The 57,297-nt window shown below is 73.2% G+C and carries 48 protein-coding genes (1 of these 48 cut by a window edge); 25 read left to right on the top strand and 23 right to left on the bottom strand.

What is annotated here, in order from left to right:
• Nucleotides 1-17 precede the first annotated feature (17 nt).
• Entirely contained in the window at nt 18-809 is a 792-nt protein-coding gene (locus SMD20_RS06240; RefSeq protein ID WP_329576064.1) for an ion transporter, read from the top strand.
• A gap of 42 nt (nt 810-851) precedes the next feature.
• Here SMD20_RS06240 and rpsD read toward each other — a convergent pair whose 3' ends face one another.
• Complete coding sequence (gene rpsD, locus SMD20_RS06235) at nt 852-1,466, bottom strand: 30S ribosomal protein S4 (protein WP_329592454.1); 615 nt, start codon at nt 1,464-1,466, stop codon at nt 852-854.
• 78 nt (nt 1,467-1,544) lie between these two features.
• Between rpsD and SMD20_RS06230 the strand changes: the two genes are divergently transcribed.
• Nucleotides 1,545-2,246, top strand: a complete 702-nt coding sequence (locus tag SMD20_RS06230) for a DUF2470 domain-containing protein (RefSeq protein WP_329576061.1) — start codon at nt 1,545-1,547, stop codon at nt 2,244-2,246.
• 3 nt (nt 2,247-2,249) lie between these two features.
• Here SMD20_RS06230 and SMD20_RS06225 read toward each other — a convergent pair whose 3' ends face one another.
• Nucleotides 2,250-2,885 (bottom strand): TetR/AcrR family transcriptional regulator C-terminal domain-containing protein, encoded by a 636-nt coding sequence (locus tag SMD20_RS06225; protein ID WP_329576058.1) that lies wholly within the window; start codon nt 2,883-2,885, stop codon nt 2,250-2,252.
• 72 nt (nt 2,886-2,957) lie between these two features.
• On the opposite strand from SMD20_RS06225, the gene SMD20_RS06220 reads away from it, so the two are divergent.
• Nucleotides 2,958-4,532: an ATP-binding cassette domain-containing protein gene (locus SMD20_RS06220; RefSeq protein WP_329576055.1), complete on the top strand. Its 1,575-nt coding sequence runs from the start codon at nt 2,958-2,960 to the stop codon at nt 4,530-4,532.
• Nucleotide 4,533: 1 nt separating this feature from the next.
• On the opposite strand, the gene SMD20_RS06215 is transcribed toward SMD20_RS06220, so the two are convergent.
• Nucleotides 4,534-5,730, bottom strand: a complete 1,197-nt coding sequence (locus SMD20_RS06215) for an ROK family transcriptional regulator (protein ID WP_329576051.1) — start codon at nt 5,728-5,730, stop codon at nt 4,534-4,536.
• Between the two features lie 143 nt (nt 5,731-5,873).
• Here SMD20_RS06215 and zwf point away from each other — a divergent pair, with 143 nt between their 5' ends.
• The 4 genes from zwf to eda all read left to right on the top strand — a co-directional run bounded on the left by zwf (nt 5,874) and on the right by eda (nt 11,174).
• Nucleotides 5,874-7,349, top strand: a complete 1,476-nt coding sequence (gene zwf, locus SMD20_RS06210) for a glucose-6-phosphate dehydrogenase (RefSeq protein WP_329576048.1) — start codon at nt 5,874-5,876, stop codon at nt 7,347-7,349.
• An 8-nt stretch (nt 7,350-7,357) separates the two neighbouring features.
• The gene (gene edd, locus SMD20_RS06205; protein WP_329592452.1) at nt 7,358-9,301 is read left to right on the top strand and encodes a phosphogluconate dehydratase; all 1,944 of its coding nucleotides are present in this window, start codon (nt 7,358-7,360) and stop codon (nt 9,299-9,301) included.
• A 163-nt stretch (nt 9,302-9,464) separates the two neighbouring features.
• Nucleotides 9,465-10,430 (top strand): glucokinase, encoded by a 966-nt coding sequence (gene glk, locus SMD20_RS06200; RefSeq protein WP_329576045.1) that lies wholly within the window; start codon nt 9,465-9,467, stop codon nt 10,428-10,430.
• A 129-nt stretch (nt 10,431-10,559) separates the two neighbouring features.
• Nucleotides 10,560-11,174 carry a bifunctional 4-hydroxy-2-oxoglutarate aldolase/2-dehydro-3-deoxy-phosphogluconate aldolase gene (eda, locus tag SMD20_RS06195; RefSeq protein ID WP_329576042.1) on the top strand — a complete coding sequence of 205 codons (615 nt, stop codon included), beginning with the start codon at nt 10,560-10,562 and terminating at the stop codon, nt 11,172-11,174.
• A 73-nt stretch (nt 11,175-11,247) separates the two neighbouring features.
• Here the strand turns inward: eda and SMD20_RS06190 are convergent, their stop codons facing one another.
• Nucleotides 11,248-11,973: an SDR family NAD(P)-dependent oxidoreductase gene (locus SMD20_RS06190; RefSeq protein ID WP_329576039.1), complete on the bottom strand. Its 726-nt coding sequence runs from the start codon at nt 11,971-11,973 to the stop codon at nt 11,248-11,250.
• 97 nt (nt 11,974-12,070) lie between these two features.
• On the opposite strand from SMD20_RS06190, the gene SMD20_RS06185 reads away from it, so the two are divergent.
• From SMD20_RS06185 to SMD20_RS06170, 4 genes are all read left to right on the top strand, one after another.
• Entirely contained in the window at nt 12,071-12,907 is an 837-nt protein-coding gene (locus SMD20_RS06185) for a LysR family transcriptional regulator (RefSeq protein WP_329576036.1), read from the top strand.
• Nucleotides 12,908-13,090: 183 nt separating this feature from the next.
• A complete protein-coding gene (locus tag SMD20_RS06180) occupies nt 13,091-13,906 on the top strand; it encodes an IclR family transcriptional regulator (protein ID WP_329576033.1) in 816 nt (271 codons plus the stop codon).
• A 210-nt stretch (nt 13,907-14,116) separates the two neighbouring features.
• Entirely contained in the window at nt 14,117-15,286 is a 1,170-nt protein-coding gene (locus tag SMD20_RS06175; RefSeq protein ID WP_329576030.1) for a cytochrome P450, read from the top strand.
• Nucleotides 15,287-15,419: 133 nt separating this feature from the next.
• On the top strand, nt 15,420-17,702 hold the full coding sequence (locus SMD20_RS06170) for a protein kinase domain-containing protein (RefSeq protein ID WP_329576026.1): 2,283 nt from the start codon (nt 15,420-15,422) through the stop codon (nt 17,700-17,702).
• 30 nt (nt 17,703-17,732) lie between these two features.
• Here SMD20_RS06170 and SMD20_RS06165 read toward each other — a convergent pair whose 3' ends face one another.
• Both SMD20_RS06165 and SMD20_RS06160 read right to left on the bottom strand, forming a co-directional pair.
• On the bottom strand, nt 17,733-18,638 hold the full coding sequence (locus SMD20_RS06165) for a D-isomer specific 2-hydroxyacid dehydrogenase family protein (RefSeq protein WP_329576022.1): 906 nt from the start codon (nt 18,636-18,638) through the stop codon (nt 17,733-17,735).
• Nucleotides 18,639-18,663: 25 nt separating this feature from the next.
• Entirely contained in the window at nt 18,664-19,578 is a 915-nt protein-coding gene (locus SMD20_RS06160) for a sugar kinase (RefSeq protein ID WP_329576019.1), read from the bottom strand.
• A 148-nt stretch (nt 19,579-19,726) separates the two neighbouring features.
• On the opposite strand from SMD20_RS06160, the gene SMD20_RS06155 reads away from it, so the two are divergent.
• Nucleotides 19,727-20,920 (top strand): MFS transporter, encoded by a 1,194-nt coding sequence (locus SMD20_RS06155; RefSeq protein ID WP_329576016.1) that lies wholly within the window; start codon nt 19,727-19,729, stop codon nt 20,918-20,920.
• Here SMD20_RS06155 and SMD20_RS06150 read toward each other — a convergent pair.
• Entirely contained in the window at nt 20,863-21,810 is a 948-nt protein-coding gene (locus SMD20_RS06150; RefSeq protein ID WP_329576013.1) for a carbohydrate kinase family protein, read from the bottom strand. The two genes, SMD20_RS06155 and SMD20_RS06150, sit on opposite strands and share 58 nt — an antisense overlap.
• The gene (locus tag SMD20_RS06145) at nt 21,807-22,832 is read right to left on the bottom strand and encodes a LacI family DNA-binding transcriptional regulator (RefSeq protein ID WP_329576010.1); all 1,026 of its coding nucleotides are present in this window, start codon (nt 22,830-22,832) and stop codon (nt 21,807-21,809) included. Before SMD20_RS06145 ends, SMD20_RS06150 begins: the two co-directional genes overlap by 4 nt.
• Before the next feature lie 300 nt (nt 22,833-23,132).
• Between SMD20_RS06145 and SMD20_RS06140 the strand changes: the two genes are divergently transcribed.
• On the top strand, nt 23,133-24,419 hold the full coding sequence (locus SMD20_RS06140) for an ABC transporter ATP-binding protein (RefSeq protein ID WP_329576006.1): 1,287 nt from the start codon (nt 23,133-23,135) through the stop codon (nt 24,417-24,419).
• Nucleotides 24,420-24,601: 182 nt separating this feature from the next.
• Here SMD20_RS06140 and SMD20_RS06135 read toward each other — a convergent pair whose 3' ends face one another.
• Nucleotides 24,602-25,786, bottom strand: coding sequence for a hypothetical protein (locus tag SMD20_RS06135; protein ID WP_329576003.1), 1,185 nt, complete (start codon nt 25,784-25,786; stop codon nt 24,602-24,604).
• 123 nt (nt 25,787-25,909) lie between these two features.
• On the opposite strand from SMD20_RS06135, the gene SMD20_RS06130 reads away from it, so the two are divergent.
• On the top strand, nt 25,910-26,395 hold the full coding sequence (locus SMD20_RS06130) for a hypothetical protein (RefSeq protein WP_329576001.1): 486 nt from the start codon (nt 25,910-25,912) through the stop codon (nt 26,393-26,395).
• Here the strand turns inward: SMD20_RS06130 and SMD20_RS06125 are convergent.
• From SMD20_RS06125 to SMD20_RS06105, 5 genes are all read right to left on the bottom strand, one after another.
• Nucleotides 26,339-27,598, bottom strand: a complete 1,260-nt coding sequence (locus SMD20_RS06125) for an acyltransferase family protein (RefSeq protein WP_329575999.1) — start codon at nt 27,596-27,598, stop codon at nt 26,339-26,341. The genes SMD20_RS06130 and SMD20_RS06125 overlap by 57 nt on opposite strands.
• A gap of 47 nt (nt 27,599-27,645) precedes the next feature.
• The gene (locus SMD20_RS06120) at nt 27,646-28,698 is read right to left on the bottom strand and encodes a cation diffusion facilitator family transporter (protein ID WP_329575997.1); all 1,053 of its coding nucleotides are present in this window, start codon (nt 28,696-28,698) and stop codon (nt 27,646-27,648) included.
• A gap of 69 nt (nt 28,699-28,767) precedes the next feature.
• Nucleotides 28,768-29,931, bottom strand: a complete 1,164-nt coding sequence (locus SMD20_RS06115; RefSeq protein ID WP_329575994.1) for an acyl-CoA dehydrogenase family protein — start codon at nt 29,929-29,931, stop codon at nt 28,768-28,770.
• A gap of 72 nt (nt 29,932-30,003) precedes the next feature.
• Nucleotides 30,004-30,615, bottom strand: a complete 612-nt coding sequence (locus SMD20_RS06110; RefSeq protein ID WP_329575991.1) for an amino acid-binding protein — start codon at nt 30,613-30,615, stop codon at nt 30,004-30,006.
• 177 nt (nt 30,616-30,792) lie between these two features.
• On the bottom strand, nt 30,793-33,927 hold the full coding sequence (locus SMD20_RS06105; protein WP_329575989.1) for a bifunctional cytochrome P450/NADPH--P450 reductase: 3,135 nt from the start codon (nt 33,925-33,927) through the stop codon (nt 30,793-30,795).
• A gap of 61 nt (nt 33,928-33,988) precedes the next feature.
• Here SMD20_RS06105 and SMD20_RS06100 point away from each other — a divergent pair, with 61 nt between their 5' ends.
• Nucleotides 33,989-34,549: a TetR/AcrR family transcriptional regulator gene (locus SMD20_RS06100; protein WP_329575986.1), complete on the top strand. Its 561-nt coding sequence runs from the start codon at nt 33,989-33,991 to the stop codon at nt 34,547-34,549.
• On the opposite strand, the gene SMD20_RS06095 is transcribed toward SMD20_RS06100, so the two are convergent.
• From SMD20_RS06095 to SMD20_RS06070, 6 genes are read right to left on the bottom strand one after another with little or no spacing between them, the layout of a single operon-like run.
• Entirely contained in the window at nt 34,550-34,855 is a 306-nt protein-coding gene (locus SMD20_RS06095; RefSeq protein ID WP_329575983.1) for a hypothetical protein, read from the bottom strand.
• Between the two features lie 9 nt (nt 34,856-34,864).
• On the bottom strand, nt 34,865-36,121 hold the full coding sequence (locus SMD20_RS06090) for a NosD domain-containing protein (RefSeq protein ID WP_329575980.1): 1,257 nt from the start codon (nt 36,119-36,121) through the stop codon (nt 34,865-34,867).
• Between the two features lie 56 nt (nt 36,122-36,177).
• Nucleotides 36,178-37,950 (bottom strand): glycoside hydrolase family 13 protein, encoded by a 1,773-nt coding sequence (locus tag SMD20_RS06085; RefSeq protein ID WP_329575978.1) that lies wholly within the window; start codon nt 37,948-37,950, stop codon nt 36,178-36,180.
• 5 nt (nt 37,951-37,955) lie between these two features.
• Nucleotides 37,956-38,795 carry a sugar ABC transporter permease gene (locus SMD20_RS06080; RefSeq protein WP_329575976.1) on the bottom strand — a complete coding sequence of 280 codons (840 nt, stop codon included), beginning with the start codon at nt 38,793-38,795 and terminating at the stop codon, nt 37,956-37,958.
• Nucleotides 38,792-40,366 (bottom strand): ABC transporter permease subunit, encoded by a 1,575-nt coding sequence (locus SMD20_RS06075; RefSeq protein ID WP_329575973.1) that lies wholly within the window; start codon nt 40,364-40,366, stop codon nt 38,792-38,794. The genes SMD20_RS06080 and SMD20_RS06075 overlap by 4 nt, the downstream gene beginning before the upstream one ends.
• 4 nt (nt 40,367-40,370) lie before the next feature.
• Nucleotides 40,371-41,645 carry a sugar ABC transporter substrate-binding protein gene (locus SMD20_RS06070; RefSeq protein ID WP_329575970.1) on the bottom strand — a complete coding sequence of 425 codons (1,275 nt, stop codon included), beginning with the start codon at nt 41,643-41,645 and terminating at the stop codon, nt 40,371-40,373.
• Between the two features lie 250 nt (nt 41,646-41,895).
• Between SMD20_RS06070 and SMD20_RS06065 the strand changes: the two genes are divergently transcribed.
• The 3 genes from SMD20_RS06065 (at nt 41,896) to SMD20_RS06055 (ending at nt 45,687) form a co-directional block, all read left to right on the top strand.
• Nucleotides 41,896-43,416, top strand: coding sequence for a glycoside hydrolase family 13 protein (locus SMD20_RS06065; RefSeq protein WP_329575967.1), 1,521 nt, complete (start codon nt 41,896-41,898; stop codon nt 43,414-43,416).
• A gap of 64 nt (nt 43,417-43,480) precedes the next feature.
• A complete protein-coding gene (locus SMD20_RS06060) occupies nt 43,481-44,836 on the top strand; it encodes a sensor histidine kinase (RefSeq protein ID WP_329575965.1) in 1,356 nt (451 codons plus the stop codon).
• Nucleotides 44,837-44,868: 32 nt separating this feature from the next.
• A complete protein-coding gene (locus SMD20_RS06055) occupies nt 44,869-45,687 on the top strand; it encodes an SAM-dependent methyltransferase (RefSeq protein ID WP_329575962.1) in 819 nt (272 codons plus the stop codon).
• A 109-nt stretch (nt 45,688-45,796) separates the two neighbouring features.
• Here SMD20_RS06055 and SMD20_RS06050 read toward each other — a convergent pair whose 3' ends face one another.
• A complete protein-coding gene (locus SMD20_RS06050; protein WP_329575959.1) occupies nt 45,797-46,396 on the bottom strand; it encodes a TetR-like C-terminal domain-containing protein in 600 nt (199 codons plus the stop codon).
• A gap of 83 nt (nt 46,397-46,479) precedes the next feature.
• Between SMD20_RS06050 and SMD20_RS06045 the strand changes: the two genes are divergently transcribed.
• Both SMD20_RS06045 and SMD20_RS06040 read left to right on the top strand, forming a co-directional pair.
• Nucleotides 46,480-47,652 (top strand): DUF418 domain-containing protein, encoded by a 1,173-nt coding sequence (locus SMD20_RS06045; RefSeq protein ID WP_329575955.1) that lies wholly within the window; start codon nt 46,480-46,482, stop codon nt 47,650-47,652.
• 36 nt (nt 47,653-47,688) lie between these two features.
• On the top strand, nt 47,689-48,369 hold the full coding sequence (locus SMD20_RS06040; RefSeq protein WP_329575953.1) for a hypothetical protein: 681 nt from the start codon (nt 47,689-47,691) through the stop codon (nt 48,367-48,369).
• 66 nt (nt 48,370-48,435) lie between these two features.
• Here SMD20_RS06040 and SMD20_RS06035 read toward each other — a convergent pair whose 3' ends face one another.
• Complete coding sequence (locus SMD20_RS06035) at nt 48,436-49,782, bottom strand: cation:dicarboxylate symporter family transporter (protein WP_329575950.1); 1,347 nt, start codon at nt 49,780-49,782, stop codon at nt 48,436-48,438.
• Nucleotides 49,783-49,907: 125 nt separating this feature from the next.
• Here SMD20_RS06035 and SMD20_RS06030 point away from each other — a divergent pair, with 125 nt between their 5' ends.
• The 5 genes from SMD20_RS06030 to SMD20_RS06010 all read left to right on the top strand — a co-directional run bounded on the left by SMD20_RS06030 (nt 49,908) and on the right by SMD20_RS06010 (nt 56,469).
• The gene (locus SMD20_RS06030; protein ID WP_329575947.1) at nt 49,908-51,413 is read left to right on the top strand and encodes a sensor histidine kinase; all 1,506 of its coding nucleotides are present in this window, start codon (nt 49,908-49,910) and stop codon (nt 51,411-51,413) included.
• Complete coding sequence (locus SMD20_RS06025; RefSeq protein ID WP_329575945.1) at nt 51,410-52,087, top strand: response regulator; 678 nt, start codon at nt 51,410-51,412, stop codon at nt 52,085-52,087. The genes SMD20_RS06030 and SMD20_RS06025 overlap by 4 nt, the downstream gene beginning before the upstream one ends.
• Nucleotides 52,088-52,159: 72 nt before the next feature.
• Complete coding sequence (locus SMD20_RS06020; RefSeq protein WP_329575942.1) at nt 52,160-54,205, top strand: N-acetylneuraminate synthase family protein; 2,046 nt, start codon at nt 52,160-52,162, stop codon at nt 54,203-54,205.
• A gap of 33 nt (nt 54,206-54,238) precedes the next feature.
• The gene (locus tag SMD20_RS06015; RefSeq protein ID WP_329575939.1) at nt 54,239-55,210 is read left to right on the top strand and encodes a glycosyltransferase family 2 protein; all 972 of its coding nucleotides are present in this window, start codon (nt 54,239-54,241) and stop codon (nt 55,208-55,210) included.
• Complete coding sequence (locus tag SMD20_RS06010) at nt 55,207-56,469, top strand: polysialyltransferase family glycosyltransferase (RefSeq protein ID WP_329575936.1); 1,263 nt, start codon at nt 55,207-55,209, stop codon at nt 56,467-56,469. The genes SMD20_RS06015 and SMD20_RS06010 overlap by 4 nt, the downstream gene beginning before the upstream one ends.
• Before the next feature lie 26 nt (nt 56,470-56,495).
• On the opposite strand, the gene SMD20_RS06005 is transcribed toward SMD20_RS06010, so the two are convergent.
• A protein-coding gene (locus SMD20_RS06005; protein ID WP_329592450.1) for a DUF6716 putative glycosyltransferase crosses the window boundary here: on the bottom strand, nt 56,496-57,297 show its 3' portion. The gene runs 365 nt beyond the window's last position; only the last 802 of its 1,167 coding nucleotides appear in the window; the start codon falls outside the window, past its right edge; its stop codon occupies nt 56,496-56,498.

Raw genomic sequence — 57,297 nt, 5'->3', positions numbered from 1 at the left:
CCCTAGGAGCATCATCCGTGCGCGAACGCACTCGTGCCGTACTCGCCCATAAGCGCTTCCAGCGTTTCATCGTCGGGGTCATCCTGGTCAACGCCGCCACGCTGGGCCTGGAGACGTTCCCACCCGTCGTGGAGCGCTACGGCACCCTGCTGACCGTGGTGGACCACGCGGCGCTCTACATCTTCGCCGTCGAACTGCTGGCCAAGATCTACGTCGAGCGGACGCGCTTCGTCCGCGACCCGTGGAACATCTTCGACTTCATCATCGTCGCCATCGCCTTCGCGCCCGCGACCGGCGGCCTGTCGGTGCTGCGGGCGATGCGCGTCCTGCGGGCGCTGCGGCTGCTGTCGGTGGTGCCCAGCCTGCGCAGGGTCGTCTCGGCGCTGCTGCGCGCCATGCCCGGCATGAGCTCCATCGTGGTCCTGCTGGGCCTCGTGCTGTACGTGGCCGCGGTGATGGCCACCAAGCTCTACGGCACCGCCGCCCCCGACCGTTTCGGAACCCTGCCGACCTCGCTGTTCACCCTCTATCAGACGATGACGGGCGACGACTGGGGCAACATCGCCAGGGAGGTGATGACCCAGCACCCGTCGGCCTGGATCTTCTTCACCATCTTCATCCTGGTGTGCACGTTCGTGATCCTGAATTTGTTCATGGCGGTCGTGGTCAGCGCCATGGACGAGGAGAGCGCCGAGGAGCGCGCCGCGCTCCAGGACGACGCCGCCGTGCACTCCGAGCTGATCCTGCGGGAGCTCGCCGAGCTCCGCAAGGAGGTCGCGGAGCTGCGGCGGCACAGCCCGGTCGAGTGAGCCACGCGCGGGGGGGCGTCGCGCGACGCCCCCCGGCCGCGGTCAACGGGAGTAGAACTCCACCACGAGCTGCTCGTCGACCGGGATCGCGATCTGCTCGCGCTCCGGCCGGCTCGTCAGCGTGAAGCGCAGCTCGGCGAGGTCCACGGACAGGTACGCCGCCGTGCGCTCGTCGGCGTGGATGCCGGCGGCGGCGGCCACGAACGGCTGCATCCCGCGCGAGCGTTCCCTGACGGACACGACCTGTCCCGGCTTGACCAGGTAGCTCGGGATGTCCACCTTGCGGCCGTCCACGGCGATGTGCCCGTGGGCGATGTACTGCCGGGCCGCGTAGATCGACGGCGCCAGCCCGGCGCGCAGCACGAGGGAGGCCAGGCGGGTCTCCAGCAGCGTCACCAGCTCGGCGCCCGACGCGCCCGGCTTGCGCACCGCGAGGCCCCAGTAGCGGCGCAGCTGCCGCTCGGAGACGTCGTAGTACCAGCGCAGCTTCTGCTTCTCCAGCAGCCGCAGCCCGTAGTCGCCGGTGGTGCGGCGGTTGGTCTTGCGGCCGTGCTCGCCCGGCGGGTAGGGGCGCGTCTCGAAGTAGCGGACGGCTTTCCTGGTCAGCGGGACGCCCGCGCGACGCGACAGTCGCACCTTGGGGCCGGTGTAGCGCACGTTCACCTCGATGTGATTAGGTAATCCTTACTTAGGTAAGCCTAACCTATCACTGTGCCTGTTGCCCAAGGAGGCGTCATGCTGCCGATCCCCGAGCGGGTCCGCACCCTCGCCGCGACCGCCGAGGTCGCCAAGCTCGCCGTCGACGGCGTCCCCTCGCCGGCCCGCGGCGGCGTGGACGAGCGCGGCCGTCCGGTGCTCCTCGTGCGCCCCGGCGAGACCCTGCACGGCCTGAGCGGCGACGCCGTGGTGGCGGTGAACCTGACCGCGATGCGCACGCTCGGCGAGACCGCGCACCCGCGCGGCCTCATCGAGGTGCAGGGCTGGGCCGAGGCCGTCCCCAAGGACGAGGCGCGCGCCGCGGCGGTGGCGGTGGCCGCGCACTGCGCGGACGAGAGCCTGTTCGATGCCCTGGAGCGGTTCGGGCGGCCGGACGCGCCCCGGCTGCTGCGCCTGGACGTGGCCCAGGTCGTCTACCTGACCGGCCAGGAGTCGGGGATGCTGGACGCCGACGACTACCTGGGCGCGGCGCCCGACCCGCTCACCGACGTCGCCGAGCGGGTGCTGGCCCACGTCAACGACTCCCACCGGCCGCAGCTCACCGCCGGGGTGTCGCGGCAGCTCGGCGAGACGGCGGGCGAGGTGTGGCTGTGGGAGCTGGACCGCTTCGGCGCCACCGTACGCGTGGACGAGTCGCTGGTGCGCTTCCCCTGGCCGCGGCCCGCGAGGTCGGGCGGGTGCCTGGAGACGGCGCTCCGCGGCCTGCTCTGCACCTGCTGACCATCAGCTCCGCGCCTGCTCCATCCCGGCCAGGAGGTAGCCGAGCCCCTCGGCGAACGTGGCGTCCCAGTCGGGGGCCAGACCGTGCGCGGCGAGGGCCGGCCAGCCGCCGGCGCGTTCGCGCAGGAACACGTCCACCTCCTCCCCCGCGCGTTCCTGCCAGGTGACCTGCGAGATCACCGAGCCCGTGACGAAGCCGGCCAGGCTGTGCGCGGCGCCCCCGGGAGCGGGGAAACCGGCCGCGATCAGGGCCTGGAACAGGAACTCGGTGCGGGCCAGGGCGTTCGGCCCGAGCAGCGGGCGGTCGAGGACGGTCGCCGACCACGGGTGGCGCAGCAGGGCCGACCGCCAGGCGCCCATCAGCGCGCGCACCGGCTCGTGCCAGGGCTCGCCGGGCCGCGCCGCCGGCAGCGGCGCCTCTCCGAAGACGGCGTCGAGCGCCAGGTCGAGCACGTCCTCCTTGGTCCTGACATGCCAGTAGAGCGTGGTGGAGCCGGTGCCGAGCCGCTCGGCCAGCCGGCGCATGGTCAGCCCGGTCACGCCCTCCTCGTCGAGCAGCGCGACCGCCTCGGCCACGATCCGCTCCAGCGTCAGCGTCTGCCTGGGCGCCCTGCGCGGGCGCGACCACACGTTCTCCACGCCGCCGATAATACGTTGTACGCTGACCGGATCGATGGTCTAGTAGTAGAACGGCGATCGAGAGGGGGCGGCTTGGGACACATCGAGGTGAGCGACCTGACGTACCTGCTGCCGGACGGGCGGCCGCTGCTACTGGAGGCGTCGTTCAAGGTGGGCGACGGGGCCAAGGCGGCGCTCGTCGGCCCGAACGGCGGCGGCAAGACGACGCTGCTGCGGCTGATCGCGGGCGAGCTGCGACCGGCCGGCGGGCGGGTGGCGAGCAGCGGCGGCATCGGGGTGATGCGGCAGTTCCTCGGCGAGGGCACCGTCCACGACCTGCTGCTCGGCGTCGCGCCCCAGCGGGTGCGGCAGGCCGCGGCGGACGTGGAGGCGGCGGCCGCGGCGCTGGCCGGGCGCGACGACGAGCCCGCGCAGCTCGCCTACGCCCAGGCGCTCGCCGACTACGCCGACGCGGGCGGCTACGCGCTGGAGGTCGTGTGGGACGTGTGCGCGGACGCGGCGCTCGGGCTGCCGTACGAACGGGTCGCCGGCCGCGGCCTCGGCACGCTGTCCGGCGGCGAGCAGAAGCGGCTCATGCTGGAGGCGCTGCTGCGCGGCCCCGACGAGGTGCTGCTGCTGGACGAGCCGGACAACTACCTCGACGTGCCGGCCAAGCAGTGGCTGGAGCGGGCGATCCGCGACTCGGCCAAGACCGTGCTGCTCGTCTCGCACGACCGGCAGCTGCTCGCCGAGGCGGCCGACCGGATCGTCACCGTGGAGGGGCGTACGGTGTGGGTGCACGGCGGCGGCTTCGCCACCTACGGCGAGGCGCGGCGGCGGCGCGCGGAGCGGCTGGAGGACCGGCGGCGGCGCTGGGAGGACGAGCGGGCCAGGCTGCGCCGCCTGGCGCACACGCTGCGGCAGCGCTCGGCGCACAACGACGCGCTGGCCGGGGCGTACCGGTCGGCGCTGTCCAGGCTGGAGCGCTTCGAGCGCGAGGGCCCGCCGCGCCGGGCGCCGAAGGAGCAGAACGTGCGCATGCGGCTGCGCGGCGGGCGCACCGGAAAGCGGGCCGTGATGTGCGAGGAGCTGGAGCTGACCGGGCTGCTGCGGCCGTTCTCGACGGAGATCCACTACGGCGAGCGCGTCGGCGTCCTGGGCCTCAACGGCACCGGCAAGTCGCACTTCCTGCGGCTGCTGGCCGGCGAGCCGATCGCGCACACCGGCACGGCCCGGCTCGGCGCGCGGGTCGTCCCCGGATATTTCGCCCAGACCCATCTGCGGCCCGACCTGCGGGGCCGGCCGATCGCCGAGCTGATCATGGCCGAGCACGCGCTGACCCGCAACGACGCCATGGCCGCGCTCGCCCGCTACGAGCTGGCCCCGGCGGGCGGGCAGGCGTTCGAGACGCTCTCGGGCGGCCAGCAGGCGCGGCTGCAGATCCTGCTGCTGGAGCTGTCCGGGGCCACGCTGCTGCTGCTCGACGAGCCGACGGACAACCTCGACCTGGCCAGCGCGGAGGCGCTGCAGCGGGGGCTGGAGGGGTTCGAGGGGACGGTGCTGGCGGTCACGCACGACCGCTGGTTCGCCCGCGACCTCGACCGGCACCTGATCTTCCGCGCGGACGGCGGGGTGCGGGAGAGCGCCGAGCCCGTGTGGGACGCCTGAGTCAGACCGGCTGGCGGCGCAGGGCGGTGACCGTCATGGTCTCGTCCACGGCCTCGGGCGCCAGCACGTGGTCGAGCACCATCACCGCGCACCCGCTGATGCCCGCCTGCGCGCCCATCCTGCTCGGCTCGATGCGCAGCCGCCGGGTGGCGAGCGCCGTGGAGCGGCGGTAGACGACCTCGCGGATGCTCGACACCAGCGGCCCGAACGCCTCGGCCACGTCGCCGCCGAGCACCACGATCGACGGGTTGAGAATGTTGACCGCGCCGGCCAGCACCTCGCCGATGCGGCGGCCGGCCGTGCGCACCATGGCCATGGTCTCGGCGTCGCCGGCGCGGACCAGCGCGATGACGTCGGTGATGGTCCTGACGTCCTTGCCGGCCGCGCGCAGCTCGCGCAGCAGCGCGGTGCCGCTGGCCACGGAGTCGACGCAGTCGGTGTTGCCGCAGCGGCACAGCACGCCGCCGCCGTCGAGCACGGGGATGTGGCCGATCTCGCCGGCCGCGCCGAGCGCGCCGCGCAGGATGCCGCCGCCGGCGATCACGCCCGCGCCGATCCGCGTGGACACCTTCACGAACATCAGGTCGCCGACGTCGGGGTAGAGGCCGCGGTGCTCGCCGATGGCCAGCACGTTGACGTCGTTGTCGACCAGCACGGGGACGGGGAAGCGGGCCTGGATGACCGGCGGGATCACCACGCCGGTCCACGAGGCCATCACGCGGGCGCTCTCGGTGCGGCCCTGCGCGAACTCGACCGTCGCCGGCACGCCCATGCCCACGCCCCGGATCATCTCGCGCGGGCGGTCGCCGAGCAGGTCGTCCCAGGTGTCCATGAGCAGCGGCAGCACGACGCCGGGGCCCTCCTCGACGTCCACCTGGAACTCGCGGCCGTCCAGCTCGCGCCCGGCCAGGTCGCAGACGGCGACGCGGGTGCGGGTCGCGCCGAGCGCGGCCACCAGCACCAGGCCGCCCCCGGCGTTGAACTCCAGCCGGACGGGCGGCCGGCCGCCGGTCGAGGGAGCGTCGGTGCGCTCCACGACCAGGCCGCGTTCGAGCAGCTCGGCGACGCGCAGCTGCACCGCGGGGCGCGACAGGCCGGTGACGCGGCCGAGGTCGGCCCGCGTCACGGCCTCACCGGTGCGGATGAGGCGCAGCACCTCGCCGCTCGTGGCGAGGTTCGCGGCGGTACGACGGGACATCGGCCAAGTGAATCACACCCGCTTGTGTAATGAAAACTCCAGACTTTTTCATCTCAGATGCCAAAACTCTGCTTGTGCACAACCCAAACTCTCGTTAGTGTCCGTTGTGTCCTCGCATTGGAAGATCTTCGGAGCTCGACACCGTGTCCACCCCTCCCGCAGCAGGCCCCGTCCACACCGCTGACCTCGTCGTCTTCGGTGGCACCGGCGACCTGTCCATGCGCAAGCTGCTGCCCGCCCTGTACCACTGCGACCGGGACGGCCGGCTCTCCCCCGAGACCCGCGTGATCGCCATGTCCCGTGGCGGGCTCGCCGACGCCGACTTCCGCGGCAAGGTGGACGCCGAGGTACGCGACTCCGTCCCGGTGGACGACCCCGCCGTCTGGCAGCGTTTCCTGGGCCGGCTGCACCACGTGTCGGTGGACGTCGGCGCCGCGAACCACCCCGGCTGGCAGCACCTGGCCGAACTGCTCGCCCCTCACGAGGACCGCGACCGGGTGTTCTACCTCGCCAGCCCGCCCCGCACGTTCGGCCCCTTCTGCCGCGAGCTCGCCGAGGCCGGCCTGGTGACGCCGCGCTCGCGCGTGGTGCTGGAGAAGCCGCTCGGCCACGACCTGCCGAGCGCGCAGCGCATCAACGACGAGGTCGGCGCCATCTTCGACGAGCGCCAGATCTTCCGCATCGACCACTACCTGGGCAAGGAGACCGTCCAGAACCTGCTGGTCCTGCGGTTCGCCAACGCCTTCCTTGAGCCGATCTGGAACTCCCTCTGGATCGACCACGTCCAGATCACCGCCGCCGAGACCGTCGGCACGCCGGGCCGGCGCGGCTACTACGACCACGCGGGCGCGCTGCGCGACATGGTGCAGAACCACCTGCTCCAGCTCCTCACGCTCACCGCGATGGAGCCGCCCGCGCAGAACGACCGCGAGGCCATCCGCGACGAGAAGGTCAAGGTGCTGCAGGCGCTGCGGCCCATCACGGGCACCGAGGCCGACCGGTTCACCGTGCGCGGCCAGTACGTCGGCGCCGGCGACATGCCCGGCTACCTCGACGAGCCCGGCTCGACGCCACCCACGGAGTCCTCGCGGCGGGTGGAGACCTTCACCGCGATCCGGGCCGAGATCAGGAACTGGCGCTGGGCCGGGGTGCCGTTCTACCTGCGCACCGGCAAGCGCATGCCGTACCGGCGCTCGGAGATCGTGGTGCAGTTCAAGGACGTGCCGCACTCCATCTTCCCCGGCGGCAGCCCGAACCGCCTGGTGCTGCGCCTGCAGCCGGAGGAGGGCATCGAGCTGCACCTCATGGCCAAGGAGCCGGGCGCGGGCGAGGTGACGCTGAAGCCGGTGCCGATGTCGCTGAGCTTCGGCAAGACGTTCACCGCCCGGGTGCCCGAGGCGTACGAGCGGCTGCTGACCGACGTGCTGGCCGGCAACCCCACCCTGTTCATGCGGCGTGACGAGGTCGAGGCCGCCTGGCGTTGGATCGATCCGATCCTGGACGCCTGGCGGGCCACCCCCGCCCTGCCCGAGCCCTATCCCGCCGGCACGACCGGCCCCGCCGGAGCCCACGAACTGCTCGGCCGCAGCGGTCGCGCGTGGCACGAGGAGGAACTGTGAACCCCGCCATGAATCCCGTCATCCGTGAGGTCACCGACCGCATCGCCGAGCGCAGCGCCGCCAGCCGGGCGAACTACCTGGCGCGGATCCGCCGCGACGGCGAGGCGGCGCGCGCCAAGGGCCCGGCCCGCGCCCACCTCGGCTGCGCCAACCTGGCCCACGGCTTCGCCGCCGCGCCGGAGGCGGACAAGCCGGCGCTGCGCGGCTCGGCCAAGCCGGGCGTGGCCATCGTGACCAGCTACAACGACATGCTCTCCGCGCACCAGCCGTACGAGACCTACCCGCCCGAGCTGAAGGCGGCGGTGCGCCAGGCGGGCGGCGTGGCGCAGGTCGCGGGCGGCGTGCCCGCCATGTGCGACGGCATCACGCAGGGCCGTCCCGGCATGGAGCTGTCGCTCTACAGCCGCGACGTGATCGCCATGGCGACGGCGATCGCGCTCTCGCACGACATGTTCGACTCCTCGCTGCTGCTGGGCGTGTGCGACAAGATCGTGCCGGGCCTGTTCATCGGGGCGCTGCACTTCGGGCACCTGCCGGCGATCTTCGTGCCGGCCGGGCCGATGACCTCCGGCCTGCCGAACAAGGTCAAGGCGCGCACCCGCCAGCTCTTCGCCGAGGGCAAGGTCGGCCGGGACGAGCTGCTGGACGCCGAGGCGAAGTCGTACCACTCCCCCGGCACCTGCACCTTCTACGGCACCGCCAACTCCAACCAGGCGCTGATGGAGGTCATGGGCCTGCACCTGCCGGGCTCGACGTTCGTCAACCCGCACACCGAGCTGCGCCACGCGCTGACCCGGGCGGCCGGGCGGCGGGCGGTGGAGATCACCGCGCACGGCGCGGAGTACACCCCGATCGGCGAGCTGGTGGACGAGCGGAGCCTCGTCAACGCCTGCGTGGCGCTGCTGGCCACCGGCGGCTCCACCAACCACACGCTGCACCTGGTCGCCATGGCGGCCGCCGCGGGGATCGTCCTGACCTGGGACGACCTCGCCCGCCTGTCCGAGGTCGTGCCGTCGCTCACCAAGATCTACCCCAACGGCCAGGCCGACGTGAACCACTTCCGCGAGGCCGGCGGCATGCAGGTGCTCATCGGCGACCTGCTGGACGCGGGCCTGCTGCACGGCGACGTCATGACGGTGGCCGGTCCCGGCCTGGACCGTTACCGCGAGGCCCCCGAGCTGGTGGACGGCGAGCTGGTGTGGTCGCCGGTCACCGGCGGCAGCAAGGACCTCGACGTGCTGCGGCCGGTCGCGGAGCCGTTCTCGGCGGACGGCGGCATCCACATGGTCGAGGGCAACCTGGGCCGGGCGGTCAGCAAGGTGTCGGCGGTCAAGCCCGAGCACCTGGTGATCGAGGCGCCGGCCAAGGTCTTCGACGACCAGCTCGACCTGCTGAAGGCGTTCGAGGCGGGCGAGCTGGACGGGCAGGACTTCGTGGCGGTCATCCGCTATCAGGGGCCGAGCGCGAACGGCATGCCGGAGCTGCACAAGCTGACCCCGCCGCTGGCGGTGCTGCTGGACCGCGGCCAGCGGGTGGCGATCGTCACCGACGGCCGCATGTCGGGCGCGTCGGGCAAGGTCCCCGCCGCCATCCACCTGTCGCCCGAGGCGGCCGACGGCGGCCCGATCGCGCTGGTGCGCGAGGGCGACGTGATCCGCCTGGACTCTGCGGCCGGGACGCTGGAGCTGCTGGTGCCGGCCGAGGAGCTGACCCGGCGCGCGCCCGAGGGCCGGCCGCTGAGCGACGCGCAGTGGGTGGGCACCGGGCGGGAGCTGTTCGCCGCGTTCCGCCGGATGGCCGGCCACGCCGAGCAGGGCGCGGGGATCTTCGGCGTGAGCGGCGCCGAGTCGCCGCACCACGGCCCGGGGCTGGGCTTCCCCGCCGAGGCGGGGGCTTCCCACCTGGAGACGGGCGTCTCGGTCGGGGCTCGTCCGGCCGGACTGCCACGGTGACGTGTTATATGACGGTACGGTGCTATATGTCCGCTTGGCGGACAATGACCGCTCATCACCCGGAACGTGCTCACGATCCCCTCTGGGACTCCGTGAGCGTCCATGGCATCCTTCGGAGGATGGCGAGCGATCTTGACGCCGCCCTGACCACCGGAGGTGCGCGGTGAGTGCCTTTGACCTTCCCTGGCTCGTCGCCGACGTCGGGGGGACCAACGCCCGGTTCGGGCTGGTCACCTCGCTGGACGAGCCGCCGTCGCACGTCGCGGTCCTGGCCGGGGCCGACCACCCCACCCTGCCCGATGCCGTGACCGCCTACCTCGGGCAGCACGCGGGCGGCGCGCGGCCGGGGGCGGCCTGCCTGGCCCTCGCGGGACCGATCGACGGCGACCGCTACCAGCTGACGAACTCGGCCTGGGCCGGGTCCGTACGCGACCTCGGCGTCCCCTACGCCAGGCTGCTCAACGACTTCGAGGCGCTGGCCCTGTCGCTGCCGCACCTGGGCGGCGACGACCTGGTGCCGCTCGGCGGGCCGGAGCCCGCGCACGGCGTCAAGGCCGTGCTCGGCCCCGGCACGGGGCTCGGCGTGAGCGCCCTGGTGCCGACGGAGCACGGCTGGACGCCCGTCCCCGGCGAGGGCGGCCACGTCACCGTGCCGGTCGTGGACGAGCGGGAGCTGGAGATCGTCCGGGTCCTGCGGGCGCGGGGGCTGCCGCACGTGGTGGCCGAGCATGTGCTGTCCGGGCCCGGTCTGGTCCGGCTGCACCGGGCGCTGGCCGAGGTCAACGGCGTGAGCGCGCCCGAGCTGTCCGCCGCCGACATCGTGGCCAGGCTGGACGACTCGCTGTGCGCGGAGACGGTGGAGGTGTTCTGCGGCCTGCTGGGCAGCTTCGCGGGGAACGTCGCGCTGACGCTGGGCGCGCGGGGCGGGGTCTACCTGGGCGGCGGGGTGCTGCCCAGGATCGTGGAGCGGGTGCGGGCCAGCGGCTTCCGCGCACGCTTCACCTCCAACCCCGACATGTCGGCATATCTGGAGGGCATCGGGACGTCGCTCATCGTCGCCCCGCAGCCCGCGCTGACCGGCGCGGCGGCCTGGCTGAGCCAGCGCGCCCGCCGGGAGCTGGTGAGCTGAGGACGGCCACCGGCCCGTCCCTTGACCTGAGGACGACCGCCGGTCCGTCCCTTGACCTGAGGACGACCGCCGGTCCGTCCGTGAACTGACGCGGCCCGCCGCCGGCGGGCCGATGAGGAGAGAAGACGCATGAGCTTGCTCGATCTGGCCCCCGTGATCCCCGTCGTGGTGATCGACGACGCCGCGACCGCCGTGCCGCTGGCCCGGGCGCTGGTCGCCGGCGGCCTGCCGGCCATCGAGGTGACCCTGCGCACCCCGGCCGCCCGCGAGGCCATCGCGCGCATCGCCGCCGAGGTGCCGGAGGCCACGGTGGGCGCGGGCACCGTACGCACCGCCGAGGACATCGCCGCGTCGGCCGCGGCCGGGGCCCGTTTCCTGGTCTCGCCCGGGACCACGCCGTCGCTGGTCGAGGCGCTGGAGGCGAGCGGGGTGCCGTACCTGCCCGGGGCGGCCACCGTGTCGGAGGTCATGGCGCTGGCCGAACGCGGGATCAAGGAGCTGAAGTTCTTCCCCGCGGAGGCGGCGGGCGGCGTGCCGTACCTGAAGGCCCTGTCGGGGCCGATCCCCGACGTGCGCTTTTGCCCGACCGGCGGCATCCGCGCCACGACCGCCGCCGACTACCTGGCGCTGCCGAACGTCGGCTGCGTCGGCGGCACCTGGCTCACCCCGGCCGACGCCCTGGCCGCCGGCGACTGGGCCCGCATCGAGAAGCTCGCCGCGGAGGCCGCCGCCCTGCGCCCCTGACCCGCCGGCACCGCCGCCTCCGCGTCCGACGAAGTGCTCGGCAGGCGGCTCGAACGCGTACCGGCAGAGCCGGTCACCAGGGCACCACGCCGGCGTCGTCGAACAGGCCGCCGGTCGGCCCGTCGGCCGGCAGCGTGGCCAGCCGGATGGCGGCGGCCGCGCCCTCCCGCGCCGTCGCGGTCCCGTGGAAGGCGTTGAGGTCGGTCGCCACGTAGCCGGGGCAGGCGTTGTTGATGAGGATGCCGGTCCCGGCCAGCTCTTTGGCGTACTGGACGGTGACGGCGTTGAGCATCGTCTTCGACGGCACGTACGCCCCGCTGATCGGCCCGAGTTCCACGCCGGGCGTGGTCTGCAGGGTCAGGGACGCGACGTGGCTGGACAGGTTGACGATGCGTGGCGCGGCCGAGCGGCGCAGCAGCGGCAGCATCGCGTTGATGACCCTGATGACGCCGATGACGTTCGTCTCCAGGGCCGCCCGCACGGTGGCGGTGTCGAGCTCGGTGGGCCGCTGCTGCGGGCCGCCGGTGATGCCGGCGTTGTTGACCAGCACGTCGAGCCGGCCGGCGCGCTCCTCCAGCAGCCGGGCGGCGGCCCCCACGCTCGCGTCGTCGGTCACGTCGAGCGGCACGCCGAAGGCGTCCGCGCCGTCCGCGCGCAGTTTCGCCACGGCCTCCTCCCGCCGCCGCTCGTCGCGGGCGCCGACGCCGACGCTCCATCCCAGCGCGCCGAGGCCGGCCGCGATCTCGTACCCGATTCCTTTGTTGGCGCCGGTGACCAGCGCGATCGTCTGTTCGGTCATGGCTCCGATCGTGGCCGCCGGCCGGGCGTCGGGCCAACACCGACCGAGTACGGCAGCGATACCTCACGGGTATCGATCGCCCGGATAGCCTGGGGACGTGGAGACGCGGGAGCTGCGTTATTTCGTCGCCGTCGCCGAGGAGCTGCACTTCGGCCGGGCCGCCGAACGCCTGGGGATCGCCCAGCCGCCGCTGTCACGTGCCGTCATGCGGCTCGAACGGCGGCTCGGGGTGAAGCTGCTGGAGCGGTCGAGCCGCAAGGTCACGCTCACTCCCGCCGGGTCGGTGCTCCTGGCCGAGGGCCGGACGGTCCTCGCCGCGCTGTCGGCCGCCGAGCGCCGGGCCAGGGAGGCGGCGGACGAGCCGCGCCTGGTCCTCGCCACCAAAGCGGGCGCGTCCGGGGAGCTGCTGGCGAAGCTGCTCGACGCCTACGCCGCCGAGCCCGGCGCGGCCACCGTCGACCTGCTGCTGTGCGAGTCCCAGCAGCAGCAGCGCCTCCTGCGCGACGGCGAGGCCGACGCGGCGCTGCTGCACCTGCCCTTCGACGCGACCGCGGGGTTCGACACCGAGACGCTGTGCACCGAGGGACAGGTCGCGGTCCTGCCCGCCGGGCATCCGCTGACCGCCCGGCCCCGGCTCATGACGGCGGAGGTCGCCGCGCTGCCGGGGCTGCCGCAGGCGCGCTGGCCGGGGCCGGACGGCTCCTACCCCGAGGGGCCCGGCCCCGAGGTGCGGAGCCTGACGCAGCTGCTCCAGATGGTCGCGCTCGCCCGCGCGAGCGTGATCCTGCCCGAGTCCTGCCGGGCGGACCTGCGCCCGGACCTCGCCACCGTCCCCGTGGTGGACGCGCCGCCCGTGACGACGGTGATCGCCTGGCCGCCGCACAGCCGCTCCCGGGCGCTCGCCCACCTGGTCCGCGTGGCGTGCCGTACGTAGTGCTGATCGCCGGCCGGGCGCGCGGCGCGGCCGTCCTCGCGCGGGTGGAGGGCGTCTACGCCGAGCTCATCAAATTACGCTGACCTGGGTATTTGGAGACGCGGCCACCGGGGTAGGCCAAGAAAGGTCAAGCCGCAGTCTCGGGGAAGCCCCCTCTTGCTCGCGGAGAGCGAAGGGACATTCATGCTCACGCAAACGGCCGGCCAGGAGCCACCGCTCGCCGACGACCGCCCGGTGTCGCAGCCGGGGAGCCTGGAGAGGGGGATCGACATCCTCCTCGCGCTGAGCGGGGCGCCGCGGCCGGTCAGCCTCGCGCAGCTCTGCCGCAGCACCGGGCTGCCCAAGTCCACCGCCCACCGCATACTCGGCGTGCTGTGCGGGCGGGGGCTGGCCAGGCGGGCGGGCACCGGCTACCTGCCCGGCGACCTGCTGGAGGTGCTCGCGGGCGGGCCGGAACGCGGTCCGGGCGCGCGGCGGGCGGTGCTGCCGTACCTGCTCTACCTGTACGAGACCACCCGGCAGACGGTGAACCTGGCGGTGCCCTCCGGCCTGGAGGCCCGCTACGTCGAGCGGCTGTACGGCCACGACCGGGTCGCCTCCCCCTCCGACGCCACGGACCGCGCGCCGCTGCACTGCACGGCGACCGGCAAGACGCTGCTCGCCTTCGACGCCGGGCTGCGGCAGGAGTTCCTGGCGCGCGGCGCGTTCGACCGGCTGACCGGCCGCACGATCACCACGCTGGCTGGGCTGGAGCGGGAGCTGGCCCAGGTGCGGCGGCACGGGGTGGCGTACGCGCGGGAGGAGTTCGCCGAGGGCGTGTCGTGCGTGGCCGCACCGATCTTCGGGCCGGCGTTCGGGTCGCCGGGCGGGCGGATCCGCATGGCCGTGGGCGTGGCCGCGCCCGCGTACGGCGTGCCCCTGGGGCGGCTCGCCATCGCGGTGCGCGGGGCGGCGCAGGCCATCTCGGCGGCGCTGCTCGGCGAGCAGACGTCCCGATGACCGGAACGCCGCGGGGCCCCGCGGCCGGAAGCGTTCCACTGACCGAAACCCCGCGTTGCGGGCGAGCCGGGCGGCGCGATCACATGAGCGGCATGGACCTCCTTCCCGCTCCGGCCACCCCGGAGGCGCCCGCGGTCCGCTGGGCTCGGGCCCGCACGGCCCCGGACCCGCGGGCGCCGGTGGAACGTTCCACTGGGCGGGAGTGCGCGCGTGCCTAGGGGGCTGCCCAGGGCGGGCGCGCTGCAGAGCCTGCGGCTCTCGGCCGCGCTCGTCCCGCCGTGGGCGCCCCACACGCTTCCCGGACGCGACCCGCTGCGAGCCCGTCCCCTGCTGGCCACCCTGGAGTCCCGCTACGGCGGCCGCCCCGTGCTCGTCCGCGGCCGGCGCGGCCCCGCCCTGCTGGTGCTGTCCCGGCGCGACGCGCTGCGCGTGCTGACCGAGGAGCGCGACGTCTACGCCGCCGGCGTCGAGGCCGGGCTGGAGGCCTGCATGCAGGAGCGCCCCTTCGGGCTGCCCGCCGACGTGCTGCGCCCGGCGTTCATCGAGATCGCCCGCGCCGAGGCCGCCGAGCTGACCAGCGGCGTGGTGGACTTCGACCGGCTCGACGCGCGCTGGCAGCGCGTGGCCCGCCGCTGCGTCTACGGCGACGGCGCGGCCGGCGACGAGGAGCTGACCCGGCTGCTGACCCGCCTCACGCGGGCCGGCCGGCGGCGTGCCAGGCGGCGCAGGGAGCTGCTGTCCGGCCGCTACGACACCCGCATCCTCGACCATCTGCGACGGGCCGAGCCCGGCAGCCTCGCCGGGCTGATCGCCGAGACCCCCGGCGAGGCCGAGTCGCGGGGGCTCATGCAGGCCGCCTACTGGCTGATGGGGCTCGGCGTCGTCTCGGCCGCGCTGATGCAGACGCTCGCGCTGCTGTCCACGCACCCGGCGCACCGCAAGGCGGCCCGCGCCGACCCCGAGCATCTGCGGGCCTGCCTGCGCGAGGCGCTGCGGCTGTGGCCGCCGGTGCCGGCGCTGTCCCGGGTCACCGCCGCCGAGACCCACTGGTACGGCGCCACCCTGCCCGCCGGCACCCCCGTGCTCGTCCCGCTGGCGGTGCACCAGCGCAGCGCGCGGCTGCCGTACGCCGACTCCTTCGCGCCGGAGATCTGGCTGAACGGCACCGCCGCCGACGAGTGGTGGGCCCGTCCCGGCTGCGACGCCATGCACCTGACGCTGGCCGTCGGCACCGCGTTCCTGGCCGCCGTGCTGCGGGAGGCCAAACCCAAGCCGATCGGGCGGCTGTTGTCCCCGCACCGCCCGATCCCCCACACCGCCGACCCCGCCCGGCTGCGCGTGCGGATGCGCCAGGCGCGCCGCAAGCCCGGGCGTTCCTGAGGCCATGCCTGCTCAGCGCCAGTGGCCTACGGAGGGCCCCTTCCTCCGTTAGAGTCTGGGGTACGAAACGGCATGCCGGGCGGAGGTTCGGTTCGGTTTGGGACGGGATGACCACGGCGAGAGGACGGCGACTTTGGGGCGCTCCGCAGGCACTCCGCTGAAGCCGGAAGACCCGCCGGCGATCGGTTCCTACGAGCTGGTCAGCCGTCTCGGCACCGGCGGCATGGGAGTCGTCTACCTCGCCAAGGCCGCCGACGGCTCCAGGGTGGCGCTCAAAGCCATCCGGCGCGACTACACCGCCGACCCGGTCTACCGGGCGCGCTTCCACGAAGAGGTGTCCAACGCGCGCAAGGTGGCCTCGTTCTGCACGGCGCGGGTGCTCGACCACGGCGAGGACCGCGGCGTGCTCTACCTCGTCACCGAGTACATCGACGGCATCTCGCTGGAGGACCACCTCATCGAGCACGGCGCGCTGTCGCCGTCGGTGCTCCATGCCGCCGCCGTCGGCGTCGCCGCCGCGCTGACCGCCATCCACGCGGCCGGGCTCGTGCACCGCGACCTCAAGCCGGCCAACGTCATGCTGACGCTGGCCGGGCCGCGGGTCATCGACTTCGGGCTGGCCCGCTCGACGCACGTCAACGCCCGGCACACCAACGCCGGCATGGTCATGGGCACGCCCGGGTGGATCGCTCCCGAGCAGGTCTTCGAGGGCCGCACCAGCCCGGCGGGCGACGTGTTCGCGTGGGGGTCGCTGATCGCGTACGCGGGGCTGGGCGGGCATCCGTTCGGCGAGGGGGACGCCTACGTCATGGCGGCGCGGGCCCGTACGGCGCCGCCCGACCTGCGGGGGCTGCCCGCGCCGCTCGACCGGCTGGTGGCGGCGGCCATCCACCCCGACCCGTCGCGGCGGCCGACGGCGCGGCAGTTGCTGCTGGAGCTGGTGGAGGCCTCCGACGAGCCCGCCGCCCAGCTCGCGGCCACCAAGCACCTGACGAACGCCTGGAACGCCTCGGAGTTCGCCCCCCTCACCCGGCCCCCCGGACCTCAGGGACACGGCGTGCAAGGGCCCGGTGTGCAAGGGCCCGGCTCGCAGGGACCCGGCGCTGTGCCGCCGGCCGAGCGCACGGGGCCGTCGCAGCACGGGGTGCCGCCCGTGGAACGCACCGGGCCCACCCCTGGCATGCAACCGCCGCCCGCCGAGCGCACGGGGCCCACCCCCGGGAGCAGCCGGGGGCCGCACGTGCCTCCTCAGGGCGCCCCGATCCCTCAGAACGCCCAGATCCCGCCGCAGGGAGCCCCAGTGCAGGGAGCCCCGGCGCAAGGGGCCCCGGTGCAAGGGGTTCCGCCGCAGGGGGCGCCGATGCAGCAGGTGCCGCCCGGGGGTTCGCCACATCCCGGCGCCGCCGTGCCGCCCGGAGCGTCCGCGCATCCCGGGTCCCCCGCGCCGGCGGGCCCGGCCGCGCACCCGGCGTCCTCCCCACAACCTGGGGTTTCCGCGCACCCTGGGGCACCCGTGCCGCCGGTGCCGCCGGCTGAGCGGAGCGGGCCGGTGCCCGGCATGGTGCCGCCGCATGCCTCGGGGCACGGGCAGGGACAGGGCAGTCGGCGGGGTCCGATGCCGCCCGCGCCGGGCCACAGTGCCCCGCCGCCGCACCCGGATCGCACCGGACCGGTGCCGCTTGCCGACTACAGCGGCCAGCTGCCGCACCCCGACCGTACGGGGCCGGTGCCGCACGCCGACCGCACCGGACCCGTGCCGCATGTCGAGCACACGGGGCCCATGCCGCGGGTTGACCGGACGGGGCCGGTGCCGGGCGGGATGGTGCCGCCGCATCAGACCGGGCAGATGCCGCTCCCCCGTCATCCGCGCGGCAACCAGGGGCCGCTGCCGCGTCACGCGACCACCGGGCAGGGGCCGTTGCCGGGATATCCGCCGCCCCGCAGGAAGCGGAGTGTCGCCACCGGCTGCCTGACCGCGCTGGTGGTGGCGGCCGTCCTGGCGGTGCTGATCCTGGCCGCCCTCGCGTGGCTGTTCCGCGGCGGCCCGGATGCCGGCGCCGACGGTCAGGTGCAGGACGGCAAGCTGCGCTTCTCCGTGACCGGCACGACGTGCCAGAAACCGGCGAAGGCCGCCACGAAGCGCACCTGCCGGGTCGGTGTCCAGGTGGACAACGTGGGCCCCGACGCCCGCGTCCTCTATCCGGGCCAGCAGAAGCTGGTCGGCGAGGACGACGAGGTGCACGGCGGGGTCAGGTTGCTCGACGCCGCCGGCAAGGAGATCACCCCGATCCGGATCGAGTCGGGCGGGGCGTTCACCGGGACGCTGGTGTTCGACCTGCCGAAGAAGAGCAAGCCCGTCGGCCTGGAGGTCCACGACTCGGGCCTCAGCTCCGGCGCCCGCATCACGCTCGTCTGAGCCGCCGGGCCGCCGGGCGTCCGGAGCTGGTCAGAAGCCCTCGGACGGGGAGACCCGGCCCTCCAGAGGGGCGCCTTCGGCGAAGCGGCGCACGTTGTCCTCGACCCGCTCGGCCAGGCCACGCCAGTAGGCGGCGGGCGGGTTCGCGCTGTGCGGCGTGATGAGGACGTTGTCCATCGTCCAGAGCGGGTGCCCGTCGGGGAGCGGCTCGGGGTCGGTGACGTCGAGGGCGGCCCCGCCGATGCGGCCCTCGCGGAGCGCGGCCACCAGGTCGGCGGTGACGACGAGGCCGCCGCGGGCGACGTTCACCAGCCAGGCGCCGGGGCGCATGAGCGCGAACTCGCGGGCCCCGAACATGCCGCGGGTGCGGGGCGTGAGCGGCGCGGCGACCACGACGTAGTCGGCCTCGGGCAGCGCCTCGCGGAAGCGGTCGCGGGGCAGGATCCGGGCCGCGCCGGGCGCGTCGCCGCGGTCGGTGACGGCGATCACCGGGCAGCCGAACGGCTCCAGCAGCGGCACGAGCGCCCGCCCGATGCCGCCGTGGCCGACGACGGCGACGGTCGAGCCGGCGAACACCGCCGAGCCCTTCGGGCTCCAGGTCGTGGCCCTGGCGTACCGGGGCAGCCCGCGGGCGGCGGCCAGCATGAGCGCGAGTGTGTGCTCGGCGACCTGGGGGCCGTACGAGCCGGTGGCGGCGGTGAAGACCGGCTCGTCGGTGATCACCCCGGCGGCGGCCATGCGTTCGACGCCCGCGCTCGGCAGTTGCACCCAGCGGATCCGCTCGCCGATCATGCCGCGCAGCTCGCCGGGGTCGCCGCTGCCGTAGTAGACGAGCGCCTCGGCCTCCTCCAGCGGCACGACGCGCCCGCCGCCGCGGCGGACGGCCTCGACGAGGGCGGGCACGGGCTCGGGGCCGACGTGGACGGCGACGGTCATCGGAATACCTCCTAGTCGTACGGGCTCAGCGGTGCACGGTCTCGCCCGAGGAGGCGAACGCGGCCAGCGCCCGGTCCAGGCCGGCCCGGTCGGGCAGCCCGGAGTTGTCGTCGGCGCACTGCACGACCAGCGCGGCCACGGCCGCCGCCTCGCGCAGGCACACCTCGTACGGCTCCCCGCGCAGCAGCCCCGACAGGAACCCGGCCGCGAACGCGTCCCCGGCCCCCACCGGATCGGTGACGGGCACCGGGAACGCCTCCTGCCGCAGCCCGGCGCAGCTCGCCGACTTGTCGCGGTGCTTGATCACGGTCAGTCCGGGCAGCCCTGCGGGGTCCACGCCGAGCAGCTCCAGCTCGTCCTCGCCGGCGAGGACCACGTCGGCGCGGGCCATGAGCGGCGCGACGCGTTCGCGCCACCGCTCGGGCGGGCCGAGCTTGAGGCGTACGTTCGGGTCGAAGGAGACCGTCGCGCCCGCCTCGCGGGCCAGGTCGAGCAGGCGGAGCGTGGCCAGGTGCGCCGTGTCGGACAACATCGGCGTGATGCCGGTGACGTGGACGAGCTGGGCACCGCTTACCATCCCGGGCGTCAGCTCGCCGGGGGCGAGGCGGGAGGCGGCCGAGCCGCCGCGGTAGTAGGCGACGTCGATGGCCCTGGCCGGATGGCTGTCGCGCAGCAGCAGCCCGGTGGGGGCGTCCGGGTCGACGACGGCGTGCCGGGTGTCGATGCCCTCGGCGCGCAGCATGGCCAGCACCGATCTGCCGGCCGGGTCCGCTCCGACCCGGCCGAGCCAGCGGGTCTCGTGGCCGAGCCTGGCCAGCCCGGCGGCGACGTTGGACTCGGCGCCGGCGATCGAGCGGCGGAAGGAGGTGGCACGCTCCAGGGGGATGCCGGGTTCGGCCAGCATGAGCAGCATCGCCTCGCCGCAGACCACGACGCTCACAGCTGGGCCCGCACGGGTGACCGGTGCATCATGCGTCCCAATCGTAGTACGAAATCACTTTTGCCCAATCGGGTAATGCTGTCATCCAGATCCCTCCGTCACCCGTCTACCCTGAGCAACTTCCGGGTCGGGAACGGGGCTAGAGCGCGTGAGGCGTCCATTCATCATCCTGCTGGCCGCCAACGCCCTCTCCGTCACCGGGACCATGCTGTGCGTCCTCGCCGTGCCGTGGTTCGTGCTGGAGACCACGGGCAGCGCGGCGCTCACCGGCCTGGCGGCGTTCTCAGCCACGCTGCCCGTGGTCGTCGCGGCGGCGTTCGGAGGGACGCTGGTGGACCGGCTGGGGTTCCACCGGTCGAGCATGGTGTCGGACCTGATCAGCGGGCTGGTCGTGCTGGCCGTGCCGCTGCTGGCACAGGGCTCAGGGCTGTCATACCCACTGCTGCTGGCGCTGCTGTTCCTGCGCTGGCTGGCGGCCACGCCGGGCGAGACCGCGCGCAAGGCGATGCTGCCGGAGCTGGCGGCGCTGGGCCAGGTGCGGATCGAGCGGGCGGCGGCGGCCTACGACGGGGTCTACCGCGGGGCCGCGATGGTGGGCGCGCCGCTGGCCGGGGTGCTGATCGTCTGGCTCGGCACGCACGCGCTGCTCGTCGTGGACGGCGTCACGTTCCTGCTGTCGGCGGCCCTGGTGGGCACGCTGCCGCGGGCCGGCGATCAGGCGCGGCCCGGCGGCGGGGAGAGGTACCTGCGGGGGCTGCGCGCCGGGCTCGCCTTCCTGTGGCGTGACCGGCTGCAGCTCAGCGCCACCGGGATGCTCGTGGTGGTGAACATGCTGGACACGGGCGTCACGCAGGTGCTGCTGGCCCTGTACGCCAGGGACGTGGCGGGCGATCCGCGCGCGTTCGGCCTGCTGGCCGGGTCGGTGGCGGCGGGCGCGCTGGCCGGGACCGTCGCCTACGCCGCCGCCGGCGACCGGCTGCCGCGCCGGCTGACGTACGGGCTGGCGTTCCTGCTGGCCGGGGTGCCCCGGGTGCTGGTACTGGCCTTCGACGTGCCGTTCCCCGTCGCCGTCGGGGTGGCGCTGGCCTCGGGCTTCGCCGCGGGCGCGATCAACCCCATCCTGGGCGTGCTGCAGTACGACCGGATCCCGCCCGTGCTGCGGGCCCGGGTGATCGGGGCCATGACCGCCGCCGCCTACGCGGCCATGCCGGTGGGCGGGCTGCTCGCCGGGGCGCTGACCGAGCTGGCCGGGCTCCGCGCCGCCCTGCTCGCCTTCACCTGCGTCTACGCGCTGATCTCGCTGCCGCCGTTCGTCGGCAGGGCCTGGCGCGAGCTCGACTGACCCGGACGCGAGCCCGTCGCCGCCGCCCGCTCCAGCAGCAGTTTCTCGGTGATCGGCGACTCGTGGGTGCCGGGTACGGAGCACGCGTGCGCCCCCGCGACGGCCCCGAGCCTGACGCACTCCTCCAGCGGCCGGCCGCGCAGCGTGCCGTACAGGAAGCCGGAGACGAACGCGTCGCCCGCGCCGTTGCTGTCGGCGACCGGCCCCGGCAGCGGCTCGGCGGGGAACGCCCGGACCTCGCCGGAGTCGCGGGTCAGCACGAGGCAGCCGTCGGCGCCGCGGGTGCAGACCACGGTGTGGGCGCGGCCCCCGGCCAGGATGACGCGCATCGCCGCGGCCGGGTCGGGCAGCGCCACGGCCGACAGGAACACCAGGTCGGAGCGGAGGGCGAAGTCCTTGTGGTAGTCGTCGGCGCCGTTCCAGTCGTGCAGGTCGGTGGAGATCGGCACCCTGTGGAGGTCGTCGTAGACGTGGCGGCAGAAGTCGGTGATGGAGACGTGCACGTGGCGGGCGCGTACGCCGGCGTAGGTCTCCTTCGGCAGGCGCTCCCCCGGCGTGGCCTTGGGGTCGAAGAAGGAGGTGCGCCGGCCGTCGGGGCCGACGAGCAGCACGCTCCTGCGGGTGCCGGCCTCGGCCGGGCCGTAGGAGCAGGCGAGCTCGCGCAGCGCGTGGCGGATCAGCGCGCCCTGCGGGTCGTCGCCGATCAGGTCGGCGAAGGCGACGTCGAGGCCGAGGGCGTGACAGCCGAGCGCCACGCCCGCCCCGGTGTTGCCGATGCGGTCGACGACCGGCGGCACCTGGTAGGTGTCGCGGTAGGGAAGCGGCAGCTCAGGGACGTAGACGGTGGTGTCGACACCGGCGCCGCCGAGGACGAGGACGTCGCGCGTCATCGATTGACCAGCGGGCCGGAGCCGGTGGAGCCGCGGACGACGAGCTCGGGCTGGAAGATCAGCTCGACGTGCTTGGCGGGCGCGCCGTTGACCTCCTCCAGCAGCGTCTGCACCGCCGCCGAGGCCATCGCTCCTATCGGTTTGCGCACCGTCGTCAACGGCGGGTCGGTGAACGCGATGAGCGGCGAGTCGTCGAACCCGACCACCGACACCTCGCCGGGCACCGCCAGGCCCTTCTCCCTGCAGGCGCGGATCGCGCCCAGCGCCATGAGGTCGCTGGCGCACACGATGCCGGTGCAGCCGCGCGCCAGCAGCTGCGCGGCCGCCGCCTGGCCGCCCTCCACCGAGAACAGCGAGTGCGCGATCAGGTCGTCGACGTCGGTCACGCCGAGGAGCTGGGCCATCGTCTGCTTGAATCCCTCGATCTTCCTGATGACCGGCACGAACCTGCGCGGGCCGAGCGCCAGCCCGATGCGCTCGTGCCCGAGGTCGACCAGGTGCTGCACGGACAGCCGGACCGCCATGCGGTCGTCGGGCGAGATGAAGGGCGCGTCGATGTGCTCGCTGTAGCCGTCGACCAGCACGATCGGCAGGCCGCGGTCGGTGAGGCGGGTGTAGCGATCCATCCTGGCGGTGGTGTCGGCGTGCAGCCCGGAGACGAACACGATGCCGCTCACCCCGCGGTCGACCAGCAGCTCGGTGAACTCGTCCTCGGGCGCGCCGCCGGGGAGCTGGGTGCACAGCACCGGCGTGTAGCCGTGCTGGGTCAGCGCCTTCTCGATGGCCTGCGCGAACGCCGGGAAGATCGGGTTGTCCAGCTCGGGCGTCACCAGGCCGACCAGCCCGTTGCTGCGCTGGCGCAGGCGGGGCGGGCGTTCGTAGCCCATGAGGTCGAGCGCGGTCATGACCGCCTGGCGGGTGGTCGCGGAGACCCCTGGCTTGCCGTTGAGCACCCGGCTGACGGTGGCCTCGCTCACCCCGGCCTGGGCGGCGATGTCGGCAAGGCGAGCGTGACCATTCATGTGAGCTACTTTACTTTCCACCCTGCCGCCGAATCCGCTGCTCCGGGGGACACCCGAGGCGGGCATGAGCCGGCCTCCCCCCTGCGTCCCGACCATGAAAGCCGTTTCTGCAACTTTACGCAACTCCTTTGCAGGCATCGGCAATCCGGAAATATCAGTCTTCGGTCGCCCAAAACTCCCGGCCGAAACGGCGTGGATGGAGATTCTTTATGTCAAGGGTGGACATCTAGCGTTAAGGCGCGATGTACTACCTCATCAATCCGTCTCGTCACAGGTGACACGCGCGCAAGGTGCAGGCCCATGAGCTCGGTCGTTCTCGACAGCGTGACCAAGGTGTATCCGGGCGACTACCTGGCCGTCGACCGGCTGAGCTTACGGGCTGAAGACGGTGAGTTCCTCGTCCTCCTGGGCCCTTCCGGCTGCGGCAAGTCGACGTTGTTACGGATGATCGCCGGCCTGGAAGGCATCACCGAAGGTGATCTGTGGCTGGACGGCGAGCTCGCCAACCACCTGCCGCCGCGCGACCGCGACGTCGCCATGGTCTTCCAGAACGGCGCCCTCTACCCGCACCGCACCGTACGCGGCAACATCGCCTTCCCCTTGGAGATCGCCAAGTCCGACCCGGCTCTCGTGCGCGAGCGCGTGACGGAGCTGTCGAAGGTGCTGCACATCGACGAGACGCTGGACCGCCGCCCCGGCACCCTGTCCGGCGGCCAGCGGCAGCGCGTGGCGATGGGCCGGGCGATCGTCCGGCAGCCGAAGTTGTTCCTCATGGACGAGCCGCTGTCCAACCTGGACGCCGGCATGCGCACCGAGCTGCGCATGGAGATCTCCGCGCTGGTCAGGTCGCTCGGCGTCACCACCATCTACGTGACCCACGACCAGGTGGAGGCCCTGACGCTGGCCGACCGCATCGCGATACTGAATCGCGGGGTCCTCCAGGACGTCGGCACCCCGGCCCAGATTTACAACGATCCAGCCACCGCCTTCGTGGCCGCCTTCCTCAACTCCCAGCAGTTGAACCTGTTGGCGGCCACTGTCAGGACGCCGCAGAACCAGTACGTGCTGCTCGACTTCGGCCCGCACCGGCTCACCATGCCCTGGAGCGATCCCAGGGCGTACGCCATCTCGCAGCACACCGGCGGGCACGTCCTGGTCGGCATGCGGCCCGACGGGCTCGCGCCGGTGCCGGAGTCGTACGAGGGGCCGTCGTTCTTCGGGCGGGTGCGGACGCTGGAGTATCACGGGCACGAGTGGATGGCGTACCTGGAGTGCGGCATGCCCGCCGTGCCCGTGCCCGAGCCGCCGGACCCCAGGCAGCGGCGGGCCCACGGCGCCAAGAACGGCGGAGGCGGGCTGTCGGGCCTGATGCGCCGCATGTTCGCCCCCGCCCAGGAGGCGGAGCCCCAGGAGCAGGAGCGCGTCGGAGCCGCGGGCAGCGGCATCCACCGCCGCGCGGACCTCGTCGTCCGCCTCGGCAACCGCCCGGTCTGGCGCGCGGGCGACGCCGCCAAGGTCGCGGTGGACCTCTCCCGCATCATGATCTTCAAACCGGACGGCGCCCGCATCGACCCACCCCGCCGCTGACGCCGCCGGGTCAGAGACTCCACCGGGGGCCGTCGGGGGTGTCCTGTATCTGCACGCCCGACGGTGCCCGCATCGACCCATCCCGCCACTGACACCGCCGGTTCAGAAACTCCAGCGGGGGCCGTCAGGGGTCAAGCCCGACGATGCCCGGCTCGACCCGCTTCGCCGCCGAGTCCGCCTGGTCACAGACTCCAGCGAGGGCCGTCCGGGGTGTCCTCGATCTGGACGCCGCCGGCTCGCATCGCTTCGCGGAGTGCGTCGGCGATGTCGTAGCTGCCCTGGCGGCGCAGCGTGGCGCGGAGCGCGAGCAGCGAATCCACCAGGTGGCCGAGGCTCGCCGAGCAGCGGCCGGAGTCGGCGGCGAGCTCGCCGAGGCGGGCGATGAGCAGCCGCATCAGCTCGCGCGCCTGCTCGACGCCGCCGGCGTCCTCCTCGGTGTCGGCGGCCCACTTGACGATCTCGGCCTCCAGATCGAGGACCGCCTGCGCGGCCGCCACGAGGTCGGGCTCCGCCTCCGCAGCCCGGAAGCGCTCCTCGCCGGCGCGGATGGTCTCCTCCAGCGTCACCTCGGCGGGCGCGGCGGCCCGCTCCGCCGGGGACGGCGGCAACGGGGCGCCGCCCGCGCCGGAGGCCAGCCGGCGAAGCCCGGCGAGGTCGGTGCGGGTGCCCGCGGGCAGCACCGCCGCCGACCCCGGCAGGCGCACGGTGAGCCCGCCCCGCCCGGCGACGCGCACGCTCTCGCTCTCCAGGTCGATGACGAGCGCGGTGTGCTCGTCGAGGCCGAGCACCGCGGTGCCCTCGGGCAGCTCGCGCTCCATCCGCGACAGCCGCCGCTCGCCGAGGTAGCAGTAGCGGGTGTCGTGGGTGCCGCCCTCGGCGTTGTCGAAGTGCGGGATGAGGACGGCCTGCAGCCCGAGCGGCTCCAGCAGGTCGATGCCCTCGCGCCAGTGGGGCTCGGCGCCCACCTTGTAGATCTCGTAGACGGGGACGGTGGCCAGGCCCGCCGTGCAGGCCGCCGCCGAGGCGAGCACGGTCACGCCCTGCCGGGCGCGCACCCGTGCCCGCAGGTCGCCTGCCACGCCGGACTCGGCCCAGCGCTCCAGCGCGTACGTCGGGCTCCCCGGCCCCGAGAACACCCAGTCGGCCCCCGCGATGCCTGTCCCCACCTCGACCTGGAGCCCCACGCTGTGGGCGAAGTAGCGGCGGGCGCGGGCGGAGATGTCCGCGCGGTTCTCCTGGAAGGCGTAGGGGGTGTCGAGCAGCACCGCCCGCGCCCCGGGTCGCAGCTCCCGCGTGGCGGCGCGGTGGACCTCGACCATGGTCGGGCTCGTCTCGCCCGACCCCATCAGCACGAGCACACCTGGCATGGTTGTTCGGCCCCTCTCTGTCGCCCGCCCTTCGACTACAGCCGGGCTCGCCGCGCGGTTCAAGAGCGAACGCCACCTGCGTGCTGCCCGTAGTTGCGTATGGATTGCAGTAAGTTGGTGGCGATGACGGCAGGACACGTGGTCTCGGTTGAGACGCTCATGCTACGCGTGGGCACCGACAATCGCTGGTCGTACCGGCACGCCACGACCAGCCCGCGCGCCGGCGAGACCCCCGACGAGGCGGCGCGGCGGCTGGCCGGGGTGCGCGGCGACGAGCCCGGCGTCGTGCTGCACTCCACGAGCTGGCGCTACGAGCCGGACGGCCGGGTCGTGCTCACGTACGCGGTGTGCCCCGATCCCGCCCCCTGGCTGCCCGCCGAACGGGCGCCCGTCCTGGAGATCGCCCGGGGAGCCGCGCCCGCGACGCCGTCGCCGGAGCGCCTCGCGCTCGCCAACGTGGTCGCGCACGCCATCAGGCACCTGGCCTTCCTCGTCGCCGAGGATCCGGTGGTGGCCCGGGCGCTGGCCCGCCATCCGCACGTCGTACCGGCTCTATCCGGCCCGCCCGCCGGGGCCGCCACCCCTGAGCCCGCCGCGACCGGCGCCTGAGACGGCCCGCGCGACCCGGCGGCCCCACGCCTGACCGGGCCGTTCGACGAAGTGGTAGGCGAGGGCGCTCGCCCCCAGCACCAGCGCCAGGGCGAGCGCCGCCATCGCCACCTGCCACACCGGCTCCGCGTGCCGCAGATCGCCCGTGAGCTGCGTGAAGTACTTCAGCAGCGGATGATGGACCAGGTAGAGCGAGTAGCTGACCAGCCCCAGCCAGACGAGCGCCCGGGGCAGCCGCCGCCCGCGCAGCGCCATCCCGGCCGCGAACGTGCCCCCCGCCAGCGCGATCGTGGTCAGCCAGACGTCGGCCTCCACCCACCACCAGCCGGTCTCGATCGCCCGCAGCGGCGCCAGCCCGACCAGCGCCGTGGTCACCGCCACCGGCCACAGCGGGCCCGTGCCCTCCTCCCAGCGGCGGATCGCGGTGCCCGCGAACATGACCGCCACCACGGCCACGCCGAGCCACGGGATGCGGCTGCTCAGCACCAGCGCGGCCAGCGCGGTCACGCCGAGCACGCAGGCCGCCGCCGTACGGGCCCGCCCCCACAGCACGCACGCCAGCCCGGCCGCGAACACGACGGCCGTGACGTACGCGGGCCAGCCGCCACGCAGAATGGGCCCGCCGATCATCAGGCCCACGGCCACGGCCCCCACGGCGAACACCACCGTGAGCGTCCCGCTCCCCCGGTGCGCGCCGACCAGGAACAACGCGGTGACCACGAGGTAGAACACCATCTCGTACGACAACGTCCACATGGTGTCGGCCACGCCGCCCACGCCGACCACGTCGAGCAGCATCGTGGCGTGCGCCGCGACCGCGCTCCCGTCGCGCGGCACCTCGGCGCGCACCGGCACCCACCAGGCGAGCGCCAGCACGAGCGCGGTCACCGCCAGGTAGAGCGGGTAGAGGCGGAAGAACCGGCTGATCCAGAAGGCCCGCACGTCGCCGTGCCGCTCCAGCGACGTGGGGATGATGTAGCCGCTGACCAGGAAGAACACCAGGATGCCGTAGACGCCGAGACTGAACCAGAAGGGACGCAGACCCGGCAGGAACCACGGCAGCAGGTGCTCGGCCACCACGGCCATCGCCCCGATGCCGCGCAGGGCGTCGAGCCAGGCCAGCCGCGCGCCGGGGCCGGGGGCCGCCGGGCCGCCCGAGCTGCCGGGGTCGCTGGGCACGAGCGGAGCGGTGGCTGCGGACACCCGCACCAACTTACCCGTACGGCGGGCGGTGATGCCGCCCCCTCTTCTCACTCGCTCCGGTGCGCGGTGAGCGAGGCGTGGTGATCGGCGCCGTCCGGGCCGTAGGGGTCGGTGTGGACGGTCGCGGCGCGCAGGCGGGGCAGCTCGTGGATGAGGCGGTGCTCGGCCTCGACCGCCACCGCGTGCGCGTCCACGACCGACATGTCATGGGCGACCAGGATCTCCACCTCGGCGTGCAGGGCGTGGCCGATCCAGCGCAGCCGCACCGAGCCGACCCGCCGCACGCCGGGCACCCCGGCGATGATGCCTTCCGCCGCGTCCACGAGCGCGGGGTCCACGGCGTCCATGAGGCGGTGGTAGATCTCGCGGGCCGCGTCGCGCAGGACGAAGCAGATGGCGACGGTGATCAGCAGGCCGACGATGGGGTCGGCGACCGGGAAGCCGAGCGCGGCGCCGCCCGCGCCGAGCAGCACGGCGAGCGAGGTGAAGCCGTCGGTCCTGGCGTGCAGGCCGTCGGCGACCAGGGCGGCCGAGCCGATCTCCCTGCCGACCCTGATCCGGTAGCGGGCCACCCACTCGTTGCCGAGGAAACCGATCACCGCGGCGGCGGCCACCCAGCCGACGGCGCGGATGTCCTGGGGGTGGAGCAGGCGCTGGACGGCCTCGTACCCGGCGAGGGCGGCGGAGACGGCGATGATCGCGACGATGACGATGCCCGCCAGGTCCTCGGCGCGGCCGTAGCCGTAGGTGAAGCGGCGGGTGGCGGCGCGGCGGCCGACCGAGAACGCGATGGCCAGCGGGACGGCGGTGAGGGCGTCGGCGAGGTTGTGCAGGGTGTCGCCGAGCAGCGCCACCGAGCCGGACGCCACCACGATGACCGCCTGGACGGCGGCGGTGACCATCAGCACGGCGAAGGAGACGGCGAGGACCCGCATGCCGCGGCTGCTGGACTCCAGGGCGGTGTCGGTCTTGTCGGCGCTGTCGTGGCTGTGCGGCGTCACGACGTGCGCGATGCTCCTCGCCAGCCTCCTGAGCCCGTGCCCGTGGCCGTGCCCATGCCCGTGCCCGTGGTCATGGCCGGAGTTCGGCTGGTGCGCCATGGCATCCCTCGCTCGCGCAGGTCGTCGCTCGGCACCAGGATAGGCACCCGGCCCCGGCACGACCGAGGCTCACCAGCCGATCCTGCCCTTGCCCGACACCAGCGCGCGGGCGATCACCAGGCGCTGCACGTCGTTGGTGCCCTCGCCGATCGCCATCAGCGGCGCGTCCCGGTAGAGCCGCTCCACCACGAACTCCTGCGAGTAGCCGTAGCCGCCGTGGATGCGCATCGACTCCAGTGACGCCTTCAGCGCCACCTCGGAGGCGAAGTACTTCGCCATCCCGGCCTCCATGTCCACCCGCTTGCCACTGTCGGCCTGGGACGCGGCCCAGTACGTCAGCAGCCGCGCCGCCTGGATCTCGGTGGCCAGGTCGGCGAGCTTGAGCTGGACGGCCTGGAAGTCGGCGATGGGCTGCCCGAACGCGGTGCGCTGCCGGGCGTAGCCGAGCGCGGCGTCGTAGGCGGCCTGCGCGACGCCGACGGCGCGGGCGGCGATGTTGACCCGGCCGATCTCCAGCCCGCCGAGCACCTGCTGCATGCCGCGTCCTTCGACGCCGCCGAGCAGGGCGGAGACCGGCACCCGTACCTCGTCGAGCACGACCTCGCAGGTCTCGGTGCCCTTGTAGCCGAGCTTCGGCAGGTCGCGGCTGACGCTGAAGCCGGGCGACGACGGGTCCACGAGCAGCACCGACATGCCCTTGTGGGCGGGTTCGGTGATCGAGGTCTTGACGAGGACGGGCAGCGGGTCGGCGTGGCGGGCGTTGGTGATCCAGGTCTTGGTGCCGGTCACCAAGTAGTGGTCGCCGTCGCGGACCGCGCGGGTCTGGATGCCCTGCAGGTCGGTGCCGGCGCCGGGCTCGGTGAGGGCGATCGCGGTGCGCCGGGCGCCGGTGGCGAGGTCCTTGAGGTAGAGCCGCCGCTGCTCCTCGGTGCCGTGCCGGTTGATCATCCAGCAGGCGAGCGAGTGGGAGCCGATGGTGCCGGCCACGCCCATCCAGCCGCGCGCGATCTCCTCGAAGACCAGCGCGAACGACACCATGTCGGCGCCCATGCCGCCGTACTCCTCGGGCACGGACAGGCCGAACAGGCCCATCTGCTTCATCTTGTCGATGATCTCGGCCGGGTATCTGCCGGAGTGCTCCCACTCGACGGCCACCGGCACGATCTCCTTGTCCACGAACGCGCGCAGGGTCTCCCGGAACGCCTTCTGCTCGTCGGTCAGCTCGAAATCCATGTGCCTCGTCCCCGGTCCGCTTGCTGATCAGGCAGCTCACGTTAATAAGGTGGCACTTACCGGGTCAATGTCCTACGAGACGGTCCGGGCAGCGAGCTTGGCGACGACGTCCACGATGCGGACGGCGCGTTCGATCTCCGCGCGGTGGAAGACCGGCCCTCCGGCGGCGCGCGCCACGACCAGGTGCATGCCGTGCTCCAGCACCGGCAGCAGCATCAGCCGCAGCTCGCGGGCGTCCATGGCGACGGCACGGGGAGGCGGCGCCGGCAGCTCGAAGGTGTCGGGGGCGGCCAGCGAGGCGTGCCGCACCGCGCCGTCCGCCACGGCCAGCGACCACTCCGCCCCGCACAGCCCCGGCAGCGCGTCCACCAGGGTGGCGAGGCCGCGGCCCGGCTCGGCCACGACGTGCGAGAGCAGGTCGTAGTCGAGCGCCGATCCCGGCACCTCCTTGGTGGTCCACACCCCTTCGACGCGCACGCCGGGCACCACCGAGAGCCGCTCGCCGGCCTCGGCCGGGGTCACCGGCCCCGGCCAGGAGACGGTGAAGTCGTCCACGGCCCGCCCGGCCTCCCGTTCGAGCACGGTGACCTGCAGGATGTCGGCTCCGAGCGTGCCCAGTGCCTTGGCCACCCGGCCGAGCCCGCCCGGCCGGTCCGGCAGGGACACCCTCAGTCGCAGCAGCATGCCGCCCCCCTTTCACGAGCTCTCACAGTGCCGTGGAAAGGTTTCCAGCATGTTCCACGGAAATGTCGTACATGCTGCGGTTCTATCCCTAGATGCAGGGTTAAGTCCGGATTATCAACCACGGTCTGCCCATGGTGAGCTGGAGTTTTGGCAGATCGCGCTCCAAAAACGGCAAGGTCAGGCGAACACGTCCTGCTGGTAGCGGCCGTCCGCCTCCAGCCCGGCCAGCCAGGCGGCGCCGTCCGCGCCGGTGCGCTCCCGGTGCAGGTCCAGGAGGGCCTGCCGGACGGCGGGGGCCATCCGGAGGCCGTCGCCGCAGACGTACACGTGCGCGCCCCGCTCCAGCAGCTCCCACACCTCCTCGCCGTGCGCGGCGAGCGCGTCCTGGACGTACCGGTACGGATGCCCGGCGACGGCCGAGAACGCGGTGTGGACGCTCACCTCCGGCCGCCCGGCCCAGCCCGCGAGCTCGTCCCGGTACAGCAGGTCGTGCTCGGGGTGCCGGCACCCGGCGAACACCAGGGCCCGCCCGGGGGCGGCCGACAGCGCCCGCTCCTCCAGGAAGCCGCGCAGCGGCGCGAACCCGGTGCCGGGACCCACGAGGATCACCGGCGTGGCCGGGTCGGCGGGCAGCCGGAACGCCGGCGCGGGCACCCGTACGTAGCCGTAGAAGACCTCGCCCTCCCCCAGCCCGGCCAGGTACGCCGAGCAGGTGCCGTGGTAGGTGCCGCTCCCCGACCAGGCGGGACCCTCGACGAGCCCGACCGTGAGCCGCACCAGCGACGGATCGGCCAGCGGCGAGGAGGAGACCGAGTAGTAGCGCGGCCTGATCGGCCCGGCCAGCTCCAGGAACACCGGCAGCGGCAGCTCGATCGCGGGGAAGCGGTCGAGCAGCGCCAGCGGGGACAGGCGCTTGGCGAGGACCTCCTCGGCGTAGTTCGCGGTCAGCTCGGCGAGCTGGCGGCGGGTGAACGGGCACGCGGTGTGGGCGGCCAGCGCCTCCAGGTCGGCGCGGGTGGCGACCTCCTGCAGCTCGGCGAACTCGCTGAGCAGCAGCCCGGCGGTCACCGGCGTGTCCACGGGCAGGTGCGTGGCGCCGGAGGCGCGCAGCCGCAGGACCTGCTCGCGGGGGACGCGCAGGCAGCGCAGCGCCCATTCGACCAGCTCGGGGTCGTTCTTGGCGAAGACGGCCACGTGGTCGCCCGCCGTGTACGTGACGCCCTCGGGCAGCCGGGCCACGATGGAGCGCACGCCGGGGCGGGGCGCCTCGGCCGAGAAGTCCCAGAGCCCGGCGGGGTCGCCGGTCAGCTCCTCGTTGGAGACGACGGTCAGCGGGACGGCCCGCTCGGAGACGACCGAGGGCCGGACCTCGGCCTCGCTCAGCACCTCCATCGTGTAGCGGGGGCCGGTGGCGGCGGCGCCGGCGCCGTACTCCTCGGCGAGGGCCGTCCAGAGCCGGGCGGTCCAGGCCGACACGTCGCCGTCGAAGTCGCCGTCGGTGTCGGCCTCGCCCCGCTCGACCAGCGGCACCGCGCCGGCGGCGATCAGCTTCTCACTGGCGCGGCGCGGGAACGCCTGGTAGGTCGGCCACTGGGTGTTGCCACAGCCGAGCACCGCGAGGCGCACCCCGGACAGGTCCGGCAGCGTGTCGAGGGCGTCGAAGCGCTGGGCGTTGTCGGGGGCCTTGCCGTTGTAGGAGGAGGCGACCACGATCAGCAGGCCCTCGCGCGGCGGGTCGAGCTCGTCGAGCGTGGTCAGCGTGGTGGCGAACCCGGCCCGCCCGGCCCGCTCGGCCAGCCGCTCGGCGAGGTCGGCGCTGGTGCCGAGGTTGGAGCCGTAGGCGACGGTGAGCGGCACCCCGGCGACCGCCACGTCCCGCTCCCGCACGGGCGAGACGGCGGCGTCGGCGGCGGCGGCGGCGAGCGCGACGGCGGTCCGCTCGTGGGCGCGCCGCTCGCGCACCCGCAGGGTGAACCCGTCCGGCTTGAGGGTGAGGGTCTGCTTGATCTTCATCCGGTACGCGTCCGGGTCGGACAGCGCGAAGCGCCGCAGGATCATCGCCAGCGCCAGCCGGGCCTCGGTGAGCGCGAACTGGCGGCCGATGCAGGCCCGCTCGCCGTTGCCGAACGGCTTGTACGCCGCCGGGTGGTGGTTCTTACGCTGCTCCGGCAGCCAGCGGTCGATGTCGAACTCGTCCGGCCGCTCCCACGCCCCGGGGTGGCGGTGCAGGACCGGCAGCAGCACGCCCACGCCCTGGTCCTTGGGGATCGGGTAGCCGCCGATCTCGGTGTCCTCGATCGCGCTCACGCCGAAGGCGGGGATCGGCGACCAGAGCCGCAGCGTCTCCTCCAGGATGCGGGGGATGACGTCGAGCTTCATGATCGTCTCGTAGGAGGGCGGCTCGTCGCCGGGCAGCAGCCGGTCCACCTCCTCGTACGCGCGGGCCAGCGTGTGGGGCTCGCGCAGCAGGTTGTACAGCGCGAAGGAGAGCAGGCCGCTGGTGGTCTCGTGGCCGGCGATGAGGAAGGTGAGCACCTGGTTGCGGATGTTCTCGTCGGACAGCCGGGCGCCGGTCCGCGGGTCGGCGGCCTCCAGCATGAGCCCGAGCAGGTCGCCGGCCGCGCCGCCGCCCTCGGCCCTGCGGGCCTTGATGACGTCGTCGACCAGGGCCCGCATGGTGGCGATGTCGCGCCGGTAGGTCTCCTCGTGCCGGCGCTTGAGCCGGGTGACGAACGGGAGCTGCTGGTTGCGCAGCATGGCCTCGGTGAGCGCGCCACCCATGGCCTTGAGGAACGGGTGCAGCTCGGGCGAGTTGAAGGAGTCGAAGCGGTGACCGAACCCGGTGAGCGAGATCGTGTCGAGCGTGAGCCTGGTCATGTCGTCGGCGACGGGCAGGTCCTGGCCCTGCCGGGCCGCCCATGAGGCGACGAGCTGCTCGGCGACCTCCAGGAACTGCGGATAGTACGCCTTCATCGAGCGCTGGCTGAAGGCGGGCAGCAGGATGCGGTGCGCCTGCCCCCAGACCGGCTCGTGCCGCTCGGCGGTGAACAGGCCGTCGCCGCCGAACTCGCGCACGATCGACAGCGGCGGCCGGATGCGCTTCTCGAACCGGCTCTCGTCGCACACCTCGGCGACCAGGTCGGGGTCGAAGACCAGCACGATCGTCCGGCCGGCGACCTCCAGGCGGAAGACGCCCTCGTCCCGGTAGCGGGCCGCCACCTCGACGAAGTGCTCGGTCGGGGCGTGCGCGGGGATCTGCAGCGTGTTGCCGAGGAGGGGCAGCCCTTGCGGGGCGGGGATCGTCCGTGCCATCACGTGCTCCAGAAATCTAGCCATACACCGTATGGCTCACGCTACCATACGGTGTATGGCTGTGAGCGCGCGCAGAGGCACCCCGCTGAGCATCGACGAGATCAGCGCCGCGGCGCTGCGACTGGTGGACGCGGGCGGCGTCGAGGCGCTGTCCATGCGCAAGCTGGCCGCCGAGCTCGCCGTCAACCCGATGTCGCTCTACCACCACGTGGAGAGCAAGGAGGCGCTGCTGGAGCTCGTCTGCGCCACGACGACGCGCCGGATGAGCCTGCCGCCCGACGACGGCCGGCCGTGGCAGGAGCAGCTTCGCGCCCTCGCGTTCGCCTACCACCGGCACGCGCGGGAGCACCCCGCGCTGTGGATCTACGTGCACGGCCATCCGCGGATCGTCGCCGACCGGCAGCTGTCACTGTGGCAGGTGCTGGAGCGCATCCTGCGGCTGGCGGGGGTGCCCGAGGACGAGCTGCGGCGCACGAGCGACGTGCTGTACGCGTTCGTGTCGGGGATCATCCTGTCCGAGCTGCAGGGTCACCTGCCGGACGACCCCGAGGAGACCGGGCGCAGCCTGAACACCGCGGTCGAGCTCATCGTACGAGGTCTGGAGAGCGGCGCGGCGGGCTGATCAGCCGGCCGCCTCCCACACGGAGTCGAAGGCGGCCCCGGGGATCTCGGTGAGATCCCAGATCTCCAGCGGCTGGTCGGTGAGGAAGCCCTGCTCGTCCTGCAGGTGCTCCCACCAGTAGCGGCGGGCGGCGCGGTCGGCGCCGACCTCGACCTGCCGGATCGCCCACTGCTCGCCGTCGCCGCCCTCGACGCTCTCGAACAGCCACACCCGGCCGGCCTCGTCGGCGGTGTGCCAGTAGCGGCGCGGGCCCTCGGCCTCGGCGAGGGCCCGGACCAGCGGCCGGCGAAGATCTGGAGCTACCACGCGCCCATGCTAGCGGCCGCTCTGGTAGGCGCCCGCGTCCGGCGAGCCGCCCAGCTCGCGGCCCAGGACGTCCTTCTGACGGCCCGCCACGCCGCCGAACCAGGTGGCGGTGAGCGGCAGGGCGCGGCCGATGGCCGGGGAGCCCGGCTTCAGCCGCAGGTCGGTGCGGGAGACGAACTTGGGGTCGGCGACGACGGAGTTGGGCCCGAGCTTGAACTTGGTGCGCCCCCGGTAGACGCTGCCGTCCTCGTCGGCGCCCTTGCCGTCCTCCCAGCCAGCCTCGCCGCCGACGATGATGACGTTGTTGCGGAGCTTGAGTATCCCGGGCGCGCAGCCGTCGTGGCAGGACCAGCCGATGGTCTGCCTGCCGGGCAGGTAGACCGAGTTGTGCACCGCGATGGTGCCCTTGACCGGGCCGACGACGTGGTGGGGGCCGCGGGTGACGAGGAAGGAGGCCTTGCCGCGGGTGGAGGTCACGACGTTGAAGGCGAAGACGTTGCCGGTGGCGGTCCTGCCCTTGCGCGCGCCGAGCTCGGTGAAGGTCTCGTTGTCGCGGGCGATGTTGTGGGTGATGAGGTTGCGGTCGCCGTTGTAGATCTCGACGGCGGCGCCGTCGGTGCCGTAGTCGGCGCTCTTGGCGTAGCTGCCGCTGATGGTGTTGCCGGTGATGACGTTGTCGTCGCCGTTGAGCAGCACGCCGAAGGCGCCGGAGTCGTTGTCGCCGCCCGCGTCGTTGACGCTCATGCGGTTGTTGCCGCTGATCACGCTGTCGCGGACGATGTTGTGCGAGCCGGTGATCTGCACGCCGGCGACGTTGCGGTCGGTCCGTACGCCGGAGAGCTGGTTGCCGCGGCCGGCGAGGCGGAAGCCGGCCCAGCGGCAGCGGGAGGCGCGCAGGTTGCTGACCCGCCAGTGGTCGCCGCTGATGATCACGCAGTCGTCCTCGGAGCCGGTGATCTTGGCGACCGGGCCCTTGCCGTAGGACTTGACGACGATCGGCCGGGCCGCGGTGCCCTTGGCGGTCAGCATCAGCGGGCCCTCGAAGGAACTGCCGCGCTTGAAGGCGACGGTGTCGCCGGGCTTGAGGTCGGCGACGTTGACCGCGTGGAGCGTCCTCCACGCGGTGCGGGCGCTGGTGCCCTCGGCCGAGTCGTCACCCGCTTTGGAGTCGACGTAATAGGTGGTGCCCGCTTGGGCCGAGGCTGCCGTCGCGGGAAGAGCAGCAGGCAGGAGCGAGGCCATGACGGCTACGGACAGCAACCTCATCGGAGCACACCATTATCCAATTGAAACGGCAAGTAACACACGCCACCGTAGCGTGTTCAGTGCGTGACACGCCATACGCTGAGTGACGGCGCGTCGCCGGGGATCTCGTCGCCGTCGGCCGCGTCGTGCACGCCCTCCATCCGGACGCCGACCTGCAGCGGCTCGCCGGGGGCCCGGCGCGCGGCCACCACCAGCGTCTCCTCCTCCGTCTCGCGGGCGAAGACCAGGCAGTCGGCGTCGGCGTGCAGCCAGCGCAGCCCGCCGTGACGCAGCGCGGGCTCGGCGCGGCGCAGGCCGAGCAGCGCCCGATACCCGGCGAGGGTGGCGAGGTCCTGGTCGGCGGGCCGGTTCCAGGGCATCGGGGTGCGCGAGTGCTCGCCGTTGACGCCGGTCAGGCCGAACTCGCTGCCGGCGAAGACCATGGGCGTGCCGGGCAGCGTGGCCTGCAGGCCGAGGGCGAGCAGGTGGCGCTCGCGCGAGCCGGTGACGGTGCGGATGCGCGGCGAGTCGTGGGAGTCGAGGATCTGCCAGGAGTGCACGAGCGAGCGCCACGACATGTGGGCGGCGAAGGTCCTGAAGGTGGCGAGCGTGGCGAGCCCGTCGCGCTCCGGCACGCCGCCCGGCACTCCGAGGAAGTGGTCGAGGTCCAGATCGGGGCCGCGCAGCCAGGTCCAGACCGGGCGGGTGAAGCCGCCGTAGTTCATGGTGCCGTGCCAGCCGTCGCGGTCGAGGTCGCCGCTCGCGTCGTGGTTGTGCTCGGCGATGAAGGCCGCGTCCGGGCCGAGCGCGGCCCGCAGGTACGCCGCGGCGTCGTGCGCGTGGTCGTCGGCGCCGAGCCGCCCGGTCATGTTGGCGACGTCCACGCGCCAGCCGTCGAGCGGGCCGAGCCAGCGGGTCAGGACCTCGCGCATCCCCTCGCGTACGCGCGGGCTGTTCCAGTTGAGCTTGGGCAGCGACTTGAAGCCCCACCAGGACTCGTAGTCGCCGGTGTCGCGGTCGAAGTAGAACATCTCGCGCTCGGGCGCGCCGACGTCGGAGACGGCGGCGGTGAACCACTCGTGGGTGTCGCCGCAGTGGTTGGTGGTGACGTCGCCGAGCAGGCGCATGCCGCGGGCGTGCAGCGCGTCCGCCAGCCGGCGCAGCGCCGCGTCGCCGCCGAGCAGCGGGTCGACCCGGTCGAAGGTGGCGGCGTCGTAGCGGTGGTTGGAGCGGGCCGGGAAGATCGGCGTCAGGTAGACGGTGTCGGCGCCGAGGCTCTCGACGTGGTCGAGCCGCCGTACGACGCCGTCGAGGTCGCCGCCGTAGAACTGCTCGGAGGTGCCGGGCCCCGAGGGGATGACGGGGTCGGCGTCCCAGTCGCGCGGCAGCGCCCAGTCGGGCAGGTCGGGCATCGGGCGGGAGCGCTCGAAGCGGTCGGGGAAGATCTGGTAGACGATCGAGTCCCGCATCCAGCGCGGCGGCGGCGCGTGGCAGACCAGCCGGAAGTCCGTGGCGTCGGTCACGTCGTGCCGGACGAGACCGGCGGCGGTCAGCCACAGCTGGCCCCGCCCGGTGGCCAGCAGGAACCGGTAGGGCGTGACCGGGTTGACGGCGGTGATCTCGGCCCGCCACCAGACGTCCCGGCGGCCGAGGCCGGGAACCCGCCTGGCGGCGGGCGCGGCCTCGGCGTAGCGGGGCTCGCCGTCGTGGACGGCCCGTACGTGCACGCCGGTGACGCCCGCGGCCTGCGGCGCGCGCAGCCAGAGCGTCACCCGCGCGCCGAGCGCGGGCTCCTGGTCGGGGACGTACAGGGCCGAGCCGTCGTGATGCGGCTCCTCGACGTAGCGCAATGCACCTATCCCTTGACTGCGCCGGCGGTCAGGCCGGAGACGATGTACTTCTGCAACCAGAGGAACACACCGACGGTCGGAACGGCGGTCAGCAGTGTGCCCGCGGCGAACATGCCGAAGTTCGCGTTGCGGTGGTCGCCGGCGATCATGCCGTACATGCCGACCGCGAGGGTCTTGCTGCCGGGATCGCGCAGGAACACGTTGGCCATGAGGAACTCGCTCATCGTGCCGATGAAGGCGAGCAGCGCGGTGACCGCGAGGATCGGGGTGACCAGCGGCATGATGACGCGCCAGAAGATCTGCGCGTGCGTGGCGCCGTCCACGGTGGCGGCCTCGTCGAGCTCCTTCGGCACGGTGTCGAGGAAGCCCTTCATCAGCCAGGTGTTCACGCCGAGCGCGCCGCCCAGGTAGAGCAGCAGCAGACCCCACGCGGTGTTGAAGCCGAACGCCGGGTAGAGGTCGGTGACCTCGGTGAAGATCATGAAGATCGTCACGATGGCCAGGAACTGCGGGAACATCTGGATGAGCAGCAGCGCCAGCAGCCCGGCCCGGCGGCCGGCGAAGCGCATGCGGCTGAAGGCGTAGGCGGCGAACATCGACAGCAGCAGGCTCGCGAACGACGAGGCCAGCGCGATGAACACCGAGTTGAAGAACCAGCGCCCGAACGGATAGGTGTCCGAGGTGAGCAGGTTCACGAAGTTGGTCAGGCCGGCGCCGGACGGCAGCAGGTCGGTCGAGGCCAGCGTGCCCAGCGGGTTGATCGCCGCCGACACCACGAACAGGATGGGGAACAGCGCGAACGCGCAGACGACGAGCACGAACACGTGCCTGAGGGCGAGCCTCACGCGTAGACCTCCTCCTGCTTGCGGGTGCGCCGGAAGGCCACCGCCGAGACGAGCGCCACGATCGCGAAGATGAACACCGAGATGGCGGCGGCGAACCCGAACTGCGCCCCGGCCGCGCCGAAGGCCAGCCGGAAGGTGTAGGTGATGAGCAGGTCCGTGGCGCCGACCTGCGGGCTCGCGGCCGGGAACGGCCCGCCCTCGGTGGTGAGCGCGATGGCGTTGAAGTTGTTGAAGTTGAACGCGAACGACGAGATCAGCAGCGGCGTCAGCGCGACCAGCAGCAGCGGCAGCGTCACCCGCCGGAAGGCCCGCCACGGGGTCGCCCCGTCGATGGCCGCCGCCTCGGTCAGCTCGCGCGGGATGGCCTGCAGCGCGCCGGTCGTGACGAGGAACATGTACGGGAAGCCGAGCCACAGGTTGACCAGGATCACCGCGAGCCGGGCGGTGCCGGGCTCGCCGAGCCAGTCCACGTGCACGCCGAGAAGATCGTTGACCAGGCCGAAGTCGCGATTGAACATGTCCCGCCAGACCAGCAGCATGGCGAAGGCCGGCATCGCGTACGGCAGGATCAGCGCGATCCGGTAGAACCGGGTGCCGCGCATGCGCGGGTGGTGCAGCGCCAGCGCGACCGCCATGCCGAGGCCGAACGTGCCGAGCACCGAGGCCAGCGCGAAGACCGCGTTCCAGCCGAGCACGCCCAGGAAGTAGCCGGAGATGGTCGGGTCGGTCAGCGCGCGGGCGAAGTTGGCGAGGCCGACGTTCACCTGCCAGCCCTGCGCCAGGTGCTCGCCCCTGGCGTTGACGAAGTAGCCCTGGTCCTCGTCGGCCGTCCAGGGGCCGCCGTCGCCGCGTACGCAGTCGCAGGTTTCGTCGTACACGAGCGCGGCCCGGCCCTCGACGGCCCTGCTGAGGCCGTTGGCCTTGATCAGGCCGCCGGGAGTGGGCACGGCGAGGGCGGAGACCTCGGCGGCGCGGGCGGCGGCCTCGGGGGCCTTGAGCACGGTCAGGCCGGGCGCGGCGACGACCTTGCCGGTGATGCCGATCTCGGCCCCGGCCAGCGGGGTCAGCCCGTCGGGGGTGCCGAGCGAGACCTGCTTGGTCTTCGGGTCGACCAGCAGGAACACCAGTTCCTCGCCGCGCAGGGCGGGGGTCAGGGCGTACTCGGGAGAGCCGGGGGCCTGGCGCACCGAGCCGGTCTCGATGGCGGTGACCGCCTCGGCCTTGCTGCCCCGGTGCCCGTCGCCGAAGTTGGTGAACGCGGTGGTCGCCGTGTAGACGACGGGGAACACCTGGAAGGCGACGAGGAAGACGGTGCCGGGGACGAGGTACTTCGCCGGGACGAAGCGCCGGGTCAGGTAGAGGAAGGCGATGCCCGCGGCGGCGGCGCACAGCACCCCGAGCGCGACCCATGACTCGGTGGCGACCAGCGGCGGCACGGCGTACAGCAGGATCGCGGCGGTCACGGCGAGCACCGCGATCCGGCTCACCACGAACGCCGTGGTGATCTCCCTGCGGGGCGGGGCGGGCGGCGTCCCCGCCGCCCGCCCGGTCTCGCGCACGTCGAGTGCCACGGCGTCAGTCGTTCTTGAGCGCGCCGTCGACGGCCTTCTGCGCGGCCGCGGCGGCCTCGGCCGCGTCGCCGCCCTTGACCGCCGCGTTCTCGGCGATGCCGAACGGCTCCCAGATGGCGGCCATCTCGGGGATGGCGGGCATCGGCAGGCCGTCCTTGCCGGCGTCCATGAACTTCACGGCGTCCGGGTCCTCGGCCTGGACCTGCTGGAGCGCGGCCGACAGCGCCGGGGGCCGCGGGTCGGCCTTGTAGAGCGCCATGGCGACGTCCACGTTGGTCACGTAGTTGGCGACGAACTCCTGGGCCAGGGCCTTGCTCTTGCCCTTGGAGGCGACGAAGAAGGTCTGGACGCCGACGAACGGGGTGGCGGGCTTGCCGTCCTTGAACGCCGGGACGGGGCTGATGTCGTAGGTGACGCCGGCCTTCTTGACGTCGGCGATCGCCCACGGGCCGGAGACGAGGTAGGCGCACTTGCCGCCGGCGAAGTTGACGATGTAGTTCTCGTTGGTGATCGACGTGCGCAGCGCGCCGTCGCCCTTCTCGCCGAGGTCCTTGAGCTTCTCGAACGCCTTGACCGAGTCGGGCGCGCCGAGCAGCACCGTCTTGGGGTCGGGGTCGCCGGTGGAGGTGGCGCCGAACAGCGCGCCACCGGCCGAGGCGAAGATCGGGTAGACGTGGAAGGCGTCGCCCTTCTGGCCGACCGGCAGGCAGAGCACCTCCTTGACCTTGCCGTCCGCCTTGAGCTTCTTGCCCTGGGCGATGAGGTCCTCGATGCTGGCGGGGGCGTCGGGGGCGAGCTTGGTGTTGCGGATGAGGGCGATGTTCTCCACGGCGTAGGGGGCGCCGTAGATCTGGCCGTTGAAGGTGACGGCCTGCAGGGCCTTGGCGGAGAAGGCGGCCTTCTGCTCCTCGGTCAGCGTGATCGGGTCGATGGCGCCGTTCTGCACGAGGTTGCCGATCCAGTCGTGCGCGCCGATCATGATGTCGGGGCCACTGCCCTGCTGGGAGGCGGTGAGGAAGGTCGTCTGGTTGTCCTTGGAGATCTCTTTCACCTCCACCGTCACGCCGTTCTCCTTGCCGAACGCCTCGGCGAAGGGCTGCAGCGGCTGGACCCGGCTGGGGTCGGCCCAGATGACGAGCGTGCCGCCGCCCGCGGCCGCCGTGGCGGGGGCGGACGCGCCGGACGAGGCGGTGGGGGCGGCCGGCTCTGCGCCGCCGCAGCCCGTGGCGGCGAAGGCGAGGGTCGCGAGGGCGGCCACACCCAGAGCACGCTTGCGCATGAGACCTCCTGAGGTCACGCAGAAGCAGCGGCGCGCTGATGGCGCGTGCCGCCGCGGAGGGAAAGCCCGAACGTTTCCAGGAAGTTAGCGGCTCTTTGCAAGAATTGGAAGGTCTTGCGAAAGAGCGTTACCGAACCCGCACGTCGCTTCTGCAAGTTGCGGAAAGTTACGCTTGACCGAGAACCGGCGATCGGGACATCCTTCACCAGAACATCACAGGACCGCTCGGTCCCCCGGGGGAAGGACGACCATGCTGCTCGGCAACGACGACTGGTGGCGGGACGCCGTCGTGTACCAGGTCTACCCGCGAAGCTTCGCCGACGCGAACGGCGACGGCACCGGCGACCTCCAGGGCGTGCGCGGCCGCCTGGACTACCTCGCCCGCCTCGGCGTTGACGCGATCTGGCTCAGCCCGTTCTACACCTCGCCGCTCGCCGACGGCGGCTACGACGTGGCCGACTACCGCGACGTGGACCCGCGCTTCGGCACCCTCGCCGACTTCGACGCGCTCGTCGCCGAGGCCCACGGCAAGGGCATCAGGGTCATCGTGGACCTGGTGCCGAACCACTCCTCCGACCAGCACCCCTGGTTCCAGGCCGGCCTGCGCGACCGCTACATCTTCCGCGACCAGCCCAACGACTGGGAGTCGATCTTCGGCGGCCCGGCGTGGACGCAGGTCGAGGACGGCCAGTGGTACCTGCACCTGTTCGCGCCCGAGCAGCCCGACCTCAACTGGGACCACCCCGAGGTGCGCGCCGAGTTCCGCGACATCCTGCGCTTCTGGCTGGAGCGCGGCGTGGACGGCTTCCGCGTGGACGTGGCCCACGGCATGATCAAGGCCGCCGGCCTGCCGGACGTCGGGGCGAAGGACGGCCCGCAGGCCGAGATGCTCGGCGACGAGCAGGTGCCCTACTTCGACCAGGACGGCGTGCACGACATCTACCGCGAGTGGCGGCCCATCCTCGACTCCTACCCGGGCGGCCGGATGGCGGTGGCCGAGGCGTGGGTGTCCTCCCCCGAGCGCCTGGCCCGCTACATCGGCCCGGACGAGCTGCACCAGGCGTTCAACTTCGAGTTCATGATGGCCGACTTCCACGCCAAGTCGTTCCGTACGGTCATCGAGAAGTCGCTGGCCGAGGCGGAGCTGGTCGGCGCGCCCACCACCTGGGTGCTGTCCAACCACGACAAGCCGCGCCACGTCACCCGCCACGGAAGCCTGGCCCGCGCCCGTGCGGCCACCCTGCTCATGCTGGCCCTGCCCGGCTCGGCCTACCTCTACAACGGCGAGGAGCTGGGCCTGCCCGAGGTCCTCGACCTGCCGGACGAGCTGCGCCAGGACCCGGCGTTCCTGCGCCGGGGCGAGAGCCGCGACGGCTGCCGGGTGCCGGTCCCATGGACCGCCGAGCCCGGCTGCGGCTGGCGCGACCCGTGGCTGCCGATCCCGCCGGAGTGGACGGAGCTGTCGGCCGAGGCCCAGGAGGACGACCCCGGCTCGACGCTGAACCTCTACCGGGCCGCGCTGAGCCTGCGCCGGCGGCATCCGGCGCTCGGCGGCGGCACGCTGTCCTGGCTGGACTCCCCCGAGGACGTCCTGGCCGTCGAGCGGGACCCCGGCCTGGTCGTGGTGCTCAACACCGGCGAGCGTCCGGTGCCGCCGGGCGTCGCGGGCGAGGTGCTGCTGTCCAGCGGCCCGCTGGCGGCCGACGGGTCGATCCCGCCCGACACCGCGGTCTGGATCCAGCGGTCCGGCTCCGCGACGATTGATAGCTGATGCTTTGGGGGATCTTTCCCCTCTCGCGGCATCTGCGAGTCGTGACGCTCGGTAATGTCGTGGGATGTCGGCGGTGTTCCGGTCGATCTGGGGCAGATCCCTCCGGGGACGGGTGACCCTGATCGCCACGATCGTGGCGGCCCTCGTGCTGGTGCCCGTGGGCGTCGCGGCCGTCGTCCTCGTCCGAACGCTGGTCGAGTCGTCCGTCTTCGCCGACACCCGCGACACCGCCCAGCGGGTGGCGTACGAGATGCGCTCCGGCAGCCTGCCCCAGGGCTCCACCATCCCGCTGCCCAACCCGTCGGTCGACCTCATCCAGGTCATCGGCGCCGACGGGCGGGTGATCGCCACCAGTGACGCCGCCCGCGCCCTGCCGCCGCTCTCCGGCGTGCGCCCCACGCCGCAGGACCCGGAGATCGACGTCTTCAACTGCCTGCCGACCGAGTGCGTGCACCTGTCGGCGATCCGGGTGAACGTCTCCCCCGACTCGCCGGTCGTCCTCGCCGGGCGCAGCACTCCGGACGTGCTGGGCACGCGCACCCTGGAGTTCGCCGTCTTCGCCGAGATCGCGGTGCTGATCGCGCTGGCCGGCTGGGCGACCTGGCTGATCACCGGGCGGGCGCTGCGCCCGGTGGCCGTCATGCGCGAGGAGCTCGACGCGGTGCACACCGGCGACCTCAGCAGCCGCGTCAGCGAGCCGCCGGGCGAGGACGAGGTGGCCCAGCTCGCCCGCTCGATCAACGGCACGCTGACCCGCCTGGAACGTTCCGCCGAGCAGCAGCGCCAGTTCGCCTCCGACGCCTCCCACGAGCTGCGCACGCCGATCGCCGGGCTGCGCGCCCAGTTGGAGAGCGCCCAGCTCTACCCGGACGACACCGACCTACGTTCGCTGGTGAACAGCGCCCTGCGCGACACCGACCGGCTGGAGGCCATCATCACCGACCTGCTCCTGCTGGCCAGGATCGGCTCCCATGTGGACGCGGCCAAGGAGCGGGTGGACCTGGCCGGCCTGGTGCGCCAGGAGCTGGGCCGGCGCAGCGACAAACTGCCGGTCCACGCCGACCTCGCCGCCGGCGTCGAGGTGGACGGCGTGCGGATGCAGCTCGCCCGCGTGCTGACGAACCTGCTGGACAACGCCCAGCGGCACGCCGAGACCCATGTCCAGGTGCGGGTGACCCGCAAGGACGGCATGGCGGTGCTGTCGGTGGAGAACGACGGCCAGGAGATCCCCGAGGCCGAGCGCGAGCGCATCTTCGAGCGCTTCACCCGGCTGGACGCCTCCCGCAGCCGCGACGCCGGCGGGACCGGCCTCGGCCTCGCCATCGCCCGCGACGTGGCGCTCGCGCACGGCGGCCAGATCGCCGCGGAGGACTTCCCGGGTGGTGCCCGGTTCGTCCTAAGACTTCCGGCGGTTACGTGATTTCTACCGTTCCGATAGTGGATCATGGGTTCATGACGGAGCAGGCGCCGCAGGGCGTAGACCCCCACATCCCCAACGCGGCCCGCATGTACGACTACTTCCTGGGCGGCAAGGACAACTTCAAGGCCGACCGCGACCTCGGCGACATGGTGCTCGGCGTCATGCCCGAAGTCCGCGACGGCACCAGGGAGAACCGCGCGTTCATCGGCCGCATGGTCCGATACCTGTGCGAGCAGGGCATCACGCAGTTCCTCGACCTGGGCTCGGGCCTGCCGACGCAGGAGAACGTGCACGAGGTCGCCCACCGGGTCGTCCCCGAGGCCCGCGTGGTCTACGTCGACAACGACCCCGTGGTGGCCACGCACGGCCGGGCGCTGCTGGCCGACCCCAACCGGGTGGCCATGGTGCTGGGCGACGCGCGCCGGCCGGAGGAGATCCTGTCCGACCCCGAGGTGCGCGGCCTGCTCGACTTCTCCCGGCCCGTGGCCGTGCTCATGATGTTCATCCTGCACTTCGTGCCGGACGAGGAGGACCCGCAGGGCTTCGTGGCCGCCTACCGGGAGGCGCTGGCGCCGGGCAGCTACCTCGCCATCTCGCACATGGGCAACGACGTGGCGACCGAGCGGGCCGACCGCATCGCCGGGTTCTACCGGCAGTCGGGGATGCCGTTCACGCCGCGGCCGGGCAAGGAGATCGAGGCCTTCTTCGGCGACTTCGAGCTGATCCCGCCGGGTCTCGCCAACGGGCTCGGACCGGCCGTGTGGCCGTTCGCCGACCCCGCGCATCCGACGATCGTGGACGAGGAGACGGCCCGCATGGGCTACGCGGGCATCGCCCGCAAGCCGCGCTGAGAACTTCCTCCCTGAGCCTGCGACCGGCTCGCGGCTGACGGCCGGCTCGCGGCTGACGGCCGGGAGCCGGTCGTAGGCGGAAGGCCCGGCGCTCCAGGCCCGGCGCGCTCTAGGCCCGGGGGCCGAACCCGATGGCGGGCAGGATGGCCTGGTCGACGATCGCCTCGAGCGTCTCGTCCGTGGGCGGGCCGCCCCTGTCGAGCAGGTGCTTGGTCACCAGCGCCTCGCCGATGTCGGCGACGACCGGCGTGATCAGCTCGGCGCTGAAGTGGCCCCGGTCGGCGTAGTGCCGCAGCACCGTGAGCGTGAACCTGCCGCCACGGCCGGCGAAGACCCGCTCGGACAGCGCCTCCGACATCAGCGCCGCGCTCTGCGGGTCGGTGAGGATGGCGGCCACCGCCCGGCCCGCCCGGCTGAACGCCCACTCCGTCATGAGACGCAGCGCCCGGATCAGGTCGCCGCGCAGATCGTCCGCCCCCGGGGTCGGCTCCTCCACCGGATGCTGATGGTAGAGCGCGTCGAGGAGCACCTCGACGGGGCTGGACCAGCGGCGATACAGCGTCGTACGCGGCGTCGCGGCCCGCCGCCCGATGCCGTCCATGGTCAGCCGCGCGACGCCGACCTCCAGCACCTCCTCCAGCACGGAGTCGTGGATCGCCTTGATCAGCTCCTCACCACGCCGGCGCGTCCGCCCGCTGTGGTCGCCCATCGTCGCCCCCTTGTTTAGCTACACGGGTGTAGCCTACCTTCATCATTAGATACAGTCGTGTAGCTAATTCTGAGGGGACACCCATGTCCATCGCTCCACCGGCGCCCGTTCAGGGAGCCACTCCCGTCACGCACCGGGCCCTCGCGCCCGACCTGGCCCGCGGGCTGATGCTGCTGCTGATCGCGCTGGCCCACGCGCACATGTACCTGGGCGGCCACCCGGTGGGCTTCCGCGGCTACGCCCTCGACGGCGGCACGCTGGACCGCCTGGCCGCCGGAGTCCAGATCCTGCTGGTGGACGGGCGCGCCCTGCCCATGTTCGCCGCGCTGTTCGGCTACGGCCTGGTCCAGCTCGCCGACCGGCAGCTCGCCGCCGGCCGGAGCCCGTCCCAGGTGCGCTCGGTGCTGCGCCGCCGGAGCCTGTGGCTGCTGGCCTTCGGGTTCTGTCACGCGCTGCTGTTGTTCTTCGGGGACATCCTGGGGGCGTACGGGCTGGTCGGGCTCGTCCTCGCCGGCTTCGTCCTGCGCGAGGACCGCACCGTGCTGCGCGCCGCGCTCGCCGGGCTCGTCGCACACGTCGTGGTCCTGGCCGCCTTCGGCCTGCTCACGATCTCCGGGCCCAAGGGCGACACCCCGGCCGCCATGGCCGACCCGATCGAGGCCACGATGATGCGGCTGATCGGCTGGTCCGGGATGACGCCCACCTACTTCGCGGTCGGCGTGGTCCCGGCCTTCCTGTTCGGCGTCTGGGCCGCCAGGCGCCGCCTGCTGGAGGACCCGCTGAGGCACCGGGACCTGCTCGTCCGGGTCGCGGCCCTGGGCACCGGGCTGGCGGTCGCCGGAGGGGCGCCCCTGACGCTGATCGACACGCAGGTGTGGGCGACGTCCGACCTGGTGGCGGTGTCGGCGTACGTGCTGCACAGCCTGACCGGCATCGCGGGCGGGCTCGCGTACGCGGCCGTCATCGGCATGGTCGCGTCCCGCATGCGGCACGGCCGCCCCGGCCCGGTCGTCAGGGCGTTGTCCGCCTGCGGTCAGTGGTCGCTGACCTGTTATCTCCTGCAGTCGGTGATCTTCGTGGCGGTGTTCGCGCCGTACTTCGGCGGTCTCAGCACCCGTGTCGGCGATGCCGCCGCGTCCGGCGTCGCCGTGCTGACCTGGCTCGCCACCGTGGTCCTCGCCGCCCTCCTGTCCGCGGGCGGCCGGAGGGGTCCGGCGGAGGCGCTGCTCCGGCGGCTCACTTACGGCCGCCGCTGACGCGCTCGGGCCTCTTCCTTCTCGTAGGTTCTCGTCATGGCATCCGCGACCTTCCGACGTTCCTGGGCCGCATACGCCGGCGCGGCGGTCGTCCTGGTGGCGGCAGTGGTCGTGTTCGCCGTGCACACGCAGACGAACGAGACCGTCACCGCGGCCGCCGGCAGTTCCGAGCACGACGGCCGCACGGCCGGGGACGTCACCCCCTCGCCGGCCGAGCCGTCAGAAGAACCCTGCGCAGCCGCCGAGGGTGAACACGAAGTGTGCGCGAACGGGAAGCCGCGGCGACACGAGCGGGAGGACTTCATGGCGGACTGTGTCGCCGCCGACGCCGTCGGGCTCTGGCCGAACACGTGCGCCGAGGCGGCGGAGCCGGTGGCGGAGAAGTTCTCGACCTGCCGATCCGCCCGGAAGACGCTGCTACGGTGCGAGAACGCGGCCGTGTACGAAGCCTGCGTTTATCGCGGAGGCGGAGCGATCTGCGGAGATTCCAAGCCGGTCTATCAGGCGTGCCGCACGCGTGGCGCCGCGGACATCGCGCGGAGGTTCTGCATCGAGGGCACCATCGAATACCAGAAATGCCGGCATGCTTTCGGGGTCACGGTGAGCGGCGACGTCTGCGTGCCGGCCACGGCCGCCTACGAGAACTGCCGGGCGCGTTCGTCGATCCGTGCCTGCCAGGACGTACGGGATGAGTACGCGCACACGCATTACCGCTGACCGCGCTCGTGCGATTCGCCGGCGGGCCCGGGCCCCGTGGCCCGGGCCCGCCGGGCGGGTCGCCGGTCAGGTGCGGGCCATCTCCCGCTCCCCCGCGTCGGGTTCCGGCCGCTCCCCGGTGGCCTCGTTCTCGTCCTCGTCGATGAGGGTGGCCTCGTCGAACGGGGCCTGCCCGGACAGCACCTCGCCGGCGCGCTCCCGGTCGAAGTCGCCGGTCCAGGTGCCGACGAGGACCGTCGCCACGGCGTTGCCCGCGAAGTTGGTGAGCGCCCGCGCCTCGGACATGAAGCGGTCGATGCCGACGATGAGGCCGACGCCGTCCACCAGCTCGGGCCGGTGCGCCTGCAGGCCGCCGGCCAGGGTGGCGAGCCCCGCGCCCGTCACGCCCGCCGCGCCCTTGGACGCGATCATCATGAACAGCAGCAGCGCCACCTGCTCGCCGAGCTCCAGCGGCGAGCCGGTGGCGGTGGCGATGAACAGCGTGGCCATGGTGAGGTAGATGGCGGTGCCGTCGAGGTTGAAGGAGTAGCCGGTCGGGACCGTGATGCCCGCGACGGTCCGGCTGACGCCGAGGTGCTCCATCTTGGCGATGAGCCGCGGCAGCGCGGTCTCGGAGGAGGATGTCGAGAGGATCAGCAGGAACTCGCGGCCGAGGTAACGCAGCAGCGACCACAGGTTGATCCGGGCGACCAGCCACAGCAGCGGGCCGAGCACCAGGCCGACGAAGAGCACGCAGGTGGTGTAGAAGGCGATCATGATGATCGCGAGGCTCTTGAGCGCCTCGATGCCGGTGGCGCCCACGACGGCCGCGATCGCGCCGAACGCGCCGACGGGCGCGGCCCACATGACCATGGCGAGGATGCGGAAGACGAGCCGCTGCAGGTGCTCCACGCCGCGCAGGATCGGCTTGCCCTTCTCCCGCATCGCCTGGAGGGCGAAGCCGGTCAGCAGCGCCACCAGCAGCGCCTGCAGCACCGACCCCGAGGTCAGGGACGACAGCAGCGTGTCGGGGATGATGCCGAGTAGGAAGTCGACGGTGCCGCTCTCGCCGCCCTTGGCCGCCTCCGCCTCGGCCGCCTGCCGGGCGGTGTCGGTGAGCCGCAGCCCTTCGCCCGGGTGGATGATATTGCCCACGACCAGGCCGATGAGCAGGGCCACCGTGGACATCGCGATGAAGTAGCCTAGGGCGAGACCGCCGACCTTGCCGACCTTGGCGGCCTGGCTCACCGAGCCGACGCCGAGCACGATGGTGCAGAAGATGATCGGCCCGATCAGCATCTTGATGAGGGCGACGAACCCGGTGCCGAGGGGTTTCAGCGCCTGACCGGCCTCCGGCCAGACGAACCCGACCAGGATCCCGAGCAGGACCGCCGCGATGACGGCCAGGTACAGATAGCGTGTGCGATCGCGCATGGGGGGTTGTCTCCAGCCACTGCGGACGGACGTTTCCAGTGGTGCGACTATGCGCGGCCTACGTGACCCAGGTCACCATTAAGTAAGTTACGTTCACGACCAATGCCGGAAAAGGTGCCTTAACCATGCGTCGCTGGAGCCTGGCGGGCCAGATGCTGGTCCTGCAACTGCTCGTGGTCGCGGTCACCGCGACGGGCTGCGCCGTGCTCGCCCTGGTGCAGGCGCACCGGCTGCTCACCGACGACGCCGGGCACCGGGCCACGGCCGTGGCGGTCAGCGTGGCCGCCGCACCCGAGGTCGCGGACGCCCTGGGCGACCCCGATCCGAGCGCGCGGCTGCAGCCGTTCGCCGAGCGGGTGCGGCTGGGCACGGGCGTCGACTTCATCACCATCATGCGGCCGGACGGCACCCGTCTCAGCCATCCCCACCGCTCCGAGATCGGCCGGCGCTTCCTCGGCAACACCGGCCCGGCGCTGCGCGGCGAGACGTTCACCGAGACCTACACCGGCACGCTCGGCCCCTCCGAGCGTGCCGTCACCCCCGTCCTGTCGGACGGCCGGGTGGTGGCCCTGGTCAGCGCGGGGATCAAGGTGGACAGGATCAGCGCCATGCTGCGCGGCCAGCTCGGCTGGGGCGGCTTCATCGTGGCGCTCGCGCTCGGGCTGGGCGTGGCCGGCACCTGGCTGGTGACCGCCCGGCTGCGCCGCCAGACGCACGGGCTCGGCCCGGTGGAGCTGGGCCGCATCCACGAGCACCACGACGCGGTCCTGCACGCCGTCCGCGAGGGCCTGCTGCTGGTCGGCGGCGACGGCAGGCTGACGCTGTGCAACGACGCCGCCCGGCTGCTGCTCGGCCTCCCCGCCGGCGCCGAGGGCCGGCACGTGGACGAACTGGGCCTCGCCGAGCTGACGGCCGCCGGCGAGGAGCGGGTCCACCTGGTCGGCGAGCGCGTCCTCGCGGTCAACAGCGCCGCGAGCCGGCTCGGCCGGGTGGTGACCGTACGCGACACGACCGAGTTGCAGGCGCTGACCGGCCAGCTCGACGCCGAGCGCGGGTTCGCCGAGTCGCTGCGCTCGGCCGCGCACGAGGCCGCCAACCGGCTGCACACGGTGATCACGCTGGTCGAGCTGGGCCGTACCGAGGAGGCCGTCGCGCTCGGCACCGCCGAGCTGCGCGCGGCGCAGGAGCTGACCGACCGGGTGATGGGCGCGGTCCACGAGCCGGTGCTCGCGGCGCTGCTGCTCGGCAAGAGCGCCGAGGCCGCCGAGCGCGGCGTCGAGCTGGTGATCACGAACGAGGGCGGCGAGGACGAGCCGCTGGACGACTGGGGCCTGGACCCGCGCGCGCTGGTCACCATCGCCGGCAACCTCATCGACAACGCCATCGACGCCGGCACCCGCGTCGAGGTGCGGCTCGGCTCCGACGGCGGCCGGGCCGTCATCCAAGTCTCCGACGACGGCCCCGGGCTCGCCGGCCCGGCCGCCTTCGCCAGGGGCTGGACCACCAAGGGCGACGGCCGCGGCCTCGGCCTGGCGCTGGTCGGGCAGGCGGTGCGGCGGCTCGGCGGGGAGATCGAGGTGCACGGCTCCGCGTTCACCGTCCGGCTGCCGATCCCGGAGCGCGTCCGATGACCCGCGCCGCGATCTCCGTTCTGGTCGTCGAGGACGAGGAGATCACCGCCGAGGCCAACCGCGTCTACGTCGAGCGGGTGCCCGGCTTCACGGTGGCCGGGGTGGCCCGCTCCGGCGGCGAGGCGCTGCGTTTCCTGCGCCGCCGGCCGGTGGACCTCGTCCTGCTCGACCTGTACCTGCCGGACCTGCACGGGCTGGAGGTGGTGCGGGCCATCCGGGCGGGCGGCCTGATGTGCGACGTCATCGCCGTCACCTCGGCCCGCGACCTCACGATGGTGCGCTCGGCGGTGTCGCTCGGCGTCTCGCAGTACCTGCTCAAGCCGTTCACGTACGCCACGCTGCTGGAGAAGCTCAACCGTTACGCCCGGTTCAAGGACGAGGCCGGGGTCGCGGCCGGCCAGGGGGACGTGGACCGCGTGCTCGGCGCCCTGCGCGGCAGCTCCGACCTGCCCAAGGGGCTGTCCAGGGACACCCTGGACGCGGTCGCGGCCGAGCTGCGCGGGCGGCCGGGCGGCATGGCCGCGCAGGCGGTGGCCGACGCCATCGGGGTGTCCCGCGTGACCGCCCGCCGCTACCTGGAACACCTGGTGGAGCTGGGCACGGCGGTCCGCATGCCGCAGTACGGCGGAGTGGGGCGGCCAGAGTTGCTCTACCGGATCCCCATAAAGCGTTAATGACGGTGACGCCGGGCGTTCAACCCGGACCTCTAGCTTCTGGTTGCCATCAGAAGCTTTGAGGAGAAACCGTTGCGAGTCTTGGCCGTAGTTCCCGCCCGCGGAGGTTCGGCGGGCGTTCCCCTGAAGAACCTCGCCCTGGTCGGGGGCGTGCCGCTGGTCACCCGGGCCGTCCGGGCCTGCCTGGCCGCCGAGCTCGTGGACCAGGTCGTGGTCAGCACCGACCACGACGGCATCGCCGCGACCGCCCGCGAGGCGGGCGCGCTGATCGTCGAGCGCCCCGCCGACCTCAGCGGCGCGACCGCCTCCAGCGAGTCGGCGGTGCTGCACGCGCTCGACGCGCTCGGCGCGGACCCCGAGGTCGTCGTGCTCGTCCAGTGCACGAGCGCGTTCATCGACCCGGAGGACCTGTCGGCCGCCGTGCGGAAGGTCCTCGACGGCGAGGCCGACTCGGTGGTCTCCGGCCTGCCGACGCACGAGTTCCTCTGGACCGCCGCCGGCGCGGGCGTCAACCACGACCCCGCCGTCCGGCCGCGCCGGCAGGACCGCGAGCCCCAGTTCCGCGAGAACGGCGCGTTCTACGTCATGCGCGCCTCCGGCTTCCGCGAGCACGGCCACCGCTTCTTCGGCCGCACCGCGGTCCAGCCGGTCCCGCCGCAGCACGCGATCGAGGTGGACGAGCCGGGCGACCTGGAGCTGGTCCGGGCGCTGGCGCCGTTCATCGACCGGCCGGAGCCGATCGACGTGGACGCCGTCATCACCGACTTCGACGGCGTGCACACCGACGACCGCGCCTACGTCGACTCCGACGGCCGCGAGATGGTGCTGGTCAGCCGCTCCGACGGGATGGGCGTGTCGCTGCTGCGCCGCTCCGGCGTCAAGGTGCTGATCATGTCCACCGAGCACAACCCGGTGGTCGCCGCGCGCGCCCGCAAGCTCGGCGTGCCCGTGCTGCAGGGCCTGGCCGACAAGCGCACGGTGCTGCGCGACTGGCTGCACATCGAGGGCCTGGACCCCGCCCGGGTGGCCTACGTCGGCAACGACGTCAACGACCTGGGCCCGATGGCCGAGGTCGGCTGGCCGGTCGCCACCCCCGACGCCCATCCGCGGGTGCGCGCCGCCGCCCGCGTCGTGCTCACCCGTAACGGCGGCTCGGGCGCGGTGCGCGAGCTGTGCGACCGCGTGGTGGCCGCCCGGCCCGAGCCCCAGGCCCAGCCGGCCGCCGCGGTCCGGACCCGCCCCCGCTTCGGCCCGGTCGCGATCGGCGACACGCTGGTGGGCGACGGGGAGCCCGTCTATGTCATCGGCGAGATCGGCATCAACCACAACGGCGACCTCGACATCGCCCGCCGGCTCATCGACGTGGCCGCCGACGCCGGCTGCCAGGCGGTCAAGTTCCAGAAGCGCACCCCCGCGATCTGCGTGCCCGAGGAGCAGAAGGGGCAGATCCGGCAGACGCCGTGGGGCGAGATGACGTACCTGGAGTACAAGGAGCGCACCGAGTTCGGCCGCGACGAGTACGCCGAGATCGCCAAGCACTGCGCCGATCGCGGCCTGCACTGGTTCGCCTCGCCGTGGGACGTGCCGTCCGTCGAGTTCCTGGAGGAGATGGACGTCCTGGTGCACAAGGTGGCCTCGGCCGGCGTGGCCGACCACCAGCTCCTGCGCGCCCTCGCCGCCACCGGCAAGCCGGTCATCCTGTCCACGGGCATGTCCACGCTGTCGGAGATCGACGCGGCGGTGGAGATCCTCGGCACCGACCGGCTGATCATGATGCACGCGACCTCGACGTACCCGCTGCCGCCGGAGGAGGCGAACCTGCGCACGATCACCACGCTGAAGGAGCGCTACGGCGTGCCGGTCGGCTACTCCGGCCACGAGCGCGGGCTGCAGATCTCGCTGGCGGCCGTGACGCTCGGCGCGGTGTGCGTGGAGCGGCACATCACGCTCGACCGCACCATGTGGGGCTCCGACCACGCGGCCTCGCTGGAGCCCGCCGGGCTGGAGCACCTGGTACGCGACATCCGGATCATCGAGCAGGCCATGGGCGACGGCGTCAAGCGCGTCTTCCCCGGCGAGGAGGCCCCCAAGGCCCGCCTGCGCCGGGTCACCGCCTGATCCCCTGACCCTCGTCCCTGGAGAGACCCCCCGTTGATCACTCTCTCGGTCGTCGTGCCGATCCGCGACGGTGAGCGCTACATCTCCGACGCGCTCACCGCGCTGGCCCGCAACGCCCGGCGCGACTTCGAGTTCATCGTCGTCGACGACGGCTCCGTGGACGCCACCCCGGACATCGTCGAGGACTTCCGCGGCGAGCTGCCCGGCCTGGCCGTGATCCGCCATGACGTACCGGCCGGGCTGGCCGACGCGCGCAACGCGGGCCTCGCCGCCGCGTCCGGCCGGTACGTGACGTACCTGGACGGCGACGACTGGCTCGCCCCCGGCTACCTGGCCCGGCTGGTCGAGGCCGCCGACGGGCTCGGCTGCGACTTCGTCCGCGTCGACCACGTCCAGGTCGAGGGCCGCAAACGGGTCGTGCACCGCGCCCCCATGGCGCGGAGGGGCGCGGTGCTCGACCCCCGCGAGGCGATCCTGCCGGCGGACACGCGCACGATGGTGGACTACCCCTACGCCTGGGCCGGGATCTACCGGCGCTCGCTGGGCGACCTGCTGCGTTTCCCCGGCTCGCTGCACACGGCCGAGGACCGGCCGTGGATCTGGCGGCTGCACCGGGAGGCGGCCACGTTCGCCGTGGTGTCGCTGGCCGGGGTGTTCTACCGCCGCCAGGTCACCGGCTCGCTCACCCAGATCGGCGACGAGCGGCAACTGCACTTCTTCGACGCTTTCGACCTGGTGCTCAAGGACGTGGAGCCGGAGTTCCTGCCGAAGGCCGTACGGACCTTCTGCGCCCTGTTCGCCCACCATCTGGAGCTCGGCGAGCGGTTCGCACCGCCGCTGCGCGCCCGCTTCGAGGAGCGGGGCGTGCTGATGGTGTCCTCGCTGCCGCGCGAGCTGGTGGCCGAGGCCGTGACGCGGATGCCCGCCGAGCGGGCGGCGCTGCTGCGCGCCCTGCTGCCCGGACTGCCCCCCGACCCGTACGCCAGAATCCGGAGCGCCCCGTGAAGGTCTTCTACGCCTCGACCCTGTTCGGGGCGATGACGCTGGCCGCCGCGATCGACGACGGCCGCTTCGGCGACGGCCGGCGGCTGCTGATCGTGTCGAACAACGCGGCCGTCCCCGAGGTGGCGACGCCGCTGGAGGAGACGCCCGGCTTCGCGGCGCTGCGCGGGCGCTTCGACGAGGTGCGCTCGTGGAACGAGCTGATCGCGCCGCTGCATCCGTCCGACTGGCGGGCGCGGGTGATCGAGGTGCCGATGACGGAGCGCCTGATCCGCTCCCACTGGGGCCTGGACGACGTCGAGGAGCTGGTGCTGGAGTCGATCGCGGTGCCGCCAGCCCGGACGATCGGCGGGCTGGTGCGCGACTGCCCGATCACCGTCTACGCCGACGGGCTCATGAGCTACGGCCCCACCCGCGACCCGCTCCCCGCCGAGATCCACCGCCGCGTCACCCGCCTGCTCCACCTGGACCTGGTGCCGGGGCTGACGCCGCTGCTGCTCAGCGAGTACGGCGTGCCGGCCGAGACGCTGCCGGGCGAGCGTTTCCTCGCCGTCGTCGCGGAGGTGGCCGAGGTATCAGGGGCCGCGGCCCCCGCCCTGCCACCCGGAGGGGCGGTCGTCCTCGGCCAGTACCTGTCGGCGCTCGAGTTACTGAGCGCCGAGGAGGAGGCCGCACTGCACGAGGGGATGCTCGCGGCGCTGGCCGCGCGCGGCCACGACCATGTGGTGTTCAAGCCGCACCCGGCGGCCGGCCGGCGGCACGCCCGGCTCCTCCGTGACGCGGCCGGGCGGCTCGGGGTGCGGCTGTCGGTGCCCGGGGAGAACGTCCCCGCCGAGGTGTGCTTCGCGGCGCTGCGGCCCGAGCTGGTCGTGGGCTGCTTCTCGACCGGGCTGATGACCGCGCGGCGCTACTTCGGGCTGCCGGTCGCCTCGTACGGGACGGAGCTGGTGCTGGAGCGCCTCGCGCCCTACGAGAACAGCAACCGGGTCCCGCTCACCGTCGTGGACGCGCTGCTGCCCAGGCTGACGGCGGACGGCGGCGTCGAGGAGCCGCCGCCGGTGGACCTCGCCGGGCTGGTGCGCGCGGTCGGCTACTGCATGCAGGCCGAGGCGTATCCGGGGCTGCGGCCGGCGCGGATCGACTTCGACGCCCGCTACTTCAAGCGCAGGCGGCTGGAGGTGCTGGGCCTCCTGGATCGGCGGGCGTCGTCCCGTCCGACGGCGCTGGACCGGCTGCGGCGCCGCCTCCGGCCACTCGGCTGACCGCCGGGGCACCGCCCACCCGCCGCTCAGCCGAGGGCCGCCAGGTAGCGGCGGACCTGGCGCCTCGCCTTGTACCCCGCCCGCAGCATCGACGGGTGCACCTCCACCCGCAGCCGGGCCCGCCGGCGTGCCGCCGCGTGCTCGGGGCCGTCCAGCAGGGACGTCGCGGGCCGGCGCGGCCCGGCGGACACCAGGCCGGCCAGCAGCGCGGCCCAGTCGTCCCGTTCGCCGGGATGGAAGTAGTTGGCCGCGCACCAGGCGGGCGAGGCCGCGCGGAAGCCGCCTGCGGCCAGGTCCTCGAGCGTGCCGAGCAGGCCGCTGCCCTCGAACACCACGTTGATCATCTCGGCGCTGACGCCGAAGTCGGTCAGCACCAGCGACGGCACGCCCAGCGCGATCGCCTCCAGCGCCGCCGTCGAGCTGACGGTGACGAACCCGGCCGCGTTCGCGAGCTGCTCGTGCATCGGCCCGGCGGCGAAGCGCAGCCGCCCCGGCTCGCCCATCTCGCGCCAGAGCCGCTGGTAGTGGTGGCGTTCGCGGTGCGTCTGCCGTTCGTCCTCCAGGGCCCGCAGCTTGACCACGACGTCCAGGTCCGGCCGGCGCCGAGCCAGCTCGGCGAGAGCGACCAGGATCCGCTCGCGCTGCTCGCGCCCGCGCGGCACCTTGGCCTGGGTGGCGAAGACCACCCGGTCGCCGCCCGCCCGGGCCGCGCCCGCGCGCAGGAACGGCAGCCGGGCCAGCCCGACCGCCCCTCCCCCGCCGAGCCGCCCGGCGATCTCGCCGAACTCGGCCACCTCCCGCTCGCTGTGCACCACGAACAGGTCGCAG

This window comes from Nonomuraea sp. LP-02 (genome assembly GCF_036289125.1).
GTDB lineage: Bacteria > Actinomycetota > Actinomycetes > Streptosporangiales > Streptosporangiaceae > Nonomuraea > Nonomuraea bangladeshensis.
This window is presented reverse-complemented; position numbering and strand designations above follow the sequence as displayed.

Bases quoted from the DNA above. Each gene is read 5' to 3' on its own strand.
- SMD20_RS06230 (WP_329576061.1), top strand. From the start codon at position 1,545: ATGCTGCCGATCCCCGAGCGGGTCCGCACCCTCGCCGCGACCGCCGAG.
- SMD20_RS06215 (WP_329576051.1), bottom strand. From the start codon at position 5,730: ATGTCCCGTCGTACCGCCGCGAACCTCGCCACGAGCGGCGAGGTGCTG.
- edd (WP_329592452.1), top strand. From the start codon at position 7,358: ATGAATCCCGTCATCCGTGAGGTCACCGACCGCATCGCCGAGCGCAGC.
- eda (WP_329576042.1), top strand. From the start codon at position 10,560: ATGAGCTTGCTCGATCTGGCCCCCGTGATCCCCGTCGTGGTGATCGAC.
- SMD20_RS06190 (WP_329576039.1), bottom strand. From the start codon at position 11,973: ATGACCGAACAGACGATCGCGCTGGTCACCGGCGCCAACAAAGGAATC.
- SMD20_RS06180 (WP_329576033.1), top strand. From the start codon at position 13,091: ATGCTCACGCAAACGGCCGGCCAGGAGCCACCGCTCGCCGACGACCGC.
- SMD20_RS06165 (WP_329576022.1), bottom strand. From the start codon at position 18,638: ATGACCGTCGCCGTCCACGTCGGCCCCGAGCCCGTGCCCGCCCTCGTC.
- SMD20_RS06150 (WP_329576013.1), bottom strand. From the start codon at position 21,810: ATGACGCGCGACGTCCTCGTCCTCGGCGGCGCCGGTGTCGACACCACC.
- SMD20_RS06145 (WP_329576010.1), bottom strand. From the start codon at position 22,832: ATGAATGGTCACGCTCGCCTTGCCGACATCGCCGCCCAGGCCGGGGTG.
- SMD20_RS06140 (WP_329576006.1), top strand. From the start codon at position 23,133: ATGAGCTCGGTCGTTCTCGACAGCGTGACCAAGGTGTATCCGGGCGAC.
- SMD20_RS06135 (WP_329576003.1), bottom strand. From the start codon at position 25,786: ATGCCAGGTGTGCTCGTGCTGATGGGGTCGGGCGAGACGAGCCCGACC.
- SMD20_RS06130 (WP_329576001.1), top strand. From the start codon at position 25,910: ATGACGGCAGGACACGTGGTCTCGGTTGAGACGCTCATGCTACGCGTG.
- SMD20_RS06120 (WP_329575997.1), bottom strand. From the start codon at position 28,698: ATGGCGCACCAGCCGAACTCCGGCCATGACCACGGGCACGGGCATGGG.
- SMD20_RS06115 (WP_329575994.1), bottom strand. From the start codon at position 29,931: ATGGATTTCGAGCTGACCGACGAGCAGAAGGCGTTCCGGGAGACCCTG.
- SMD20_RS06110 (WP_329575991.1), bottom strand. From the start codon at position 30,615: ATGCTGCTGCGACTGAGGGTGTCCCTGCCGGACCGGCCGGGCGGGCTC.
- SMD20_RS06105 (WP_329575989.1), bottom strand. From the start codon at position 33,927: ATGGCACGGACGATCCCCGCCCCGCAAGGGCTGCCCCTCCTCGGCAAC.
- SMD20_RS06090 (WP_329575980.1), bottom strand. From the start codon at position 36,121: ATGAGGTTGCTGTCCGTAGCCGTCATGGCCTCGCTCCTGCCTGCTGCT.
- SMD20_RS06070 (WP_329575970.1), bottom strand. From the start codon at position 41,645: ATGCGCAAGCGTGCTCTGGGTGTGGCCGCCCTCGCGACCCTCGCCTTC.
- SMD20_RS06065 (WP_329575967.1), top strand. From the start codon at position 41,896: ATGCTGCTCGGCAACGACGACTGGTGGCGGGACGCCGTCGTGTACCAG.
- SMD20_RS06060 (WP_329575965.1), top strand. From the start codon at position 43,481: ATGTCGGCGGTGTTCCGGTCGATCTGGGGCAGATCCCTCCGGGGACGG.
- SMD20_RS06055 (WP_329575962.1), top strand. From the start codon at position 44,869: ATGACGGAGCAGGCGCCGCAGGGCGTAGACCCCCACATCCCCAACGCG.
- SMD20_RS06050 (WP_329575959.1), bottom strand. From the start codon at position 46,396: ATGGGCGACCACAGCGGGCGGACGCGCCGGCGTGGTGAGGAGCTGATC.
- SMD20_RS06045 (WP_329575955.1), top strand. From the start codon at position 46,480: ATGTCCATCGCTCCACCGGCGCCCGTTCAGGGAGCCACTCCCGTCACG.
- SMD20_RS06040 (WP_329575953.1), top strand. From the start codon at position 47,689: ATGGCATCCGCGACCTTCCGACGTTCCTGGGCCGCATACGCCGGCGCG.
- SMD20_RS06035 (WP_329575950.1), bottom strand. From the start codon at position 49,782: ATGCGCGATCGCACACGCTATCTGTACCTGGCCGTCATCGCGGCGGTC.
- SMD20_RS06030 (WP_329575947.1), top strand. From the start codon at position 49,908: ATGCGTCGCTGGAGCCTGGCGGGCCAGATGCTGGTCCTGCAACTGCTC.
- SMD20_RS06025 (WP_329575945.1), top strand. From the start codon at position 51,410: ATGACCCGCGCCGCGATCTCCGTTCTGGTCGTCGAGGACGAGGAGATC.